The following is a 44,614-nucleotide window of genomic DNA, read 5'->3' on the forward strand; positions in this document are numbered from 1 at the left end:
ATCGAAACAATTGGCGAAGGTATGGGTGCTGCAACCTTCTTTGCCACGGTCAATAAGCGCTGCAAAGGCTGCCCAGTAAGGAAATCCTGCCCTGTTCAAAGTGATGGACGGGCGGTGATCGAGCCATGAGTAATGAAGCAATCAGCGCCAAGTACACACCCGAACAAATCATTGCATTGCTTCAGGCGCATCCAAAGTTTGGTTCACAGATCAAGCCGATCACTAAGCATCAATCAGCGATCATCAGCAGTGGGCTAGAACCCGCTGTTGTAATCGCTGGTGCTGGATCGGGTAAGACCGAAACGATGAGCAACCGTGTGTTGTATTTAGTCGCTAATGGTTTTGCGACACCGGATCAAATACTAGGTCTTACCTTTACCCGCAAAGCTGCTGGTGAATTATCTGTTCGAATCCGTAAGCGTCTGCGCCAACTATCGCAGCTACCCGAATTCAAACACATTACTTCTAATAGCACCGCTGTTACTACTTATCATTCCTACGCTGGCAAGTTACTAAGCGAACATGCAATCAGGTACGGGATCGACGCAGACGCTGAACCATTAGGCGAAGCTGCAATTTGGCAGATCGCTTCCGATGTTGTGCGCAATTGGTCTGATGATTCTTATCGAAATGACAGCGCTGTCAGCACTGTGATTAAAGATTTATTGGGACTTTCTAAACTTATGTTAGAGCATCAAGTGAAACGTCAAGATATTGAAGCCATTGGCAATGAGATGCTGGAAAAACTTGCCCTGTTGGGCGGTAGTACCAATGAAGATACTCGCGCAGTAGCGCGCGCGATGCAGCAAAGAAATTCATTGCTACCAATGGTTGATGCATTTATGCAACGCCGAAAGGCGGCAGGGGAGTTATCATTTGATGATCAGATGTCGCTAGCTGCAGATATTGCACAAAACTTTGAAGATGTTGGCACTCTAGAGCGCGGCAAGTACACCGTTGTTTTACTCGATGAATACCAGGACACATCGCAATCACAGGTACGCATGTTGTCTTCGCTGTATGGCAATTCGGTAAAGGAAACCGGCCACCCCGTAATGGCGGTTGGAGACCCATCACAGGCTATTTACACTTGGCGTGGAGCCTCTGCCGGCACTATGGCCTCATTTCATAAGTACTTTCCAAAGGCTTCTGAGCAAACTGGAACACAGCAATTCTCGCTTCCGACAACATTCCGCAACGACACAATTATCTTGGCAGCAGCAAATGCAATTAGCGCACAAATCAAAGCCGATGGCGGGCAGCAAGTTGTAGAACTTGAAGCACGAAATGGCGCAGGTGCGGGTGAACTTGCTTATGGAATTTATGAAACTGTTGAAACAGAATCACAGGCGATCGCTGAATACTTTAAAGAGTTATGGAATCCAGCTGCTGGAAAGTCATTTGCAGTCTTAGTGCGAAAGCGCAGCCAGATTACTTCGATTGAAAACGCCTTGCGTGAGCAGGGATTACCTGTAGAAGTTATCGGTATTGGTGGGCTGATCCATATTCCAGAGGTCGCTGATGTTGTTACCTTAATGAAGTTGATTACCGACCCTGATGCTGGATCATCGCTGATGCGCCATCTGACGGGACCACGAATCAATCTGGGTCCACGCGATATTGCTGCGCTCGGTGCCTTTAGTAGAGAACGCGCAAAGTCAATGCACGCTGATTCCAAAAGCTTTATTAAAAAGATTGCTGCCGGAAACCCTGATCAATTAGAAGCAGATGATCAATTTGCTGGTTCAATTATCGACGCCATAGATGAAATTGCATCGGCAAAGAAGCATGGCTTCAGCGATCGTGGATATCAACGTCTTGTGACTTTTGCCCAAGAGCTGCGTCGTTTGCGTTCTCGCGCAGGTGGCCAGATCACAGATTTGATTACAGAAATCGAAAACTATTTAACGTTGGAATCAGAGATAACTTTGCGCGAAGGTTCGCAAACTGGGCGTCGACACCTAGATAGATTCTTAGATGAGGCAGCAAAGTTTGAACGCAGCGGTGGATCTATTTCAGCCTTTTTAGATTGGCTAGATGTCGCATCTGATGAAGAAGGTGGATTAAAGGTTGGAGCCCCTGAAGTACGCACAGATGTGGTTCAAATCCTTACTGTTCACATGGCTAAAGGTGCCGAATGGGATGTTGTGGCAGTGCCTGGATTATCTGAAGGCACATTTCCGGGTGTTAACAAGAGCGATCCAGATAACTGGTTAAAGAATGAAAAGCATGTGCCATTTGCTTTGCGCGGTGATGCACAAGAACTTCCACCTTTTACATTGGATGGAATCACTAAAAATAGTGAAGCAAAACAGGCAATCAATGATTTTGGTGCTGCATGTGTTGATCAAATCAAGATGCGTGAAGAGATGCGTCTTGCCTACGTTGCCGTGACACGAGCCCGCACACATTTGATATGCACAACTTCATGGTGGCGGACCGGTTCTCGATCTGTTGTACCTTCAAAGATCTTTACCTTAATTGCAGGTGCGGCAAGTGCACATGGCGGCCGCTTAATATCTGATGTCGCAGCTCCAGAAGTCGGAGTTGCAAACCCCACGCTTGAAAACCCTGTCACTTCTGTCTGGCCTCGTGATTACCTAGGGGATAAGCGCGCACAATTTGATGCAGCTATGGCATTAGTTAATTCCTCCAAAGTTCATCCCTTAATTGATTCATCCGATAGCGAAGTGAATTCTTGGATCATGGATGCACATAGTTTGATCACCGAACAACGTAATCGTGCTTTAGAAACACTTCAAGTTGCTTTACCGTCTCGCATGTCCACTTCGACACTAGTTGCTTTGCATGAAAACCCACAAGAACTGGCGCTCAACATTCGACGACCTATGCCACGTGGACAAGATCAGTATTCACGGCGCGGAACAGCTTTCCACTTGTGGGTTGAACGTCAATTTACTGATGCGGCCACTTTGTTTGGAGATGAATACTTGGATTACTTAGATCCACTAGATGATGATTCAAAGTTAGAGGATCTAAAAGCGGCTTGGCTTAAGAGCCGCTTTGCCAATCGCACACCTGCGCGGGTGGAAGTTCCCTTTGAAACCACTATCGCTGGGGTTTTGATCAGAGGCCGAATTGATGCGGTTTATAGCGATGGAGATGGCTTTCAGGTAGTGGATTGGAAGACCGGATCTAAACAGCTGGGTAAATCAGCACAAGTTCAGTTGGCGATGTATCGCTTAGCGTGGGCAAAACTTTCTGGCTGCGATATTTCAAAGATTTCCGCAGCCTTTCATTATGTGCCAACAGGTATAACTGATCAGCCTGCAGATTTGTTAGATGAGGCGGCATTGATCGCCCTGATTACTTCTGTAGATTCATCAACGCCTGAATAACACTCAATTTCCCGACACATCATTTGGTGTGTGGTCGCGGTAATTAGTTGGTCTTTACCTCAAGCTGGATGGCTAAATGGTCACTCATACCCGCGTGCTCATGAAGCGAAGTTTGTACATCACCACTAGTTAACGTTTGCGACAAGAAATAATCAATTTGTACCTTTGGTTGCCAACTTGGAAAAGTCTTTCCACTTGCTAATGAGTTCCACTTCAATCCTGTTACAAGTTTTAGAAAAGGAATATTGAAATCCCCCATCAGCACAATCTTACTTTTGTCGGATACACCCAATCTGTTTCCCCAACGCTTAATTTTTATCAACTGATAGAAATTAAAAAATGGTACAAAAGAAAGATGAGTATTAATGATTAACCAACCATTGTCTAAATGTGCGGCCAGTGCACTGCGTGGATGATCACGAACATAAAAACGTTTCATTTTCCCGTCGACTGGAAACACCATGAATACTCCAACTGGCGAACCCTTTAGATCTAAACGGTGCCACTGAGTAACAGGAATTGTTGAAACCATCCCAATTCCATATGCTGGTGAAGATTCCGGATCTTTGTTGGTAACAATTTTGGCATCATCAGAACCTGGCTTATGCCAATCATCTTCTGGCGAACCCATGAGTGAAGGCGCAAACGCCCAATCTGTTGCATTCATCATCGTTGCAATATTGCCAACCTGATTGTGATTGTTAGAACGTCCCAAGAAATAATCGACTTCCTGCAATCCAATAATGTCGCTCTTTAGCTCCTTGATCTCTGCCTGCAGCAGTGCTTCCGCATCAACTGTGGCATCAGGGGGCATGGCCATTCCGTGCAGTAAATTCCATGAGGTTACGCGCATTGGCCAAGGCTAGTAGCGTTCACCCCTATGAGCGCGCAGACACCTGATTCCAACACGGCCTCGCTCTCGCCCATTAATCGCGAAAGCGAATTGAGAGCCGATGCCGCAGAGCTAGCCGCACTGTGGAAATCAGCACAGATTATTCATTTGGTAGATGCACGCTTAAGTGCCGGGGGTGATTCACTAACTTTTATTGATGCCGCTGCAGTTACCGCAGCCCAAGAAATTTTTGTTGCTGGCGATCGCTTCTTCTTGGGAATCGGTCGTGATGACAATCAGGCTTACTTTGCGTGGCACACAACCTGGATTAATCCACCTGAAGATGATGGAACCGAAGAGTTTGAGAAGCGTAAGTACGAAGGATTCAAATCGTTGCGCGAACTCGGCGGTCAATTAGATGCTGATGAGTTAGCACTTGCCATGCACGCAGTTGGTTTAGCTAACTGGCATGCAACTCATACACATTGCGCCAGGTGTGGAGCGCCGACTGTTAGCGATCTAGGTGGCAGTGTTCGAGTGTGTCCTCAAGACGCAACACAACATCACCCACGCACCGACCCGGCTGTCATCGTTTTAGTAAAAGATAAAGATGATCGCATCCTGTTGGGGCATCAACCAACCTGGCCTGATAAACGTTTTTCTACTTTTGCTGGTTTTGTCGAAACAGGTGAATCATTTGAAGAGTGTGTATCGCGCGAAGTATTCGAAGAAGCTGGTGTTTATGCAGCTGACATCAATTACTTAACTTCACAGGCTTGGCCATTTCCGGCATCGATCATGATTGCATTCGAAGCAATTACGCATCGCCCAGAAGAAGCTCGCCCTGATGGCACTGAAATTACTGAAGTACGCTGGTTTTCACGTGATGACATGAAAGCCGCTGTTGCAGCACAAGATCTTTTATTGCCGCCAAAAATTTCAGTTGCACGTCGCATGATTGAGTCTTGGTACACGCGGGTTGATGGCTATACCCGCGAACAATTGCGTGGTGGTGAATCGTGGAGGCCGTAGGAAACCTACGCGCAGAAGAGATTCTTGAGGCGCTAGATAACGAACAACGCGCTGTCGCACTTGCTACACGCGGACCTGTTTGCGTCATTGCTGGTGCCGGAACAGGTAAGACCCGGGCAATCACACACCGAATTGCATATGCCGCAGCTATTGGCACCATGGATCCGCACAAAGTTTTAGCTCTTACCTTTACCGCGCGCGCAGCTGGCGAAATGCGCACACGATTGCGTTCGCTAGGTGTTCCGGCAGTTGCTGCCCGCACCATCCATGCCGCAGCTCTAAAGCAATTGACCTTCTTTTGGCCACAGGTATTTGGTGGCCGCACGCCTGATTTACTGACTACCAAGTCCGGATTTTTAACAGAAGCGATAAAGCGTGCTCAATTACAAGGCGAGCTATCAATTACATCCCGTGATTTACTGCGCGATATCGCAACAGAGATTGAATGGGCCAAGGTTTCACAAGTTGCCCCATCTGATTACTTAAGCGAATCGCTTAAGCGCACAGTTAAGCCTCGGATTAATCCCGAACAACTAGCCAAGGTTTACACAGCCTATGAAAGTGTGAAGCACCAAGAGCGCGCAATTGATTTTGAAGATGTCCTACTGCTGACAACTGCAATGATTGAAGAAGAGCGCGAAGTTCGTGAACGCGTGCAGGATCAATACCGATTCTTTACAGTTGATGAGTATCAGGATATTTCCCCGCTGCAGCAACGATTAATCAATGCCTGGTTGGGTTCTCGTCAGGAATTATGCGTTGTGGGAGACCCTGCGCAAACTATTTACTCATTTGCTGGGGCAACACCGGTGTTCCTCAATTCATTTACCCAACGTTTCCCAGAAGCCGAAGTTGTGCGCCTAACAACTGGATACCGATCAACCCCCGAAATCATCTTCACCGCCAACAGCATTTTGCGAAAAGGTGCAATGGGTAACGAACTAGTTGCAATCAATGATCATGGCAGCAAGCCAACGATTACGGCTTATAGTGATGAAGCTGCAGAAATTGCCGGAATCGTTCGAGCAATCACTCAGTTGATCTCTGAAGGAACACCTGCTCAAGAGATTGCAGTTCTAGCCCGCACTAACAACCAATTAAATGGTTTAGAAAAAGCGATGAACACAGCCAACTTGCCATACCAAGTTCGCAATACTGAACGCTTTTTTGAACGCAAGGAAGTCCGTGATTTCTTGAAGCAGGTTCGTACCGCATCTGTTATTCCAACCGAAGGTGTGTCATGGCTTGATGAACTGCGCACTCTTGCTCAACCATTTTTAACTGGGGGAGCGATCGATGGAATCGCAGCGTTGTTACACCTTGCACGCGAACTAGATGGTGACAGCGGATTTACTCCTAAGAATCTGCGCGCGTACCTGCGCGAAGTCGAAGATCGTGTTCAGCAAAATAATCCACCAACCATGCCTGTGACAACTCTTGCAACGTTGCATGCAGCAAAAGGTTTGGAATGGGAAAGAGTATTTTTAATTGGCGTTAGCGATGGAATCTTGCCTCTTGAAAACAACAGTACGACAGGTGATCAAGCATCAATTGATGAAGAACGAAGATTGTTTTATGTTGGAATCACCCGCGCTAAATCAGATCTGCGCCTTAGCTATCGAGGCAAACCATCACGATTCTTGGCTGAAGCGGGCTTGTCTAACTAGCTCTATGCCTTCATAAAGACCCTATGTACGCTCATTTATGCGGGGAATTAATTACCTTGCCAGTACCTCAACCCATGGTTTATCCTTATGACTTCATTCCCATGGCGGGAGTAAACATGATGGAAGGGAACGAATATGTCTAACGCATCATTCGTATCAGCAAACGCATTGCGTTCTGCTGTGATTCCTTCTGCTCATACGACCAATAAGCCTTCTACTTGGCATGCTTCAAAGCCAGCGTTTTACGCAGCTTTTTATGCCGGATACGAGGCCAATGGTGGTTCAATCGAATAATTCGATTTAGAACTAAAAGCCAAGGGCCTCGAATCCACAAGGATTCGGAGCCCTTTTTGTTTTATATAAACAAACTTCACTCCAGAAAACCAACGACAACCAAAAGAGACCGAAGCAATACCTAACAGAAAGAAGAGGTGAGAACATGAGCGTTCTCTTCAGTGAACTACTAGTACCAGGCTGGGCAGATGAAAAGATCGGTTTGGATGCCGTAACAGGCACATACACAGACGGGTCATCATTTAATTTGCCATGCCACACAGCAGATCCTGAGCTCTACTTTTCTGAGGATGAGATGCAGGTGCGAGAGGCCAAGTCACTCTGTGGCGGATGTCCCGTGCGTGCTCAGTGCTTAGAAGGTGCGTTATCGCGCCAAGAGCCAGCAGGTGTGTGGGGTGGAGAATTATTTGAAGAAGGTCGCATCATTGCAAAGAAGCGCAAAGCTGGACGACCAACTTTGAAAGAGATCGCTGCACGCAATGCAGAAGGCGAACTCATTGAACTCAACGTTAAGGGCGACGAGCGCGAGGAGAGTGCTGCTTAACGAGAGAGTTTTGAGTTAATCTCACTCCCATGAAGCAAGATCCTGCAAAGGCCCGCGCACTAGTGGCATCCCTACTCTTTGTTGAGGCAGGCGTTGTATTTGCCCTCGCAGCATGGCTGTTGGTGCTCACAGTTACTTCAGGTTCCTTCGAATTACTTCCACTTTTAGGAGTCCTGCTTTTCGCTCTCCTAGGTGGAGGCGGACTTCTTACCTGTGGTCTCTTCTATAAGAGTGGCGCTTACTATGGGCGCGCTCCTGCAGTATTAGCTAACTTAATTGCATTGGGCGTAGTTTCTTATCAAGTAGAAGCTCACCTATGGTTTGTTGCAATTCCATTGGCTGCTTTAGCTGGAACAACTTTAATTGCGGTGTTGCGCGCCATTCCAACTGATTCGACTGGCACAACTATTTAAAAAAAGATTTACCACTCGACGATCTGATTGTCTTCCCACAAAACTCCTGTTGTATCTCCAGCATTAAATTCTCTAGTGGCCAACCACAACGCACACGCAGCACCTTCCTCGGCACTTCGTGGTGCATCGGCACCACCCATGTCGGTGCGTGAATGATTCGGACACACTGCATCAACCAAGACACCGCGTGCACCTAATCCTGTTTCATGTGCAAGGTTTCGAACTAGTGCATTAACTCCAGCTTTACTGATTCGGTATGGAGCAAGGCCACCTGCATTGCCAGGTCCTGACATTCTTCCTAAGCAAGCAGAGTAAATAATGACGCGACCACTTCGAGCTTCAACCATTGTGGGTGCTAAGCCATTAACAAGTGTGAATACAGAATCTAAATTGATCGCCATGACTCGACGCCATTCAGCATCAGTCGTTTTCAAAGTCTTTGACATTTTGTCGCTCATCACACCGTGGGCCAGAATTAGTAGGTCAGGTGCAGCATGCTGTTGCGAAATCATCGCAACTACGTTGCGAGTTGCTTGCATGTCCTCAAGATCAACTGAATATGTGGTGAACTGTTGATTCGGGTGATTTAGTTGTAATGATTCCTGAGTCTGCGATAGGCGGCCCGAATCCTTGGCAATCATCACGATGTCATAGCCCAGCGCAGCTAGAGACTTGGCGTTTTCAAAACCCAGACCTCTGCTTGCGCCGGTGACCACTGCTAAAACCATTGGCAAAGCCTGCCTCAGATATCTGGAAAATGGAGCCTGAAATTAATGTGGCCAATCTCGCCTTATGAGCGCCAATCCATGTTTATCAGGGCCAGTCACTGCCGATAGGCTTAGACCTGTAATCAATGCAGAAGGAGCTTGCCAGTGTCGGCACAGGATTTTGGCGCAAATGATTGGCTCGTTGATGAAATGTACGAGCAGTATTTAGCGAATCCTTCTTCCGTAGACCCAGCATGGATTGAGTATTTCAAAACCAATAAACCCGGAGCACCAGCAACTTCAGCAAGTACTGGTTCAACATCGGTTGCACCAAGTAAAGGTGTTCCACCCGTTCCAAAGGCACAACAAAAAGCGGCACAACCTGCACCTGTTGTTGCGCCAACACCTGCACCAGTAGTTGCCGCACCTGTTGTGGCTGCAGCACCTGTTGCACCAACACCTCAGCAACCAGTGCTTCGCGAGACTGCAGCAATACAACCAACACCGGCAGATCCAATTGTTAAGCCTGTTCCAGTTTTGATTACGCCATCAGCATCTTCACTTGAACCAATTCGCGGAGTTTCAGCTCGCGTAGTTCAAGCAATGGAAGGATCGCTAACAGTTCCGACAGCAACATCTGTTCGCGCAATTCCTGCCAAGTTAATGATTGATAATCGCATCGTGATTAACAATCACTTGAAGCGCAGTCGTGGTGGAAAAGTTTCCTTTACTCACATCATCGCTTTTGCAATGATCAAGGCAGTTCGTGCAATGCCAGAGATGAATGCCTTCTTTGGTGACATAGATGGCAAGCCCGCAATTGGAAAGCCAGAACACATCAACTTAGGCGTTGCCATCGATTTAGCTAAGGAAGATGGATCACGTCAATTATTGGTTCCATCAATTAAGGGTTGCGAAGAATTAGATTTTGGACAGTTCTGGAACGCCTACGAAGCTGTAATTAAAAAGGCTCGTGGTGGATCTTTAACTGTTGAAGATTTTGCAGGCACGACGATGTCCATTACTAATCCAGGAACTATCGGAACAGTTCACTCTGTTCCACGTTTAGTTCAAGGCCAAGGCCTGATTCTTGGCGTTGGAGCGATGGATTATCCAGCTGAATTCCAGGGCGCAAGTGAGCAAACCCTTATTGAGATGGCTGTTAGCAAGGTAATTACTCTTACAAGCACGTATGACCACCGCATTATTCAGGGCGCACAATCTGGTGATTTCTTGCGCCGCATGCACGAATACTTGCTAGGTGCAGAAGGTTTCTACGATGACATCTTTAGTGCACTTCGTATTCCTTACGAACCAATTCGTTGGGCAACTGATTTTGCTTTCTCTCGCGATGAAGAAATCAGCAAGACGGCTCGAGTTCAACAGTTAATTCAGTCATACCGAACATTCGGTCACTTGATGGCTGATGTTGATCCCCTTGAATACGTTCAGCGTTCACACCCTGATCTAGATGTTGTTACACATGGTTTAACGCTCTGGGATCTTGATCGCGAATTTGCTACTGGCGGTTTTGGTGGTGAACGCTTCATGACCCTTCGCAAGATTCTTGGAATATTGCGCGATGCGTATTGCCGTTCAGTTGGCGTTGAATATATGTACATCCAAAATCGCGAAGAGCGCGAGTGGATTCAGAATCGTGTTGAAGTTGGGTATGCCAAATTACCTCGCGATGAACAACTACACGTTTTACGTAAGCTCAACAGTGCTGAATCTTTTGAGTCGTTCCTGCACACAAAGTTTGTTGGACAAAAGCGATTCTCGCTAGAAGGCGGAGAATCAGTTATTCCACTACTTGATGCTGTTATTTCCGCAGCCGCAGATGATGGACTTGATGAAGTCTGTATTGGCATGCCGCACCGTGGTCGACTGAATATTCTTGCAAATGTTGCTGGCAAATCTGCAGGTCAAATCTTTCAAGAGTTCCAGGGTCACTACACAGAAAATCAGGTCCAAGGATCTGGCGATGTGAAGTATCACTTGGGAACCTCAGGGGTCTTTACATCCAATAGCGGTGCAACTACAAATGTTTATCTTGCGGCAAACCCATCTCACCTAGAGGCTGTAAACCCAGTACTAGAGGGCATTGTTCGCGCAAAGCAAGACCGCATGAATGTGAAGAACGCTTACTCCGTAATGCCAATTCTTTTGCATGGAGATGCCTCATTTGCAGGCCAAGGTGTTAACGCTGAAGTTCTGCAGCTAGCTGGCCTTCCTGGGTACCGCACCGGTGGAACAATTCACATTGTTATTAACAATCAAGTTGGATTTACAACATCCCCAATTTCCTCACGTACTTCTGTGTACTCAACTGACTTTGCAAAGATCACTCAAGCACCGGTGTTCCATGTAAATGGCGATGATCCAGAAGCATGTGTTCGCGTTGCTCGTTTGGCATTTGAATATCGTCAAGAATTTAACAAGGATGTTGTTGTCGACATGGTTTGTTACCGTCGTCGTGGACACAACGAAGGTGACGAGCCAAGTTTCACTCAACCATTGATGTACAAGATGATTGATGCAAAGCGCTCAACTCGTAATTTGTATACCGAAGCACTTGTTGGCCGTGGAGATTTAACTCCTGAACAAGTAGATGAAATTGCTCGTGATTACCAAGAACAGCTTGAATCAATTTTCGCATCAGTTAACAACATCGAACCAGAACATGATGAAAACTTTAAGGTTCCAGTTGCGCCAGAACCAGAGGCAATTAGCACGGCGATCTCGGAAAATCTTGCACAAGAAATTGCTGCAACGCAGTTAGCGGTTCCAGAAGGATTTAGCGTTCATCCTAAGTTAACTCCGCAACTTGCAAAGCGCGTCGAGTCGCTTAACGATGGAACGATCGACTGGTCAACAGGTGAAATGCTTGCATTCGGTTCACTTCTTAAAGAAGGCCACCCAATTCGACTTGCTGGACAAGATGCTCGACGTGGAACTTTCTCAAACCGTCATGCTGTAATCATTGATAAAGAAAATGGCAATGAGTGGACACCGCTTCGTGGACTTATTGGCGACGAAAATCAATTCTTTGTAATTGATTCTTTGCTCAGCGAATACGCTGCCATGGGCTTTGAATATGGCTACAGCCTAGAACGTGAAGAAGCATTGGTTCTTTGGGAAGGCCAGTTTGGCGATTTCGCCAATGGCGCGCAAACAATTATTGATGAGTTTGTTTCCTCTGCACTGCAAAAGTGGGGCGAGCGTTCTTCCGTTGTACTTCTTCTTCCACATGGTTACGAAGGACAAGGGCCAGATCATTCCTCAGCACGCATCGAGCGTTACCTGCAGCTATGCGCTGAACAAAACATGACCGTTGCGCAGCCTGCAAGCCCAGCAAATTACTTCCACTTGCTGCGTTGGCATGCAAAGAACCCTGCACGTCGTCCGCTGGTTGTTTTCACACCTAAATCAATGCTTCGCCTAAAGGCAGCGGCTTCAAAACTAACTGACTTCACAACTGGTTACTTCCAAGAAGTTATCGGTGATGACTCAGTTCAAAACGCTTCTCGCGTTATTTTCTGTTCAGGAAAGATTTATCACGATCTAGTCGCAGAACGCGCAAAGCTTGGCGAAACCGGAACTGCAATTATGCGAGTTGAACTTTTGTATCCACTGCCTGTTGATGAAATGGTTGCAGAGGCTAACAAGCATCCAAATGCAAACTTGTTGTGGGTTCAAGATGAACCTGCAAACCAAGGTCCGTGGTCACATATTGCATTACGTACATCTGAGGCACACGGTGGACATGGCTTTGGAAATCGCACATTGCGTCGCATTTCTCGTCGCGCAACGGCGTCTCCTGCAACTGGAAGTCATCACTTGCATGAAGATGAGCAAAAAGCATTATTGCTCGAAGCCTTCACTCGCTAATTTGGATTATGGTTTAACTCATGAAGTCCCGCCGCTACCTAGTTTTATTCCCGATACTCCTAGTTCTTCTCGCGATTACTGTTCGAGTTGCTAGTAGTGATCAGGCTTGGGTGGCTCTCACCCCAATGCCAATTGAAATGAAAGTTCCGACAGACATCGCTGAGCGAATTACAGTTCAAGATCAGTCAGTTGATGCAGCAAAGAGTGGTGCTGTTTCTGTTGTGACTCTTTCTTATCAGCCGATTGAAGGCGAGAAGGCTTGGTTTATGACTGCTTATTACTTTATTGAAACAGATCTTGATAAAACTATTTTTCCTGATGAGGTGCCACCGTATGGCCTTAAGTTAATTACTAGAGATGGTATGGCTTTAAGTGTTATCGGACCACAGGAATCAATCTATGAACCAAATAGTCACGATGGAAAGAACTTCGGGAAGTTGTATGACATTTTGTATGACAAAAATTCTTATCGATTCAAAGACTAATTAAAGCGTTGGCGTGCGAACCCTTTAGTTATTGGGCTTTCCCCCTCTTGTATCGAAACAGAACAACACCGACTACTTCGTTAGCCGGTATCCATCCCCAGCTGCGTGAATCTGTACTCTCTTCATTCTCGCCCTGCACCCAGTAATTGCCGGCATGAAACTTTTGCACTCGCTTGATCAAGAAAATCCCAGGTCGTTCTTCGCGCTCAACAACAATCACCTTGCTCACCAGCGAGTTTCCGACCGCCTCTAAACCTGGCGCTGAATCTAGCCAGCTAACAAATAACCAGTCGCCTTCTCGGTATGTGGGAAGCATGGATTGGCCCGCGACCTTAACTGTGCCAAATTTGCTCATGGGCGGTAGTCTCGCACTATTACCAGGCAATTTAGTGGCAATAGGGGAGAAAAAATGTTTGCACCAAAGACAACTGTCTACGCACACTGCGATCTTCCATGTGGTGTTTACGATCCAGCGCAGGCAAAGATTGAAGCGCTATCTGTAAAGGCTTGCATGGAAAAGTACGCAGCAAATTCAGATGCAGATTTCCGCTCACGTTCAGTGGCAATCAAGGAAGAGCGTTCACATCAGGTTAAGGAGCACCTATGGGTGCTGTGGACTGATTACTTCAAGGCTCCACACTTCGAGGCATACCCACAGTTGCACTCATTGTTTAATGAGGCAACAAAGCTTGCAGGTGCTGCAGGTACAAAGGGAACTCAAGATGTTGCAGTTGCAGATTCATTGATCGCAAAGATCGATGAGATTGCTGAAATTTTCTGGGCCACCAAGAAAGCGTAGTTCAATAGAGGTTAAAAGTTATAGAGGATTTTAGTTTTTACTGGAATCCTGAACAAGATTAAGAGCAGCGGTGCGGGCGAGGAAAGACACTCGCTCCACCGTTGATCTTTTTATCAAGGCTGCTGCAATTTGGCGATCATGTTCATAGACTTCACATTCGAAGGTCAATTCTTTTCCTTCAATTTCAATTACGCGTGATGTTCCACGTAGTTCGGCCCCGATGCTTGCGGGTGAAAGTGAAATGAATTCAACACTGACAGGGATGGTTGTCTCCTCAGGCTCTAAATATAGATCCAGAGACAAGATTGCTGCATGCTCCATCAAGTTAATCAATAATGATGGCGCAATGATTGGGAGATCGCCGATTCCGATTGCAAGTGATGTGTCACCTGGACGTACGACCATTTCTGTTAACCCAACAGCACCAATAACTTCTTCCGCAGGATGCATCGCTATCGTCCCCGACTATCTGAATCGGGGCTTTCTGAATCAGAGCCATCATTTAAAAAGCGAATCTCTTCAGTGTGCTCAATAGTTACCTCACGATGTTCAATCTGACCAAACTCATCAATTTCAATTGAAATCTCAGTCATGCTGTACTGAGTAACAATCTCGGTGAATGCACCCGTCATTTGTCCATGAATTTGCCGGTAAATTGCATCATGTAACTCATCTGGTGCCTTTTCATCACAGCTACGACGTAACACTTCTTGCATCAAGGAATGCACCGCTTGTTCATGTGCAAGTTCTGCTTCACACGCAGGGCAAGTAGAAATATGAACTTCAACCATATTTAACTGCGGGGCTTCGATATTACCTTCGATGAGCAATACAAAAGAGTTTAGAACCTCATTGCAACCGATACCCATGGTGTTGAAATTCGAGTTATTCATAGTCATGACTTTGCCCCCGATTTCTTATCGGTGCTGTATCCAAGTTCTTTCGCGTACTCAGTCAATCGTTCGCGTAATTGCTTTCTTCCGCGGTGCAGACGTGACATAACGGTGCCGGTTGGCACCCCCACGATGTCGGCGATCTCTTTGTAAGAAAAACCTTCCACATCAGCCAAGTACACAGCAATGCGAAACTCTTCTGGAATCTCTTGCAGCGCACGCTTGATATCGCTATCAGGCAAGTTTTCTAGCGCTTCAACTTCGGCAGACTTTCCTTGATCACTCGTGTGCGAAGCAGCATCTGCTAACTGCCAATCCTCGATCTCGCCACCACTTAGTTGTGGGCGGCGTTGATCCTTACGATATGAATTGATAAATGTTGTCGTTAGCACCCGATATAGCCAGGCCCTTAGATTTGTTCCTGGTTCAAATTGATGAAATGAAGCAAATGCTTTTAGGTATGTATCTTGAACTAAATCCTTTGCATCATGCGGATTCTTTGTGTAACGAAGAGCTGCGCCATATAACTGATCGGTGAAGGCAAGGGCATCTCGCTCGAAGCGGACAGCACGATCCGCCGAGCTCTCTTTCACTAGATCCGTTGACATCGCACAAAACACTATCGCTAAAACAGGGTTTCTGGCTCTCCCAAAGGTGTTTCAACGGTTAACTCTTTCCCATTATTTGCCACGCTGTTGACTGCATCCGAAACTGGGCGAGCTATCACTATGGATTCTGGGTGCTCAACAACCATTAAGGATTTCAATTCATTCACATCGGTATTGCGTGGGTTCAGCCAGATATCCCAACGATTCGGTGGCATAAAGACCGGCATGCGGCTATGAATAGTTTCTAATTCACCTTGGGCTTCTTGAGTGATGATCGATGCAGTTTCAATAACTTCACCATTTGGCGCTGTCCAACTACTCCAGATTCCGGCGATAGGAAGTTGTAGGCCATCACGAGCAGAGATGTAAAAAGGTTGCTTAGGTCGATATTGACCTAAAGCGGTTGCCCATTCGTAATACCCGGTCGCAGGAATCAAGCAACGTGTGGATCTAAATGCATTTCTAAATGTTGGCTTTTCATGAATCGATTCGCTACGAGCGTTAATCGCTCTAGATTGCGAAGCACGTGCTTCCTGCATATCTGTTAACCATGGGCCGATTAATCCCCACGAAACTGTTGCTAGTGCTTTTTCACTCTTTGTATCGTTGCCAGTGCGGTCATTGGCGCGAACTACATAAATCGGATTTGTCGGTGCGATATTCCAATTCAGTGGCAAAGCGCTTTGAGGCGATGTTCCCGTGACCTCAAACTGCTCCATGAGTTCGCGCATATCGGCGGTTTGCGCATAACGACCACACATAATTCAAGGGTATCGCAGGTATCGGCACAGGTTAGAATAAGGCGATGACAAACAACGCTCACTGGCCAGCGATATTTCGCGGTGCAACACCAGTTGATATCAGCGTCGTTATCCCAGGATCTAAATCTGTTACTAATCGGGCATTGATTTTGGCTGCGCAAGCAAAGAGCCCTTCTACCTTGCGCCGTCCTCTTGTTTCGCGAGATAGCGAATTGATGGTTGCTGGACTAAAGGCATTGGGTATTGGAATCGAAGAGGCCACCATTGTTGTAGATGGAAATGAAGAGTTGCAATGGATTGTTACACCAGCACCAATGCACGGTGGCGTACGTGTGGATGTGGGAAATGCCGGAACTGTGATGCGCTTCTTGCCTCCGTTAGCTGGGCTTGCAACAGGTGAAGTGAATTTTGATGGGGATCCACGATCATACGAACGTCCACTAGGGCCTGTAATCAAAGCACTGGAAGAGCTCGGCGTATCAATTGATCACGAGGACAGATATAGCTTGCCACTGAAGTTGCATGGCACTGGAAAAATCAGTGGCGGAGAAATCACAATCGATGCCAGCGAATCAAGCCAGTTTTTATCAGCGCTACTTTTAGTCGCTCCAAGCTTTACCAATGGCATAACCGTTAAACACAAAGGTGGCTCGTTGCCATCGATGCCACATATTGAAATGACAGTTGAGATGTTGCGCCAATTCGGAGCATCGGTAGAAGTGGATCCAGTTTCACAAACGTGGATCGTTAAGCCAGGTGCTCTACATGGCTTAGATTTAGTAATCGAACCTGATCTTTCAAATGCTTCACCGTTCCTTTCGGTTGCAATGGTGTGTGGTGGACGAGTAGCAATTGCAGATTGGCCCATGAAAACTACACAGCCAGGTGATCAATTACGAACAATCCTTGCTGACATGGGCGCGCAATTCTCGTTTGGAGATAACGGCCTGACAATAATTGGCACAGGGAAAATTCATGGCATAGATGTTGATTTGCATGATGTGGGTGAGTTAACTCCTTCGATTGCAGCCCTTTGCGCGCTTGCTGATTCGCCATCGCATTTACGTGGAATCGGACATTTGCGCAAGCACGAAACTGATCGTTTAGCTGCGTTAACCCGCGAAATAAATGCGTTAGGCGGCAATGTCGTAGAAGAAGAAACCGCTTTGCATATAACACCAGCACCGCTGCATGCCGGCGTATTCCACACATATGACGATCACCGATTAGCAACCGCTGGTGCTGTTCTAGGCCTAGTAATTGAAGGAATCGAAGTAGAGAACATCGCCACTACTCGCAAGACTTTGCCAGATTTTCCAGGTTTGTGGAGTTCGCTCTTACTATGAGTCCACGCGAATACGATGAATCAGATGCGCGAATTCGCCCATCACGTAGCACTCGCCCGCGTAGTAAAGATCGCCCATCACACAATGATGCGATTTTAGCATTAGTAACAACAGTAGATCGCGGTCGACAAACATGTATCACCGATGACGGAACCATTGTTACGGCAATGCGTGCCCGCGAACTTGGTCCAAAGTCAGTTGTCACAGGTGACAATGTTTCTATTGTTGGCGATGTAACTGGATCAGAGGGATCACTTGCACGCATCGTTGCGGTTCAAGATCGTCGTAATTCATTAAGTCGCACAATTGATGATGCAGCACAGGTAGAACGAACTATCGTTGCAAATATCGATCAGTTAGTAATTGTTGTAGCAGCTGCAAACCCAGAACCTCGTCGTGGACTTATCGATCGTTTTCTTGTCTCTGCTTTTACCGAAGGAATCATTCCAAAAATTGTTGTTACCAAAACAGACATCAGCGAAGTTCCACCGTTTCTTGCCGAGTATGCGGATTTGGATGTTGAAATCATTCACACCGCGATTAAGAGCGATTCAAGAGCTAAAGATTTAGCAAAGTTACATCAAGTTCTTGAGGGCAAAATATCTGTTTTAGTTGGTCATTCTGGTGTTGGTAAATCAACCCTGATTAACGCACTTGTTCCAGCAGCAGATCGTGTTACTGGTGATGTGAATGAAGCAACAGGTCGCGGCCGACATACTTCTTCGAGTGCAATCGCTTTGCCACTTGTAGATAGCGATGGCTGGATTATTGATACCCCTGGTATTCGTGCATTTGGACTAAGTCACATAGATAACCAGCGAATAGTTGATGCCTTTAGTGATTTATCTGAAGTTGCCGCAAACTGCCTTTCCAACTGCTCTCACTCTGAAAGCTCATGCAGCTTAGATGCCTGGGCAAGCCCTGATGGGGTTGCTAATCCCCATCGAATTGCACGCCTGGCAAGCCTTAGATCATTGTTGGCTGTCAAGGATTCCCCTGCACCAGCAGTCGAGGATTAATCTCACATTTTATTCGGGCTCACCTCCCTTTTAGGCAGGGCAACAACTCGCTTTTTCAGGCAGGGCTAGCAAGAGCGACGCAATAGACTTGCTTCATTATGAGCGCTGATTTGAATTCATTTGATCTACTTGATGATCTAGCACTCGCTCATGCTTTAGCTGATCTTGCAGATGCAATTAGCCTCGATCGTTATCAGGCCCAAGATTTAGTTATAACAACTAAACCCGATAACACCCCGGTAACTGATGCCGACCGCGCAGTTGAAACAGCAATCCGCGAAGCGTTAGCAACGCATCGCCAAACAGATGGATTGGTCGGGGAAGAGTTTGGCAGCGATAAAGGTACATCTGGTCGCTATTGGGTAATTGATCCAATCGATGGAACCAAAAACTTTATGCGCGGAGTTCCAACGTGGGCAACATTGATTGCACTCGTTCAGGTTGATTCAGCAGGTATTGAAGAAGTTGTTATTGGAATTGCTAGCGCACCGGCACTGGCTCGTCGTTGGTCTGCTGCAAAGGGCCACGGAGCAAGTGTGCGCTTTAGCGGTGGAATTTCAGATTCTTCCCTAATTGAGTTAGAAGAAGATGATTTTGATGGCTCCGAATATGGGATTAATGAGAAAAAGATTGCAGTATCAAAGGTCGCATCTCTTAGTGATGCCTCAATTTCATATTCAGATTTTGTTGGTTGGGGAGATCGCCTAGAGCCATTCCAAATAATGCTTGCTAACGCTTGGCGCACACGAGGTATTGGTGACTTTTGGTCGCACATGTTGGTCGCAGAAGGCGCAGTTGACGTTGCAATAGAACCATCTCTTGCGCTGTGGGATATGGCAGCACTTGACATCATTGTTCGAGAAGCTGGTGGAACATTTACAAATACTGCAGGCCGGACAGGACCTTTTGGTGGCAGTGGAGTTTCGACAAACGGATTGCTGCACAACGCAGTAATCAACGGGCTTAACCCATAAGAATAAATGAGAGTTACTAGAGAAAAAGGTCGACGATGAGCCAACTACTTGAGCCGGTGACACTTTCGGTGCAGGGTATGACCTGTTCTTCCTGCGTTAACTCAGTTGAAAAGGCGCTCAACAAGGTTGAAGGGGTAAGTGCGACTATCAACTTTGCAACCGAGACGGCGCACATTTTGGCACCGGCAGATATGAGTCCTAAGGATTTAATCAAGATTGTAGAAAAAGCAGGGTATTCAGCAACGCTATTGGTGGATGCTCAATTGGTAACGCTGCACAGTAAGAAATCTGCTCGCGCATTTTTCTTCGCATTTATCTTTGCCGTACCGGCTGTTGCGATCTCAATGATTATGAGTTGGCATCACCAGGTTGATATGTGGGTTCATCAGATTTTGGACAACTTTGGGTTGCCTCATCCTCTGTATTCACCAACTGCCTGGGTAGTTATTGCACTCAGTGCCCCCGTTGTGTTGCTCGTTGCATATCCAATTCATAAGGCTGCCATTAGAAACATCATGCACCCAACTATGGACAACTTAATTTCAATGGGTTCATTGGCTGCCTTTGGTTGGTCTATTTATGCAAACTCAACAGGTGCTGGTGAGGTGTATACAGAAGTTGCTGCTGGCGTTATTTTCTTTGTAATTTTAGGTCGCTACTTAGAAACTCGAGCAAAGGCAAAAGCCAGCAGCGCATTGACATCTTTATTAGCCCTTGGTAGCAAAGAGGTAACTATTGTCCGCGGGGGATTCCCGCTCATTGTTCCGATCGAACAATTGCAAATTGGCGATGAATTCGAAGTACGTCCAGGAGACCGCATTGCAACTGATGGAATCGTGGTTAAAGGTGAATCTGCAGTAGATAACTCAATGTTAACTGGTGAAACAAAACCTGTTGATGTTCGTCCAGGATCTGCAGTAATTGGCGCATCAATAAATCACAATGGTCGTTTGATTGTTCGCGCGACACGAGTTGGCAGCGATACTGAACTTGCTCGAATCACTGCGATGGTTATCAGTGCTCAAGGAACTAAGGCACCTATTCAGCGCCTCGCCGATCGTATTAGCGCTGTCTTTGTTCCAATTGTTACCGTACTTGCAATTGGAACCTTCGCCGGCTGGTACTTCACTGGCTCAACACTTACTAAATCTATTTCAATCGCAATAACTGTTTTAGTTATTGCTTGCCCATGCGCACTTGGATTAGCCACACCAGTTGCCCTACTTGTTGCATCCGGCCGTGGAGCAGCACGGGGCATTGTTTTGCGCGAACCACGAGTATTAGAAGTTGCTCGCAATGTTGATGTAGTTCTATTTGATAAGACTGGCACATTGACCGAAGGCGTAATGCTTGTTCAGGAAGCAACAATTTCTACAGTTGCAGGTGGAGTTCTAGGTCGTTCCTTCGCCGAAATCGTGACCCCTGACAACATACTTGCATCAGCTGGTGCTATTGAATCCCAGAATAATCACCCGATTGCACTTTCAATTACTAAGTACGCACTTGCACATGCGAACTCAGCTGGGGGAACTTTTGCGGCATCTTCACGCCCAACCTTTGCCGTCTCTGATTTTTCGGTAACTCCAGGATCTGGTGCAGCTGGTCGTGTTTCAATTGGCAGCCAATCACCAGTTGTTCTTATTGGTTCACCTGCTGCAGTTGCACATAGCTCTACCGAATTCCACGCGGACATTAAATCTGCAATTGAACGCGGACAAACTGCCGGATTAACTCTGGCAGTTCTAGCTTGGGATGGTGTGGCAATTGCAGTCTTTGCTATTGGCGATCAACTTAAAGCAGATGCCGCCGTTACCGTTGCCGCACTTCGCGACATGGGAATTACTCCTTGGCTTGTAACGGGGGACAGCACCGAAGTTGCCGCATCAGTTGCAACAACTGTCGGAATTGATGCCGCACATGTCGTTTCACATGCCTTGCCAGAAACAAAACTTGAAATTGTTGAACGCATGAAGAGTGAAGGTCACACAGTGTTGATGATCGGAGATGGCATCAATGACGCCGCCGCACTTACCGCGGCAGATTTATCAATGGCCATGGGAACCGGAACAGATACTGCGATCAATAGCGCCGACATAACTTTGATGAACACAGGACTTGGCAGCGTTATTTCAGCGCTGAAACTCTCCAAGAAGACCTTAAAAATCATCCGCTTAAACATGGGATGGGCCTTTGTTTACAACGTAATCGGGATACCGATTGCAGCGGCCGGATTGTTATCGCCGTTGTATGCAGCTGCTGCGATGGCGGCCAGCAGCGTCTTAGTTGTTACTAATTCACTTCGGATTAAATAAGAAGTAAGGAAAGCAAAAGGGCCCTCTTTCGAGGACCCTTTTTGTACTTGTATATCTAGTAGCGGGGGCAGGATTTGAACCTACGACCTCTGGGTTATGAGCCCAGCGAGCTACCGAGCTGCTCCACCCCGCGTCGGTGAAGCAATCTTAGGCGTACTAATAGATAAAGACCAAATCCCCGTATCTACTTTTTGCTTTGTGCATTGATTGCAGCATCAAGTGCTGACTTCAATCGCTTTTGAGCCTTGTCATATTCAGCAAAGTCTCCCTTTGCTAGTGCGGCTAATCCATCGGCGTATGCCTTCTTTGCACTTGCAAGTGAGTTAGCAAGAGAAGAATTTGTGGTTGTTCCAGTTGTGCCGTTACTTGTTGTATTGCCGGCATTAGTTCCAGAGTTACCACCAAATACTTGATCCAAAGCACCCTTTAGAGTGTCGTCATATCCAATTTGATCTCCGAAGGAAACAAGCACCTTTTGAAGCAACGGGTATGCAGATGTATTTGAAGTTGCCTTTACATACACAGGTTGTACATAGAGCAATCCTCCGCCAACAGGCAGTGTCAACAAATTACCAAGCACAACATCAGATCCACCACGACGCAGAAGTGATAACGAGTTAGCGACATCAGGCTTTGCTTCAAAGTTAGATGCAACTTGTGAAGGTCCTGCGATGTTTGTATTACGTGGAAGTTGCAGCACAGTGATCTTTCCATAATCCGGACCTGGATCTGAATTGACTACTGCAAAGGCTGAAAGGTTTTCACGTCCTCCACGAGGCACGAACGGAGTTGTAAGTGAGAAGGAAGGAGTTTTTGCTCCTGGCATTTGTAATGTTAAATAGTAAGGAGGCTGAGCAGATGCTCCGCCACCAAAGGTTGATGGATCACGTGGCACACGCCAGAAATCTTGTCCACCATAGAAGGCCGCTGCAGTCTTGACGTGATAAGAACTTAAAATATCGCGCTGGACTCTAAACATATCTTCGGGATAACGGATGTGGTCAAGTAAATCCTTTGAGATTTCACTCTTTGGAGTAATTGCGCCAGGAAATGCCTTAGACCAAGTCTTTAGGACTGGGTCCTTTTCATCCCACTGGTACAAGGTCACTGTTCCGTTGTATGCATCAACTGTCGCTTTTACAGAGTTACGAATGTAATTAACAGTTCTATTGCTCTGTGCAGCAATAGATGCAGAATTAGTTGTAAGTGCATCGGCAGTTGCATTTGAAAGTGTTGTTTGACGTGAATATGGATAGCCAGCACTTGTCGTGTAGCCATCGACGATCCACAATATCTTGCCATCTACGAGAGCAGGATATGGATCTCCATCCAGGGTGAGCCATGGAGCAACCTTTGCAACGCGAGCACGAGGATTTCGTTCAAAGAGAATCTTGGAATCCTTGTTGATCAATGAAGACAGAAGAATGCGCTGCTCTTGGTACTTCAGAGCAAAGACAAGCTTGTTGAGCAATGAACCCACTGGAACTCCACCCGATCCAGAGTATGTGTAGTTCTTTTGGCCATTTGCTGAAGCATCATCTGGATAATCAAACTCAACTGGATCATCTGTCTTTACTCCACCAATAATTGAGTAATCAGGAACATTTTCACCAAAGTAAACACGTGGTTCAAATTTTCCAAGTGTTCCTGTTGGTGGAAGATTTCCGACAGTAAATGATGGCTTTCCATCAGCATCTCGCTCATTTCCATATGCTGCAACAAAGCCAAAACCATGCGTGTAGACAAGGTGGTCGTTGATCCAGTTTCGAGATGGATTTCCTTGGATATTTAATTCGCGAACTGCAACAACCACATCGCGCTTAACACCATTGACGGTGTAACGATCCACATCTAGTGATTCAGGGAAGCTGTAGTACGGGCGAATTTGCTGGAGCTGTCTAAAGGTTGGGGAGAGCACATTTGGATCCATCAAACGAATATTTGCAATTGTTGCTGCATCATTTGCAAGCTGGCCACTAGAAGTTGAAAGAGTGGCCTGATAATCAGTTACGGTCACATCTTCTAGGCCGTATGCAGCACGAGTAGATTCGATATTGCGTTGAATAAATGGTGCTTCTTTTGAGGATTCGCTTGGCTTAACTTGAAAGTTCTGAATTGCTGCTGGGTACAGACCTGCAATTAGTACAGATGAGATAACAAGCAGCGCGGTTCCGGCAGCAGGCAGAACCCACGAACGGCGAAAAATATTTGCAAAGAACAAGAGCGCACAGACAATTGCGATTCCAGCCAGGATTGCTTTGGCTGGCAGCACTGCATTGACATCTGTGTATGTCAGACCTGTAATGATCTTGCTTTCCTTCAGCGCTAAAGCGTAACGATCAAACCAGTAGGCAACCGCCTTGAGTAGAACTACGGCACCCAATAAAATCGAAAGCTGCAGACGTGCAGCAACTGTTGTTCGATCTTCTTGAACCTGCAGGCGAATTCCGCCATATAAATAGTGGACTGCGACCGAGGCAATTGTTGCCAAGACCAAAGTTGAAATTCCCCAACCAATGAGGGTTTGCCAGAATGGAAGACGGAAGGCAAAAAAGGAAATATCCATATTGAACTGTGGATCTTTCACGCCAAAATCTGTTGAGTTCTTAAAGAGCAACCATGAGCTCCATAATGTTGATCCCGATGTTCCTGCAAAATAAAATAGCGCTACAAATCCACCAATAAACAAACTACGACGAATTGGCTCAACTTGTGAGCGATAACGTTCAAGATTATCTGCTTCGACTGTCATTGGTACATAAAGCGGGCGGCGCTTGTATGCGATCCACACATTTGCTACAACAATTGATGAGGTCAATAAACCTGTCACAAAAAATAGCAAGATCTTTGTACCAAGAATGGTTGACCATGTGCTTGTGAAATCTACGGACTTAAACCACAACCAGTCTGCATAGAAACCACTGAGTGCAGTAAAGAGCGCTCCGATGATTACAAGAATTCCGATAGTCAGAGCCAATGGGCTCTTTCGTCCACGGATTTTAAAAGCTGGGCGTTGGAACTGGGGGTTATTGGTCATGGGGCAAAACTATCGCAAGGGGAATAGGGCTACCAATTCAATTGTCACGATTTGAATCTAGGCGCTGTCTGACTAGTTATCTCTTGCCTGTTATCGCTTGCCTGGATAGCCAATTGCGCCTGCCAGAGCTGTTGAATACCTCTAGACAGGGCTGATTGATTCTCAGAAATCGTGAAGGTTTGTTGCAGCGCCTTGATACTTGCGAATTATTTGCGTGTGCGTTCGAGGTAAGAAATTGCCTGGGCCAAGGTTGCAACAGTTATGACCCTAATCCCTTTGGGAGTATTGGCAATCTCCTCAGCGTTTCCAACTGGAGCAAAGAAGATAGATGCTCCAACCTTTTTAGCCGAAAGAATCTTCTCGTTGATACCACCAATCGGTCCAACGACACCGCGACTATCGATAGTTCCAGTTCCTGCAATATGGCGTCCCTGCATCAAATCTTTCTCGGTCAATAATTCAACAAGACCAATAGAAAACACAAGGCCACCGCTAGGTCCACCTGTTTGAGACACTTTAAATGTAATTTTCTTTCCATCGAGTGCATCTGCTCGGCGTTGTGCAATGACTGAAGCAGGAGCAACCAAAGTTTTTGTCTCGGTATTTACAGGAGCCATGACTTCGGGATGCGATTGCAAGTAATTAATCGCTGCTGATATCGCCTTATCTTGAGAGCCAACCATGTCGGCCTTTGCTTGCTTATTTTCCTCTTGTGTACTTGTGCCTGGGGGATAGATTGCAGACTTTGGATAAACAGCTCGTTCTGAACTGATCCATGAGTAAATGAGTTCAGGCCCAAATATCCACGTATCTGGATTTGTAACGCGGATAGACATCAAATCTATTCGCCCAGTCGCTGGGTAATTTTCCAGACCTTTGATTGTGATTACACCCTTAAATATATTTTGTGCTTGCCCGGGCAACACAATTGCAAAAGGCAAAGGAGCAATAGTTGCTAGTACAAAAAATAAACCTAGAGTCGCAGTAACGACTTTAGGAAGGGGTGAAAATCGCACAGCAACTCTGAAACTAGTTTGCGTCCGGACGGATCACTGAAATACGTGAAGGCTTTTGTGAAGAGGGCGCTGGGTTGTCAGTATTTTCTGCTGCATCATTTAGCATCTCTTCATCCCCAACAACTAAATCTCCAGCTACATCGCGGGCTTGTGAATCACGAAGAGAATCCTGAAAACGCTGAAACTGCCCAACAGAGCGTTGAGTCTCTTGCTGAAACTTTCCTTGAAACTTCGAGACCCACGTGACATAGCCAAGTGCACCAATTAATCCCATAGCGGGCACAACCCACCAGATGAGAGCTGAGAATGCGTTGGACATGTCCCTACTGTACTAGTTTGCGAAGGTCGCGGCACAGTGAGCATGGCCTACTCACCATGTGCAAAAAACTCTGATTAAAGTGGAATTAAACGACCTGCGAAATTGTTCCAATGCTGGGAGGATTCAACTATGACGCCATTTGGTTTCAATCCAGGAGATTCAGAGGACTCTAACGAGCCAGTTGATTTTGCTGCCATGATGGAACAGATGCAACGACAGATTCAAGAACAATTTTCAAAGCTTGGAATAAATGGTCCTGGGTTTACTGGATCATCTGAGCCACTACCTAAAAACATTGTTAGGGACACCGCAAAGAAATTCACAACTGCGCAAGGCTCTTCTCCAGTTAGCGCCAATGATGTTTCAGAGATTGAACAAGCATTGTCGATTGCAGAGCTCTGGCTTGATGAAGCAACTTTTTTCCCGAAGTCTCCAAACACCGGAAATGTTGCCCTAGCACGCACCGACTGGGTTGATACGACTTTGCCGGGATGGCAAACATCGGTTGAACCATTGGCGCTGGGTTTGTCGTCAGCGATTGGTGAATTATTAAACCAAGCTTCAATTGGCGAAGGCGAAGGCTCTGAAACTCCTGCAGATGAACAATCTGAGATGCAGATTCCGGTGGGGATGATTTCAGCGCTTCTAAACTCATTTATAGGTTCTCTTGTTGCAACTCAGTTGGGACAAGCGATTGGCTTGCTATCAGGAAAGGTCACTGGTGCTCATGATGTGGGCCTTCCGCTTGTTGATTCTGCATATCCAACACTGGTTCCACAAAACATTAGGGAATGGGCTATAGATTTAGATATTCCAATGGATGAGGTTCGAATCTTCCATGCATTACGAGAAGCTGCAGTTGCACGTTTATTTGCACACAATCCGTGGCTCGTGTCATATATCCGAACCGCAATTACTGAATACGGTAAGGGAATCAATATTGATTTGGATGCTATTCAAGATCAAGCGCAACGAGCATTTGAATCTGGCAACGGATTTGATCCTTCAAACCCAGAAAGCTTCAGTATCGCTCTCAATGAAGGAATCTTTACTCCTCAAGAATCACCGGCACAGCGCGCTGCCTTAACTAAATTGGAAACGGTGTTGGCACTAATTGACGGTTGGAGTGAAGAGGTCGTTGCAATGGCTGCAGGGGATCGATTGCCAAACATCGCTGCACTTCAAGAAACTCTGCGCCGACGTCGTGCAACTTCTGCACCAGCACAACAGTTATTTTCTTCAATGCTTGGATTACAAGTTTCTCCGCGACTTGCCCGGGAAGCAACTGTGTTTTGGAGAAAAGTTTGTGAACTTAAAGATGTTGAATCACGCGATCGAATCTGGAGTGGAATTCTTCCCACCGCCGAAGATTTGTTGACACCTGAGAGTTTTGTGAAGAGCTTAGAGATTCCTGATGACTTGTCGGGATTGATCTAATTCATCCAACTTTAACTTGGAAATAGAAAAGCGAACTCCCCGGTCACTTGCTCTAAATCAGCCTTCCCCTTGCTGATGTAGAACTGTTATCCGAGGAGTTCGTAGTCGTAAAGTAAGTCTTTGACATGGGTTTATCAACTCGGCACCGCGTTGACAAAGGATAATTTCTTGAGGTAGTGCATCTTCATGTGCTGGCCCTTTTCATTGAAATCGACAAGACTCGCACCCGCATATGGTGAATCTCTCAAGGTTTAGTTGAGAGATGACATAACATTTCAGAATGAGCCAGTCTGAACAGACCAACGGATTCCTAGAGCCATCCTTAGTTGAGTCAACCCTTGAGGAGCACACCCTTCCTGGAATCTCGGAGGGCGAAATTATTGTCATCAGATCTACGCGCCGAAAGAAAAACATTTCCGCATATCGTCAGGGCGGTCGAATAGTTGTCTCGATTCCAGCCAGAATGAGCAAGGCTGATGAGCGTGCGATGGTGCCTGAAATGGTTGCCAAAATCCGTGCTCAAGAGGCAGCGGCGACGATGAGCGAGGCGAGCCTTTCCAATCGCGTGGGCGAACTATTGAGCGAGCTCGCCCCAGAAATCACGATCCGCCCGTCGGCCGTGAATTGGCGGGCTATGCGCGAGCGCTGGGGTTCATGCACGGGCGCAGATCGCTCGATACGGATTTCTGACCGCTTGAAGGGTGCCCCCGAGCACGTGCTTGATTACGTCCTGTTCCATGAGGCGATCCACCTGCAGTTCTTCGACCATGGGCCTGAATTCAAGGAGCTTCTCGCCCGTTTCCCGCGTGAAGAGGCGGCTGAGGCGTATTTGAGCGGGTATGAGGCTGCTGAAAACGCGCTCACCGCCCCAGAAGCGCTAAAAAAACTCCTAAATAAAGGTGCCTAGATACGCTTGTTTAAGCGTGTTCAGGGGTAGCCTCATACACGAACGCCTGCCCCACACGGGGAGCAATCCCGAAGGGATCGCAAGCGTCGATAGGAGGAAAAGAATGACTGCAGAGACATACAAAGGTGACGCTTACTGCGTTAAGTGCAAAGAGAAGCGTGATTTCGAAGGAACTGTAAAGGTTTCTGACTCTGGTCGTCGCATGGCACAAGGCATCTGCCCAGTGTGTGGCACCAAGGTCAATCGTATTCTTGGCAAAGCCCAGTAATTAAATTTCGTTTTGCGTTGGTGAGATCTGGTTCACCTGCGAACGACTAGCGTTATGAAAGACCCTCGCACTTAACGGTGTGGGGGTCTTTTGTTTGCCAAGTATCCTTCCAACATGGCCGCGCGCGAATATCACTTAGAGATTGATGCGGTTGATGCGACCCTGGTTTCTATTGAAAAGGTCTTGGATCTGCCAAAACTTCGCAAGCAAGCAGATGAACTAGAAGTAGAAGCAGGGGTTCCTAATCTGTGGGACGACCCTGAGGCAGCGCAAAAGATCACAAGCCGTTTATCGCGCGTTCAATCTGTAATTGCCAAGTTGTCGGGGTTGCGTCAACGTGTTGAAGATCTATCTATCCTCTTTGAATTAGCTGCCGGAGAACCAGGTGGAATGCAGGATGCCGAAAATGAACTCGATGCCGTTAAGAAATCGGTCAGCGAGTTAGAAGTTCAGACTCTATTAAATGGAGAGTACGACGATCGCGATGCTTTGATCACTATTCGCTCAGAAGCAGGTGGCGTAGAGGCTGCCGACTGGGCAGAGATGATTATGCGCATGTACCTGCGTTACTGCGAGCGTCACAACTTCACAGTTAATGTCCTTGAAACATCATATGCAGAAGAAGCGGGAATCAAGTCAACAACCTTTAAGGTTTCGGCCCCTTATGCCTACGGAACTTTATCTGTGGAACAAGGCACTCACCGCTTAGTGCGCATTTCACCTTTTGATAGCCAAAGCCGCCGTCACACATCATTTGCAGGAGTTGAAGTTGTGCCTGTTGTAGAACAAAGTGATCACATTGAAATTGATGAAAAAGACATTCGCGTTGATGTGTATCGCTCATCAGGTCCTGGCGGGCAAGGTGTTAACACCACAGACTCTGCTGTTCGTTTAACGCACATCGCAACCGGAATTGTTGTCTCATGTCAGAACGAGCGTTCCCAGATTCAAAACAAAGCAACAGCAATGGCTGTGTTGCAATCCAAGTTGTTAGAGCGCCGCCGCCAAGAAGAGCAGGCAAAGATCAATGCTCTCAAGGGCGACAATTCAGGGTCATGGGGCAATCAGATGCGCTCATATGTTTTAGCGCCATATCAAATGGTTAAAGATCTGCGCACAGATTATGAAACTGGAAATACTTCAGCTGTATTAAATGGCGAAATCGATGAGTTCATCGAAGCCGGAATTCGCTGGCGCCGCAGTTCTTAATTCCTGAGAATGCGTGGATTCCGCACAATCTCACACAATCTTTAGGCTCAAACTCGCGTTAGAACCGAGGATTTCCGCCTGCCTTCCTTAAACTAAGCGCAGGTCGAAGGTGGTTCCCCGAAATTCCACCCCGCAGATGCAATGGGAGATTTAATGATTCGCTTTGAAAATGTCACCAAGATTTACTCGGGTCAAGAGCGCCCAGCCCTTGATTCTGTAAATCTTGAGATTGTAAAAGGCGAGTTCGTATTCCTGGTTGGTCTTTCAGGCTCTGGTAAATCTACATTCCTACGTTTAGTACTTCGTGAAGAACGCCCAACATCAGGATCAATCCATGTAGCCGGTAAAGATTTAGGTAAGTTGGCAAATCACAAAGTTCCAGAGCTTCGCCGTTCTGTTGGAACTGTTTTTCAAGATTTTCGCTTACTTCCAAACAAGACAATTACAGAAAACGTTGCCTTCACATTGCATGTCCTCGGATATTCACAAAAGGAAATCAACCGCGAGGTTCCAGAGGTACTAGAGCTAGTTGGTTTAGAAGATAAGGGCGACCGTTTGCCGTCAGAGATTTCCGGTGGCGAACAACAGCGCGTAGCGATTGCTCGTGCATACGTTAGCCGCCCGCCAATCTTGATTGCTGATGAGCCAACTGGAAACCTAGATCCAGCAACTTCTGTCGGCATTATGAAGTTGCTTGATCGCATTAACCGCGAGGGCACAACTGTTTTGATGGCAACACATGATGCTGGCATTGTGGATCAAATGCGTAAGCGCGTTATTGAGTTAGATGCAGGACATGTAATCCGCGACCAAGTTCGTGGCGTTTATGGGTACACGGGCTAAGGACGGGATAAACAAATGCGCGCACGGTTTCTTCTTAGTGAAGTTCGAATTGGACTTCGTCGTAACTTAACCATGACCTTTGCAGTTGTTGTCACAACTGCTATCTCCTTGTCGTTACTCGGTATAGGTCTTCTTTCAAACGCCCAAGTAGGTGCTATGAAGGATTATTGGTATGACAAAATCGAAGTCTCAGTTTTCCTGTGCGGAAATCTTTCGGATTCACCATCTTGCGCAAATGGAATCATTACCCCGCCTCAACGTTTAACTATCCAGCAAGATCTTCAAGAGATGAGCGTTGTTGAAAGCGTGTTCTACGAATCACAATCACAGGCTTACTCTCGTTTTCAAGAGCGCTTTAAGGATTCAGCGATTGCACAAAATGTGACTGCAGATCAGCTGCCGGAATCATTCCGCGTTAAGTTAAAGGATCCAACACAGTTTTCAGTAATTGTCAGCGCTTTTAGCGGCCGACCAGGAGTTGATGTTGTTCAAGATCAACGAACAATTCTTGAGAAGTTCTTCAAACTATTGGGTGTCCTTCGAAATGGTGCACTAGTAGTTGGTCTTGCATCGGTGTTAACTGCGGCGTTGTTGATTTCAAATACTTTACGCATTGCAGCATTTAATCGTCGCCGTGAAACCGGCGTCATGAAGCTAGTAGGTGCATCGTCGTGGTCCATTCAGCTTCCATTCTTATTGGAAGGTGTCATCTCAGCGATTATTGGTTGGGGGCTGGCGACAGGATTGCTTGCTGGTTTAAAGACGGTCATTGATACCAATGTTGCTCCACTTCTTACCTTTACCAAGTTCTTTGGTTGGGGAGAGGTCTGGGTAGCTTCGGCCTATCTACTAGCAACAGGCTTGGTTGTTTCGATTCTGGCTTCTGTGATCACCCTTCGCCGTTATCTGAAGGTCTAACTTCTTCGTAAGCGGCATTTGGTTCGTAAGCGGCATTTGGTTCATAGGCTGCACTGACTTCTTACGCACCGCTTACTTCTTACTCGCCTCTGTAACTACCGCCTTCTTGGTCTCATAAATACTCGCTAAGTGAGAGAATTGGAACCTGCACTCCAATCGTTGGATGCACGGTAATAAATATCAGAACTTGAGGGTGGTGATGCGGCATGGTTAAAGAGGTAGGCCGCAAGGTCATTGCCCAAAACAAGAAGGCACGTCACGATTATTCAATCGCTGATGTACTTGAATGCGGTTTGGTGCTTACTGGCACAGAAGTTAAATCACTTCGTGCTGGCCGCGCATCGTTAATTGATGGCTTTGCCATGGTCAATAACGGTGAATTGTGGCTGATGGGTGTTCACATTCCGGAATACACAGAAGGCACCTGGACTAATCACACTCCGCGTCGTGATCGCAAACTTTTAGTTCACAAAAATGAACTCAACAAACTTATTGCGAAGTTAAAGGATTCAAGCACGACTCTTATTCCCCTGCAGTTGTACTTCAAGGATGGTAAAGCCAAGGTCGAGATCGCAGTGGCTAAGGGCAAGAAGGCCCATGACAAGCGCGAGGCGATTAAGGAACGTGAGGCCGATCGTGAAGTCTCACGCGTTGTCTCGCGTACTTTGAGTGGAAAAGCTAGTCGCGCCGCTTCAAAATACGAGGATTAACACCTTCTCGCTTTCCTGATTTACACTTAGAACACCGCCGCTTCGATACCTCAATTTTTGAGGCAACGCAGCGACGGCGCAGAAAGTAGGAATTAGTAGTTCTTACTTTCTGGAAGTAATTGACAATTAAATAGGGGATAAGAAATACGTTTCTTTTTCTCCAAGTTGTAAGTGTGAAAGCACTTTAAATCTTGGGGGTGAACGGTCTCGACTTTGGATGTTGAGGCAGGGGAAGCGGGCCGAGGAAGCCGGAATGATCTCGTAAACCAATAATCCGTGCAAAAAATAACTGCAGACCTTAAAAAGTCTGAATTCTCACTAGCTGCATAAGCTACTGTGATTCCGTTAGCCCAGGTGCCGCTCTCGACCTGGAATCTAGCGTCGACTAGGGGGCTTTTCACTTCATTGGTGTTGCAGACGATGAAGGAGAACATTTTTGCAACTGAGTTCGTCGAAGATATGTGTGTAAAAACTTCGGGACTGAGAAAGCGTTAATCACACTACGCCCGTAGAAGCCCTGTTTGAATACCGAAGGACCCGGGTTCGATTCCCGGCACCTCCACCAATATTTGAGCTTCTGTATGCTTTTCCTATGGAAGGCATTCTCGTTGCACTGGCAATTTTGGCCATTTTCTTTTTCGCTAAAGATGGCTCCAGCAAAAGAGATAAAAAAGATTAAATAGAGTTTCTTAATGTGTTTTAGTGTTGCCCGCCAGGCCCATGTCCATCTTTTCCGGATGAACGGCCATTCTTTTTCCACTTAAGAGTTGGCCCGTGATCACCTGGTGCAGCTTTTCTTATTCCTAATTTACTTGAAATATTTGCGAGCAAGTAAAATTCGGGGAAGTACTCACGTCGCAGAGCAATATATGAAGTCACAATTGAAAAGACTCCAAGCAGTTTTGCTGGCAGTTCGGCGATATTTACAAACCAAGAACCGAGGAAAACCCCCATTGTTATTAAGAATCCATGTAGTAACCGTCTGAAAACGGTAAGCACCATGGACACGCTTCTTGATTGAGAAGAAATAGCGTTGACCAACTTAGGCAATGTGAGAGTAATCGCTATTGGTCCTGCCAAGATATCAATCAGGAAAAGAATTAATACAAGCACAGCAAGTGATTCCATATCTAAGCACTCCAATCACTTCTGATAGCTGCGAACATGACCATGTTCTCACGAGTTCCATCTCCACAACAGGATTTGTCTCGCAACACACCCTCTTGCACATACCCAGCATTTGCTAGAACCTTCAATGAAGGTTTATTCGATTCAACGACTAGCGCCTCTATACGGTGAAATCCAATGCTTTCAAAGCCATACTCAGTTAATAGCTTCGTTGCTTGTGTTGCAATTCCTTTGCCACGAATATCTGCGGTTAACCAGTAACCAATTTCAGCCTTTCCCTCTTCAAGTACAAGGGTGTGAAAAGAGAGAGCACCAGCAAATTGTCCATCGTATTCAAGGACAAGCTGAAGTTCTGTGCGCATAGCGAAGCCATTCGGAGAACGCTCGTGCACATAATGTTCTGCATTAGCCATCTGATAATTAGCAGGTATGCGGGTGAACTTCGGAATCAGCGGATCTTGCACACCCTCAAATAAAGGAACTATGTCCCGTTCTTCGGGCTTACGAAGAGTGATCAACCCATACTGCAAGGTTGGAACTTCTGTTGGCCACCAGATCATTTAGCTAGTATCGCAGGTTAATTAACCCTCTTGTAAATCAGTAGGCGCACCATGCACATCAAGCACATCTGCGCCCAACTTCGACCCTTCACCGCTGCGATTAAGTGGCGTCTTGGGCTTGGCATCATCCTTGTAAATAGCAGGAATTGAACCGAGTAATCCCTTTTGGAAATCTTCAAAGGCCTGCAGCACTTCGCGCTTTGTATTCATAACAAAGGGGCCCATCCATGCAACAGGTTCCTTAATTGGCGCACCACCCAGAATGAATAGTTCCAGTTCTGGAGAACGCGCTTCTTGCTGATTAGCAGCGCGAACAACAATTGTGTCTCCCTCGCCAAAAACAGTTAGCTGACCCATCTGTACGGGGCGTGCTTCATCACCAACAAAACCATGACCTGCCATTGTGTACACAAGTGCGTTGTAATCCTTGCGCCATGGCAAACGTAATTCTGCCCCAGCTGCAATAGTTGCATGTAACAAAGTAATTGGCGTCTGTGTTGAACCCGGTCCAAAGTGTCCATCAACTTCACCGGCAATTACTCGCAACAATGAACCGCCATCTGCCGATGACAACAATGCAACATCTTTTGCACGAACATCTTGATAGGCAGGAGGTGACCACTTCTTTGCCGCCGGCAAATTAACCCACAACTGGAATCCGTGAAACAAACCACCAGACATAACCAAACTTTCTGGGGGAGTTTCAATGTGCAAAATGCCAGCACCTGCCGTCATCCATTGCGTATCGCCATTTGAAATCGTGCCACCACCACCATTGTTATCTTGGTGATCAAAGATTCCATCAATAATGTAAGTAACAGTTTCAAATCCGCGATGTGGGTGCCAAGGAGTTCCCTTTGGTTCACCTGGTGCATATTCAACTTCGCCCATTTGATCCAAGTGAATAAACGGGTCAAGCTCGGCCATATCAACACCGGCAAATGCGCGACGAACCGGAAAGCCTTCACCTTCAAAACCCTGCGGCGCAGTAGTAATGCTCTTCACCTTGCGCGCACGTGCACCAGTAACCTCGTTAACACGAGGCAAAACGGTGATGTCGCTGACGGTTACTGCAGGCATTGGACTCTCCTTAGTTCAGGCTCCAAGGTTAGTTGAACATTCAACTACCTGCAACTGATGGAAAGTTTTCGAAGTTAAGAGTTCGTTGAAATCGTATCTTTGTCTCAATTGACCCAATGCGCGAGCGTGAACTGATTACAAAAAGGCCCTGGATTTCATAGAACTGCTTAACTAGAAAACTGTTCTTATAGAGCTTTAAGTGCTGAAACAACCTTGGTTAGCGAAGCCTTGGCATCGCCGAACAAAAGCATTGTCTTTGGATCGTATAGAAGTTCGTTTTCGATGCCAGCAAATCCTGGGCGCATGGAACGCTTCAAGAAGATGATGTTGGCAGCGTGATTAACTTCCAAGATTGGCATTCCATAGATTGGGCACCCTGGCGTGGTTTGTGCAGCAGGGTTAACAACATCGTTTGCGCCAATAACTATTGCGACATCTGTTTGACCAAATGTTGGATTAACTTCATCCATTTCTTGCAATTGATCATAAGGAACATTTGCTTCTGCAAGCAAAACGTTCATGTGCCCTGGCATACGACCTGCAACTGGATGAATACCGTATGCAACATCAATGCCCTTCGAAATCATTAAGTCTGCTAATTCGCGAACTGTGTGTTGAGCTTGTGCAACAGCAAGTCCAAAGCCCGGAACAATTACAACGCGACGAGCATAGTTAAGCAAGATTGCAACATCATCAGGTGAACCTGAACGAACTGGGCGTTCTTCACCGGCTGCTGCAACATCTTGTGGCTTTGCGGTGAAAGCGCCAAACAATGTTCCAAATAGTGAACGTCCCATGGCCTCTGCCATCAAACGAGTCAGAATAGTTCCTGATGCACCAACAAGTGTTCCAGCGATAATCAACAGAGTTGAATCCAGTACATAACCACTTGCAGCTACGGTCAAGCCAGTAAATGCATTAAGTAGTGAGATAACAATTGGAACATCCGCGCCACCGACTGGAAGCACGAACAAGATTCCAAATAGCAGTGACAGGCCAGCCAAAATCAGTAGCGGTGTTGTGCCAAGTGCGGAAACAACCCAGCCACCAACGCCAAGAACCGAAACCAAAGTCGCGGCGATAATGAAGCGGCCCGCTGGAAAAATCACTGGGCGAGTGGTCATCAACTCTTGCAACTTCATAAAGGTGATGATCGATCCACTAAATGAAACGCAACCAACGATTACCGTAAAGACTGTGAATACAACCTCGGCTGTTGTTGCTTGATCGCCAAGATTTAAGTATTCAACGATTGCTACCAATGCAGCTGCGCCACCACCCACACCATTAAAAAGTGCAACAAGTTGTGGCATCTGAGTCATTTGGACTTTACGGGCAGCAGGAACACCGACGACTAGCCCAATCGCAATTGCCCCAAGGATCCACCCAAGATTATTAAGCGGAAGTGATGAATTTTCATTGGAATAGAAGAAGACAACCAAAGTCGCCAATCCAGCACCAAATGCACCAATCAAGTTACCGCGTCGAGCAGTCTTTGGGTGAGATAAACCTTTAAGCGCAAGGATGAAAGCAATACCTGCAGCCAGGCCAATGAGGTCATATACGACGCGGCTCATTTCTTATTTCCTTTGAACATTTCAAGCATTCGGTCGGTAACGACAAACCCGCCGACCATGTTGATAGTTGCCAAAATAATTGCAGCAACTGATAGACCGAGCTCTAAGTTAGTTTTGCTGTGATCGGCAACGATGATTGCGCCAACCAAAATAACTCCGTGAATTGCATTGGCACCAGACATTAATGGTGTGTGCAATGTTGAGGACACTTTCGAAACAACCTCAAAGCCAACAAAGACAGAAAGCACGAAAATAGACAGGATTGCCATCGGTTCCATTACTGAGCTCCTCTTCGTGATCCACCATGTGTTACCGCGGCACCATTGATGATTTCATCATCGAAATCTAGATTAAATGCAACCTTCTGATCATCCTTTGCGGCAATAGTAAACAGAGACAACAGGTTTACAACGTTTCTTGAGTACAAGAAAGATGCGTGGAATGGAAGTTGGCTAGGTACATCTTTTCCGCCCCAGATACGAACTCCACCGGCTGTTTCAACAATTTCACCAGGTTTTGATCCTTCAACATTTCCACCAGTTTCGGCAGCTAAGTCAACGATGATTGTGCCTGGAGCCATTGCATCCACCATTGCTTGTGTCATCAATCGAGGTGCTTGGCGACCAGGGACAGCAGCGGTTGTAATAACAACATGAGATTTCGCGATGTATGGAGTCAAAAGTTCACGTTGCTTTGCGGCACGATCCTCTGTCATTTCGCGCGCATATCCGCCAGCACCTTCTAGCGCTTCAAGTTCTAATTGAATAAACGTTGCACCCATTGAACGAACTTCATCAGCAGATGCTGGACGAACATCGTATGCCGAAACAACTGCACCTAAACGACGCGAAGTTGCAATTGCTTGCAACCCTGCAACACCTGCACCCAGAACTAAGACTTGTGCTGGCGTAACTGTTCCAGCCGCTGTCATCAACATTGGAAAGAATCGTGGTGAAAGTTCTGCACCAACAACGGCGGCGCGATATCCGGCGCACAATGCTTGTGAAGTTAAGGCATCCATTGACTGCGCACGTGAAATACGTGGAACTAATTCAAGTGAAAACGCCGTAACACCAGCTGTTACCGCCGCTTCAATTGAATCAATTGCAGTAACTGGGGATAAAAATGAAATTGTGATTGCACCTTTTTTCAGGGTTGCCATTTGCTGGGCGGTTAATGGCTGAACAGAAAGAACTACATCTGCATCTGCTAGGACATCACCTTGTTTGACAGTGGCACCAGCTGTTGTGAAGTCAGCATCAGTTGTTTGCGAATGTGCACCCGCACCAGCTTCGATTACAACATCGAGTCCTAGTCGAGTTAACTTATTGATGATGTCTGGAACAAGCGCTACACGCTTCTCTCCAGCTTTGATTTCCTTCGGAACGGCTACGCGCATAGCCCAAAGATTACTGGGTGGAGCCCTTCAAGTCACCCCGAATTAGGTGATAAAGAATCGATTGAATAGTTGTACGGCGGTGACACGCCTCTCTCCATACGACAGAACGCGGACCATCAATGACAGATGCTTCCACTTCTTCACCGCGGTGAGCAGGTAAACAATGCATGAACACTGAGTCCTTGCTCGTCAGTTTCATGAGATTTTCAGTAACAGCAAATGGCGAGAGTGCTGGCACCTTTTCGGCGCGGTCTGCTTCTGAATCACCCATGGACATCCAGACATCTGTATACAAAACAGATGCATCTTTTGCGGCAGCTTCTGGATCATGAGTGACTTCAACTTTTCCACCATTGTGCGAAGCAATGTTTTTTGCAACAGCTACAACAACAGGATCTGGCGCCCATTTACCACTAGGTGTAGCTGCAACAACGTGCGCACCCATGATTGCACCCATAAGCAACCAGGCATGAGACATATTGTTTCCATCACCAAGGTAGACAAATTTACGACCCGAAATATCTGCTCCGAATTTTTCACGAATTGTTAACCAGTCTGCAAGCAACTGAGTTGGATGATCATCATCTGTTAATGCATTGATAACTGGAATTGATGCATTAGCACCAAGTTCGTCAACATCTGCTTGTGCAAATGTACGAATGATCAATGCACTGCAATATCCACTGATAATTTTTGCAGTGTCTGAAATTGTTTCACCACGACCCAATTGCAACTCATCGCCACGGATAAAGATTGGAGTTCCGCCAAGGTGGGCTACAGCTGTCTCAGATGACAGCCGGGTACGAGTCGAAGGCTTTGTCATATAAATAGCAACGGACTTATGTGCCAACGCGGTACTAGAGCGCAGTGGATTCTCAGCAAATTCAGCGGCGGTCGATAGCAAGAGTTCAACATCTGCGCGACTCAAGTGCTCGGTTCGTAGTAAGTCCTTCATTTGTGAATTCTACCCGTATTTTTCAGGCGCTCGAAGGTATTCTTATGCACCTCATGGGCCTCTTTAAGAAAATCGGAACAGACGGTGACACCGATCTGCTGACCCGACCATCCGAAGAGCTGCTCGAAGATGATGGTGGGCATGATCGCTTCGCTCATTATGTTAAGAAAGAAAAGATCACCGAATCTGCGGTCACAGGCAAATCAGTAAAAGCGCTGTGTGGGAAGAAATGGATCCCATCTCGTGATCCTGAAAAGTACCCAATTTGTCCAACCTGCAAGGAAATATATGCAGGATTGAAATCAGCACCCGAAGATAAAGCTACATCCGAAGATAAATGAGAATGAAGTGCAGGATTGGCTTCACACTTTCTTTACTTTTACTCGTCACATTAGTTTCACAACCATTGCAAGCGGCCGATAAAGAACCACGAAAGATTTTGTCAGGCTGGATTCCATATTATTCAGTCAAAACAGTATTGCCATTAGTGCGAAAACTTCCTTCAGCTATCCCAAATGTTGCAGGCCAGCCATCAATCTGCGATGCATCTCAATATGGACCAGCAGAAAATCAAGCAATCGAAAGTTCATACCTTTTTACCAATAAAGATTTGATGAAAGAGGTCATGCCATTTTGGTACAGTCTGAAAAGTCCAACTGTGATTCGAGATGATTATGTAAGCGGGAATCCTTCGTGGCCAATTGCCGACACTGTTTGCTTGATGCGTCGTGCTGGCTTACAAGTTATTCCAACGATGACAGATGGCACCGACAAACTAGTTCTGTCTGGCTATCTTTCTAATCCAACAACTCGTACGACAATCGTGAACACAATTGTTGATCTAGTGATGAAGAATAACTTTGATGGCATTGATCTCGATTACGAAGGTTTTGCTTTTGTCGATGGAAACAACACCTGGACCAAAACTGCTCCTCGTTGGGTTGCTTTAGTAAAAGAATTAAGCGTGGCATTACACGCAAGAAATAAACTGTTGTCTGTCTCAACTCCATATTTGTATGACCCACAAGATAAGCAAAAAGGCTATTTTGTGTATGCATGGGCAGATATTGCCAGCAGTATCGATCGCTTAAGAATCATGACATATGACTATTCTGTTGCGAAACCAGGACCAATGGGTCCATTGGCATGGACTGAAAAAACCATTCAATATGCAATAAGTGTGATGTCGCCATCGAAGGTATATGTGGGTTTACCTGGGTATGGCCGTGACTGGATTACTTCGGTAAAAGGAAAATGTCCGACATCAGCGCCACCGGGCTTAATTGCTGGAGCAAAAGCGGCAACATTTAAAATGAATTATGCAGCAGCTAAAGCTGCAATAGATGGTGCAATACCAACATTTAATGAGCAATACAGCGAGGCCACATACAGCTATACCCAAAGTTATAACGGTTTGTCTTCTACCGGTGCCGCAACCGCCTGTACCGTAAATCGAACTGTTTGGTTTCAAAATGCTCGCAGCTTCGCTGATCGAATGGCGCTAGTTGCAAAGTATCGTCTTGGCGGTGCTGCGATGTGGACATTAGGTATGGAAGAAATGGCAGCTACAAATGAGATTCGCACTGCAGCCCTTGCTATTGCACCAGATCCCGTAGTTAACACAATCTCCTTAGAAAACGTTACTGATGGCTCGATAAATTATGGAGGCACGTTTACCGTGAAGGGCTTAATCACACTTAAAGATAAGACACCTATTGCTGGACTAAATGTTGCATTTGAAATCAAGCGCCCTAATGAATCTGAGTGGACAAAGATTGCAGATCTAGTAGCAGCAGCCGATGGAACAGTCACGACAGCAATGACATTAGGTGGGGACGCATCGATTCGACTAACAACAGATGGAACCTGGGAGCGGGCAGCATCGGTGAGCGCTGAAGAGAAGATTTCGGTTAAAAACCTGCTTCAGATAGATCGGCCCGTATCAGCTGCAAAGGGTTCTGTATTTACAATTAAGGCGCAGCTCTTACCTAAATTAGTAGGTAAGACCGCGAATTTACAGAAAAACATTAGCGGGAAATGGCAAAATGTTGGTGTAGCAGCTGTGTCAGATACCAATGGCTCGTTTACATTTACTTCGTCAGAAACTAAGCGGGGAGTTGTGACATTGCGAGTTCAAGTTACAGGCGATATCGCCTCAGCTCCATTTGCGATTGTGATTCGATAGTTATGGTCAAAATTAAAGACAAGATAGAAGAAGAGATACAAGCAATCTTTAGTGGTGATGTTCCATGGATAACTATTGTGTGGGATGACCCAGTCAATTTAATGACCTACGTGACCTATGTATTAATGGAACTTTTTGGCTACAACAAAGAAAAAGCACACGAGCTAATGATGAAGGTCCACAACGAAGGTAAAGCAGTTGTTTCAAGTGGAAGTCGCGAAGAAATGGAACACGATGTTGCACGACTACATGAATATGGTTTGTGGGCAACATTGCAGCGCGGTGATCAAGCAATATGAGCGAAAACGAACATGGATTTTTCCGTCACGGAGATAACGCCTACCTAGCTAATTTTTCTGAAGCAGAACGGGAAGTTCTGACTAATTTGGTAGAACAAATCATTGAATTACTAGCTGAACGAGTCGACCATGACAGTGATGATCCCTTGGCTGCGATGGTCGGAATAACTATGCACGACACACCACCTGATGATGAAGTACTACTGCGTTTGTTGCCCAATGCATATGCAGATCAAGTTGATGCATCTGAATTTCGCAGATATACCGAATCAACCTTGCGCCAAAAGAAGCAAGCACATGCAATGGCTATGCGAATGCATTTAAAGAGCGCCGTGGACGGCATTGTTGAAGTTGATCATGATGGTGCAAATGCTTGGCTCGGTGCAATGAATGATGTGCGCCTTGCACTTGGCGTTCGATTAAAGGTTCAAGAAAATACTCACGAAGATTTGGAATTATTGGCCCCTGACGACCCGATGCGTGGCGTTTATGCGGTGTATAGCTGGCTTGGCTGGCTACAAGAAAGTTTAATTTCTGCGCTTATGGATGAATCTGAATAGAGCATTGACTCGAGGTAGGCTAGCCCTGTGAGTGATGCCCCAATAGGAATATTTGATTCAGGCGTAGGTGGTCTCACCGTTGCACGTGCAATCTTGGATCAACTTCCAAATGAATCCACACTTTATATTGGAGACACAGCTCGTGGTCCTTATGGTCCACGCCCGTTAGCCGAAGTTCGCGAGTTCGCTCTAGAAACAATGGACTTTTTAGTTGAACAAGGTGTTAAAGCAATTGTCATCGCGTGCAATACAGCATCGGCAGCGATGTTACGTGATGCGCGTGAACGGTACTCAGTCCCAGTAATAGAAGTTATTCAACCGGCTGTACGTCGCGCAGTTGCGGCAACGCGCACCGGAAACATTGGAGTCATTGGAACTCGCGCAACAATTGATTCGAAAGCATACGTAGATGCATTTGCTGCTGCCCCACAATTAAACATCACATCGATTGCTTGTCCACTATTTGTTGAATTTGTAGAACGGGGCGAAACATCGGGTCCTGAAATCACCAAGGTTGCGCGTGAATATTTAGCACCGGTTATGGCTGCACATGTTGATACTTTGGTATTGGGTTGCACGCACTATCCATTGTTGACGGGAGTAATTTCCTACGTAATGGGTGAAGGCGTCACCTTAGTATCGAGTGCAGAGGAGACAGCAAAAGATTTGTACCGCACATTGGTTGAAAATGGCTCGCTACGCGCTAATTCCTCAACTCCAGCAACACATAGATTCTTAGCAACCGGTGATGCAAAGGCATTTGAGACCTTGGCTCGACGTTTTCTAGGTCCCGAAGTCACGCAAGTCGAACACCAAGCGCTAACAAAAAACTAGGAGCTATACATGGCACGCAATGATGGACGCACAGTAAATGACCTGCGCGAAATAAAATTTACTCGCGGTTGGTTAGATCATGCCGAAGGTTCAGTATTAGTCGAATTCGGTAAGACCCGTGTTTTGTGTGTTGCATCATTTACTCCTGGTGTTCCACGTTGGTTAAAGGACACCGGTAATGGATGGGTTACATCCGAGTATTCAATGTTGCCACGTGCAACACATACGCGTTCAGATCGTGAAAGCGTAAAAGGAAAACTTGGTGGTCGCACACAAGAAATTTCACGTTTAGTTGGCCGTTCTTTGCGCGCAGTAGTAAATATGAAAGAGCTTGGCGAAAATACAATTGTTATTGACTGCGATGTTTTACAAGCAGATGGTGGAACTCGCACAGCGGCTATCACAGGCGCATATGTGGCACTTGCTGATGCAATTTCATGGGCAAAGGCCCAAGGGCACATCAAAGCTGATGCAAAACCACTTAATGATTCGGTTGCAGCGGTAAGCGTTGGAATTATTGATGGTGTTCCAATGCTTGATCTTTGTTATGAAGAAGATGTTCGAGCAGGTACAGATATGAATGTTGTCGTAGCTGGTGACGGTCGCTTCATTGAAGTTCAGGGAACTGCCGAAGGTGAACCATTTGACCGTGCCTTGTTGAATCAACTTCTTGATTTAGCTGTTGCAGGATGTTCAACACTTAACCAGTTGCAGAAAGATGTCCTTGCTAAGTAATGTCTCATAAACTTGTTTTAGCAACACGTAATCAAGGAAAGATAACTGAGTTTCGGCGTATTTTGGATGCGCTAGCACCAGGTGCTATCGAACTTATCGGTGTGGATCAATTTCCAGATTTAGTTGATGTTGAAGAAACAGGATCTACATTTGAAGAAAACTCTTTGCTCAAGGCACTTTATACAAGCCAGGTAACAGGGTTGCCAGCAATCGCTGATGATTCAGGATTGTGTGTAGATGCCTTGCAGGGTGATCCAGGAATATTTTCTGCCAGGTGGGCGGGTGAGCATGGCAATGACCGTGCAAATCTGGAGAAAGTTTTGGACCAGCTCAAAGATGTTCCAGATGACAAGCGCACCGCACACTTCATGTGCGTGGCTTCACTTGTTCTTCCGGATGGTCGCCAACAGGTTGCCGAAGGTCGTTTCGATGGCCATATTCTGCGCGCCCCGGTTGGTGAGAATGGATTTGGCTATGACCCAATTTTCCAGCCAGTAGGCCTAACCATTTCTTCTGCGCAAATGAGCGCGGAGGAAAAGGATGTAGTCAGTCACCGTGGAAAATCACTACGTTCTATAGCACCTCATGTCATCCATTTGCTTGCAAGCCTGAGGTAACCTTTACCTATCACAGCGCGTTAATTACGTGCTTATAGCAATCCAAGGAGTTCGAAGTGGCCGTTAAGAAGACCGCAAAGAAGGC

General features: G+C 46.4%; 45 protein-coding genes, 1 tRNA gene and 1 other RNA gene (1 of these 47 only partly in view). 29 read left to right on the forward strand and 18 right to left on the reverse strand.

The annotated features are described in order from the left end of the window. Nucleotides 1-129, forward strand: the end of a protein-coding gene (locus tag AC9UGD_RS03280; protein ID WP_509569503.1) for an ATP-dependent helicase. Its footprint begins 2,973 nt before the window's first position; the window shows 129 of its 3,102 coding nt (coding positions 2,974-3,102); its start codon lies beyond the left edge, outside the window; the stop codon is at nt 127-129. Next, complete coding sequence (locus tag AC9UGD_RS03285) at nt 126-3,359, forward strand: ATP-dependent helicase (RefSeq protein ID WP_509569506.1); 3,234 nt, start codon at nt 126-128, stop codon at nt 3,357-3,359. Before AC9UGD_RS03280 ends, AC9UGD_RS03285 begins: the two co-directional genes overlap by 4 nt. A 43-nt stretch (nt 3,360-3,402) precedes the next feature. Here AC9UGD_RS03285 and AC9UGD_RS03290 read toward each other — a convergent pair whose 3' ends face one another. Beyond that, complete coding sequence (locus AC9UGD_RS03290) at nt 3,403-4,212, reverse strand: endonuclease/exonuclease/phosphatase family protein (RefSeq protein WP_509569509.1); 810 nt, start codon at nt 4,210-4,212, stop codon at nt 3,403-3,405. A gap of 27 nt (nt 4,213-4,239) precedes the next feature. On the opposite strand from AC9UGD_RS03290, the gene nudC reads away from it, so the two are divergent. The 5 genes from nudC to AC9UGD_RS03315 all read left to right on the forward strand — a co-directional run bounded on the left by nudC (nt 4,240) and on the right by AC9UGD_RS03315 (nt 8,141). Then, nucleotides 4,240-5,223, forward strand: coding sequence for an NAD(+) diphosphatase (gene nudC / locus AC9UGD_RS03295; RefSeq protein ID WP_509569511.1), 984 nt, complete (start codon nt 4,240-4,242; stop codon nt 5,221-5,223). After that, nucleotides 5,211-6,890 (forward strand): ATP-dependent helicase, encoded by a 1,680-nt coding sequence (locus AC9UGD_RS03300; RefSeq protein ID WP_509569514.1) that lies wholly within the window; start codon nt 5,211-5,213, stop codon nt 6,888-6,890. Before nudC ends, AC9UGD_RS03300 begins: the two co-directional genes overlap by 13 nt. A 135-nt stretch (nt 6,891-7,025) precedes the next feature. Next, nucleotides 7,026-7,184: a hypothetical protein gene (locus tag AC9UGD_RS03305; protein WP_509569517.1), complete on the forward strand. Its 159-nt coding sequence runs from the start codon at nt 7,026-7,028 to the stop codon at nt 7,182-7,184. A gap of 145 nt (nt 7,185-7,329) precedes the next feature. Continuing rightward, on the forward strand, nt 7,330-7,728 hold the full coding sequence (locus AC9UGD_RS03310) for a WhiB family transcriptional regulator (RefSeq protein WP_509569519.1): 399 nt from the start codon (nt 7,330-7,332) through the stop codon (nt 7,726-7,728). Between the two features lie 29 nt (nt 7,729-7,757). Continuing rightward, on the forward strand, nt 7,758-8,141 hold the full coding sequence (locus tag AC9UGD_RS03315) for a hypothetical protein (protein ID WP_509569521.1): 384 nt from the start codon (nt 7,758-7,760) through the stop codon (nt 8,139-8,141). A gap of 8 nt (nt 8,142-8,149) precedes the next feature. Here AC9UGD_RS03315 and AC9UGD_RS03320 read toward each other — a convergent pair whose 3' ends face one another. Next, on the reverse strand, nt 8,150-8,869 hold the full coding sequence (locus tag AC9UGD_RS03320; protein WP_509569524.1) for an SDR family NAD(P)-dependent oxidoreductase: 720 nt from the start codon (nt 8,867-8,869) through the stop codon (nt 8,150-8,152). Nucleotides 8,870-9,013: 144 nt separating this feature from the next. Here AC9UGD_RS03320 and AC9UGD_RS03325 point away from each other — a divergent pair, with 144 nt between their 5' ends. Then, nucleotides 9,014-12,739, forward strand: coding sequence for a multifunctional oxoglutarate decarboxylase/oxoglutarate dehydrogenase thiamine pyrophosphate-binding subunit/dihydrolipoyllysine-residue succinyltransferase subunit (locus tag AC9UGD_RS03325; protein ID WP_509569527.1), 3,726 nt, complete (start codon nt 9,014-9,016; stop codon nt 12,737-12,739). 20 nt (nt 12,740-12,759) lie between these two features. Then, nucleotides 12,760-13,224, forward strand: coding sequence for a hypothetical protein (locus AC9UGD_RS03330; protein ID WP_509569530.1), 465 nt, complete (start codon nt 12,760-12,762; stop codon nt 13,222-13,224). Between the two features lie 28 nt (nt 13,225-13,252). Here AC9UGD_RS03330 and AC9UGD_RS03335 read toward each other — a convergent pair whose 3' ends face one another. Beyond that, on the reverse strand, nt 13,253-13,579 hold the full coding sequence (locus tag AC9UGD_RS03335; RefSeq protein WP_509569532.1) for a S26 family signal peptidase: 327 nt from the start codon (nt 13,577-13,579) through the stop codon (nt 13,253-13,255). A 54-nt stretch (nt 13,580-13,633) separates the two neighbouring features. Between AC9UGD_RS03335 and sodN the strand changes: the two genes are divergently transcribed. Beyond that, the gene (gene sodN, locus AC9UGD_RS03340; protein WP_509569535.1) at nt 13,634-14,023 is read left to right on the forward strand and encodes a superoxide dismutase, Ni; all 390 of its coding nucleotides are present in this window, start codon (nt 13,634-13,636) and stop codon (nt 14,021-14,023) included. 30 nt (nt 14,024-14,053) lie between these two features. On the opposite strand, the gene AC9UGD_RS03345 is transcribed toward sodN, so the two are convergent. From AC9UGD_RS03345 to AC9UGD_RS03360, 4 genes are read right to left on the reverse strand one after another with little or no spacing between them, the layout of a single operon-like run. Next, on the reverse strand, nt 14,054-14,473 hold the full coding sequence (locus tag AC9UGD_RS03345; RefSeq protein WP_509569538.1) for a thioesterase family protein: 420 nt from the start codon (nt 14,471-14,473) through the stop codon (nt 14,054-14,056). Nucleotides 14,474-14,475: 2 nt separating this feature from the next. After that, a complete protein-coding gene (locus tag AC9UGD_RS03350; RefSeq protein ID WP_509569541.1) occupies nt 14,476-14,916 on the reverse strand; it encodes an anti-sigma factor family protein in 441 nt (146 codons plus the stop codon). Between the two features lie 2 nt (nt 14,917-14,918). Beyond that, complete coding sequence (locus tag AC9UGD_RS03355) at nt 14,919-15,524, reverse strand: sigma-70 family RNA polymerase sigma factor (RefSeq protein ID WP_509569544.1); 606 nt, start codon at nt 15,522-15,524, stop codon at nt 14,919-14,921. 17 nt (nt 15,525-15,541) lie between these two features. Continuing rightward, nucleotides 15,542-16,285 (reverse strand): SOS response-associated peptidase, encoded by a 744-nt coding sequence (locus tag AC9UGD_RS03360; RefSeq protein WP_509569546.1) that lies wholly within the window; start codon nt 16,283-16,285, stop codon nt 15,542-15,544. Nucleotides 16,286-16,329: 44 nt separating this feature from the next. Here AC9UGD_RS03360 and aroA point away from each other — a divergent pair, with 44 nt between their 5' ends. The 4 genes from aroA (at nt 16,330) to AC9UGD_RS03380 (ending at nt 21,936) form a co-directional block, all read left to right on the forward strand. After that, nucleotides 16,330-17,631: a 3-phosphoshikimate 1-carboxyvinyltransferase gene (gene aroA, locus AC9UGD_RS03365; protein WP_509569549.1), complete on the forward strand. Its 1,302-nt coding sequence runs from the start codon at nt 16,330-16,332 to the stop codon at nt 17,629-17,631. Next, nucleotides 17,628-18,650, forward strand: a complete 1,023-nt coding sequence (gene rsgA, locus AC9UGD_RS03370; RefSeq protein WP_509569552.1) for a ribosome small subunit-dependent GTPase A — start codon at nt 17,628-17,630, stop codon at nt 18,648-18,650. The genes aroA and rsgA overlap by 4 nt, the downstream gene beginning before the upstream one ends. Nucleotides 18,651-18,748: 98 nt before the next feature. Continuing rightward, the gene (locus AC9UGD_RS03375) at nt 18,749-19,624 is read left to right on the forward strand and encodes an inositol monophosphatase family protein (RefSeq protein ID WP_509569555.1); all 876 of its coding nucleotides are present in this window, start codon (nt 18,749-18,751) and stop codon (nt 19,622-19,624) included. A 35-nt stretch (nt 19,625-19,659) separates the two neighbouring features. Beyond that, nucleotides 19,660-21,936 (forward strand): heavy metal translocating P-type ATPase, encoded by a 2,277-nt coding sequence (locus AC9UGD_RS03380; protein ID WP_509569558.1) that lies wholly within the window; start codon nt 19,660-19,662, stop codon nt 21,934-21,936. A 59-nt stretch (nt 21,937-21,995) separates the two neighbouring features. On the opposite strand, the gene AC9UGD_RS03385 is transcribed toward AC9UGD_RS03380, so the two are convergent. The 4 genes from AC9UGD_RS03385 to AC9UGD_RS03400 form a co-directional block, all read right to left on the reverse strand. Then, nucleotides 21,996-22,069 (reverse strand) — tRNA-Met (locus tag AC9UGD_RS03385). A 51-nt stretch (nt 22,070-22,120) separates the two neighbouring features. Beyond that, nucleotides 22,121-24,973, reverse strand: coding sequence for a UPF0182 family membrane protein (locus AC9UGD_RS03390; protein WP_509569561.1), 2,853 nt, complete (start codon nt 24,971-24,973; stop codon nt 22,121-22,123). Between the two features lie 206 nt (nt 24,974-25,179). Continuing rightward, nucleotides 25,180-25,989 carry a S16 family serine protease gene (locus tag AC9UGD_RS03395; RefSeq protein WP_509569563.1) on the reverse strand — a complete coding sequence of 270 codons (810 nt, stop codon included), beginning with the start codon at nt 25,987-25,989 and terminating at the stop codon, nt 25,180-25,182. Nucleotides 25,990-26,002: 13 nt separating this feature from the next. Beyond that, nucleotides 26,003-26,308: a hypothetical protein gene (locus AC9UGD_RS03400; protein WP_509569566.1), complete on the reverse strand. Its 306-nt coding sequence runs from the start codon at nt 26,306-26,308 to the stop codon at nt 26,003-26,005. Between the two features lie 129 nt (nt 26,309-26,437). Between AC9UGD_RS03400 and AC9UGD_RS03405 the strand changes: the two genes are divergently transcribed. From AC9UGD_RS03405 to ssrA, 8 genes are all read left to right on the forward strand, one after another. Then, nucleotides 26,438-27,745 (forward strand): zinc-dependent metalloprotease, encoded by a 1,308-nt coding sequence (locus AC9UGD_RS03405; protein WP_509569569.1) that lies wholly within the window; start codon nt 26,438-26,440, stop codon nt 27,743-27,745. A gap of 280 nt (nt 27,746-28,025) precedes the next feature. Then, nucleotides 28,026-28,652, forward strand: coding sequence for a M48 metallopeptidase family protein (locus AC9UGD_RS03410; RefSeq protein WP_509569571.1), 627 nt, complete (start codon nt 28,026-28,028; stop codon nt 28,650-28,652). A gap of 103 nt (nt 28,653-28,755) precedes the next feature. Then, nucleotides 28,756-28,920 carry a DUF5679 domain-containing protein gene (locus AC9UGD_RS03415; protein ID WP_509569573.1) on the forward strand — a complete coding sequence of 55 codons (165 nt, stop codon included), beginning with the start codon at nt 28,756-28,758 and terminating at the stop codon, nt 28,918-28,920. 114 nt (nt 28,921-29,034) lie between these two features. Next, nucleotides 29,035-30,129 (forward strand): peptide chain release factor 2, encoded by a 1,095-nt coding sequence (gene prfB / locus AC9UGD_RS03420; protein WP_509569576.1) that lies wholly within the window; start codon nt 29,035-29,037, stop codon nt 30,127-30,129. A 153-nt stretch (nt 30,130-30,282) separates the two neighbouring features. After that, the gene (gene ftsE / locus AC9UGD_RS03425) at nt 30,283-30,972 is read left to right on the forward strand and encodes a cell division ATP-binding protein FtsE (protein ID WP_509569579.1); all 690 of its coding nucleotides are present in this window, start codon (nt 30,283-30,285) and stop codon (nt 30,970-30,972) included. A 15-nt stretch (nt 30,973-30,987) separates the two neighbouring features. Then, complete coding sequence (gene ftsX / locus AC9UGD_RS03430; protein ID WP_509569581.1) at nt 30,988-31,890, forward strand: permease-like cell division protein FtsX; 903 nt, start codon at nt 30,988-30,990, stop codon at nt 31,888-31,890. Nucleotides 31,891-32,096: 206 nt separating this feature from the next. Then, on the forward strand, nt 32,097-32,600 hold the full coding sequence (smpB, locus tag AC9UGD_RS03435) for an SsrA-binding protein SmpB (RefSeq protein WP_509569584.1): 504 nt from the start codon (nt 32,097-32,099) through the stop codon (nt 32,598-32,600). A 193-nt stretch (nt 32,601-32,793) separates the two neighbouring features. Continuing rightward, nucleotides 32,794-33,165: a transfer-messenger RNA gene (gene ssrA, locus AC9UGD_RS03440) on the forward strand. 134 nt (nt 33,166-33,299) lie between these two features. Here the strand turns inward: ssrA and AC9UGD_RS03445 are convergent. The 7 genes from AC9UGD_RS03445 to argF all read right to left on the reverse strand — a co-directional run bounded on the left by AC9UGD_RS03445 (nt 33,300) and on the right by argF (nt 39,299). Then, nucleotides 33,300-33,728: a hypothetical protein gene (locus AC9UGD_RS03445; protein WP_509569586.1), complete on the reverse strand. Its 429-nt coding sequence runs from the start codon at nt 33,726-33,728 to the stop codon at nt 33,300-33,302. A 2-nt stretch (nt 33,729-33,730) separates the two neighbouring features. Then, entirely contained in the window at nt 33,731-34,288 is a 558-nt protein-coding gene (locus AC9UGD_RS03450) for a GNAT family N-acetyltransferase (protein WP_509569588.1), read from the reverse strand. Between the two features lie 21 nt (nt 34,289-34,309). Next, nucleotides 34,310-35,368, reverse strand: coding sequence for a pirin family protein (locus AC9UGD_RS03455; RefSeq protein ID WP_509569590.1), 1,059 nt, complete (start codon nt 35,366-35,368; stop codon nt 34,310-34,312). 185 nt (nt 35,369-35,553) lie between these two features. After that, nucleotides 35,554-36,945 carry an NAD(P)(+) transhydrogenase (Re/Si-specific) subunit beta gene (locus AC9UGD_RS03460; RefSeq protein WP_509569593.1) on the reverse strand — a complete coding sequence of 464 codons (1,392 nt, stop codon included), beginning with the start codon at nt 36,943-36,945 and terminating at the stop codon, nt 35,554-35,556. Next, a complete protein-coding gene (locus tag AC9UGD_RS03465) occupies nt 36,942-37,223 on the reverse strand; it encodes an NAD(P) transhydrogenase subunit alpha part 2 (RefSeq protein WP_509569596.1) in 282 nt (93 codons plus the stop codon). Before AC9UGD_RS03465 ends, AC9UGD_RS03460 begins: the two co-directional genes overlap by 4 nt. Beyond that, nucleotides 37,223-38,344: a Re/Si-specific NAD(P)(+) transhydrogenase subunit alpha gene (locus AC9UGD_RS03470; RefSeq protein ID WP_509569599.1), complete on the reverse strand. Its 1,122-nt coding sequence runs from the start codon at nt 38,342-38,344 to the stop codon at nt 37,223-37,225. The genes AC9UGD_RS03465 and AC9UGD_RS03470 overlap by 1 nt, the downstream gene beginning before the upstream one ends. Nucleotides 38,345-38,354: 10 nt before the next feature. Continuing rightward, the gene (gene argF, locus AC9UGD_RS03475) at nt 38,355-39,299 is read right to left on the reverse strand and encodes an ornithine carbamoyltransferase (RefSeq protein WP_509569602.1); all 945 of its coding nucleotides are present in this window, start codon (nt 39,297-39,299) and stop codon (nt 38,355-38,357) included. A gap of 53 nt (nt 39,300-39,352) precedes the next feature. Between argF and AC9UGD_RS03480 the strand changes: the two genes are divergently transcribed. Genes AC9UGD_RS03480 through rdgB form a run of 7 tightly spaced genes read left to right on the forward strand, consistent with a single transcriptional unit; the run spans nt 39,353 to nt 44,529 of the window. After that, nucleotides 39,353-39,640, forward strand: a complete 288-nt coding sequence (locus tag AC9UGD_RS03480; RefSeq protein WP_509569622.1) for a DUF3039 domain-containing protein — start codon at nt 39,353-39,355, stop codon at nt 39,638-39,640. 2 nt (nt 39,641-39,642) lie between these two features. After that, a complete protein-coding gene (locus AC9UGD_RS03485; protein ID WP_509569605.1) occupies nt 39,643-41,484 on the forward strand; it encodes a glycosyl hydrolase family 18 protein in 1,842 nt (613 codons plus the stop codon). A 2-nt stretch (nt 41,485-41,486) separates the two neighbouring features. Beyond that, a complete protein-coding gene (gene clpS, locus AC9UGD_RS03490) occupies nt 41,487-41,783 on the forward strand; it encodes an ATP-dependent Clp protease adapter ClpS (RefSeq protein ID WP_509569608.1) in 297 nt (98 codons plus the stop codon). Continuing rightward, on the forward strand, nt 41,780-42,343 hold the full coding sequence (locus tag AC9UGD_RS03495; protein WP_509569610.1) for a DUF2017 domain-containing protein: 564 nt from the start codon (nt 41,780-41,782) through the stop codon (nt 42,341-42,343). The genes clpS and AC9UGD_RS03495 overlap by 4 nt, the downstream gene beginning before the upstream one ends. A gap of 27 nt (nt 42,344-42,370) precedes the next feature. After that, complete coding sequence (gene murI / locus AC9UGD_RS03500; protein WP_509569613.1) at nt 42,371-43,177, forward strand: glutamate racemase; 807 nt, start codon at nt 42,371-42,373, stop codon at nt 43,175-43,177. A gap of 9 nt (nt 43,178-43,186) precedes the next feature. Continuing rightward, the gene (gene rph / locus AC9UGD_RS03505) at nt 43,187-43,912 is read left to right on the forward strand and encodes a ribonuclease PH (protein ID WP_509569616.1); all 726 of its coding nucleotides are present in this window, start codon (nt 43,187-43,189) and stop codon (nt 43,910-43,912) included. Then, the gene (gene rdgB / locus AC9UGD_RS03510; RefSeq protein WP_509569619.1) at nt 43,912-44,529 is read left to right on the forward strand and encodes an RdgB/HAM1 family non-canonical purine NTP pyrophosphatase; all 618 of its coding nucleotides are present in this window, start codon (nt 43,912-43,914) and stop codon (nt 44,527-44,529) included. Before rph ends, rdgB begins: the two co-directional genes overlap by 1 nt. Nucleotides 44,530-44,614 lie beyond the last annotated feature (85 nt).

The sequence above is a fragment of the Candidatus Planktophila sp. genome, from assembly GCF_044232745.1.
Taxonomy (GTDB): domain Bacteria; phylum Actinomycetota; class Actinomycetes; order Nanopelagicales; family Nanopelagicaceae; genus Planktophila.

Excerpts from the sequence above, each read along its gene's own strand:
- AC9UGD_RS03285 (WP_509569506.1), top strand. The coding sequence starts at position 126 with ATGAGTAATGAAGCAATCAGCGCCAAGTACACACCCGAACAAATCATT.
- AC9UGD_RS03290 (WP_509569509.1), bottom strand. The coding sequence starts at position 4,212 with ATGCGCGTAACCTCATGGAATTTACTGCACGGAATGGCCATGCCCCCT.
- nudC (WP_509569511.1), top strand. The coding sequence starts at position 4,240 with ATGAGCGCGCAGACACCTGATTCCAACACGGCCTCGCTCTCGCCCATT.
- AC9UGD_RS03305 (WP_509569517.1), top strand. The coding sequence starts at position 7,026 with ATGTCTAACGCATCATTCGTATCAGCAAACGCATTGCGTTCTGCTGTG.
- AC9UGD_RS03310 (WP_509569519.1), top strand. The coding sequence starts at position 7,330 with ATGAGCGTTCTCTTCAGTGAACTACTAGTACCAGGCTGGGCAGATGAA.
- AC9UGD_RS03315 (WP_509569521.1), top strand. The coding sequence starts at position 7,758 with ATGAAGCAAGATCCTGCAAAGGCCCGCGCACTAGTGGCATCCCTACTC.
- AC9UGD_RS03320 (WP_509569524.1), bottom strand. The coding sequence starts at position 8,869 with ATGGTTTTAGCAGTGGTCACCGGCGCAAGCAGAGGTCTGGGTTTTGAA.
- AC9UGD_RS03330 (WP_509569530.1), top strand. The coding sequence starts at position 12,760 with ATGAAGTCCCGCCGCTACCTAGTTTTATTCCCGATACTCCTAGTTCTT.
- AC9UGD_RS03335 (WP_509569532.1), bottom strand. The coding sequence starts at position 13,579 with ATGAGCAAATTTGGCACAGTTAAGGTCGCGGGCCAATCCATGCTTCCC.
- sodN (WP_509569535.1), top strand. The coding sequence starts at position 13,634 with ATGTTTGCACCAAAGACAACTGTCTACGCACACTGCGATCTTCCATGT.
- AC9UGD_RS03345 (WP_509569538.1), bottom strand. The coding sequence starts at position 14,473 with ATGCATCCTGCGGAAGAAGTTATTGGTGCTGTTGGGTTAACAGAAATG.
- AC9UGD_RS03350 (WP_509569541.1), bottom strand. The coding sequence starts at position 14,916 with ATGAATAACTCGAATTTCAACACCATGGGTATCGGTTGCAATGAGGTT.
- AC9UGD_RS03355 (WP_509569544.1), bottom strand. The coding sequence starts at position 15,524 with ATGTCAACGGATCTAGTGAAAGAGAGCTCGGCGGATCGTGCTGTCCGC.
- AC9UGD_RS03360 (WP_509569546.1), bottom strand. The coding sequence starts at position 16,285 with ATGTGTGGTCGTTATGCGCAAACCGCCGATATGCGCGAACTCATGGAG.
- aroA (WP_509569549.1), top strand. The coding sequence starts at position 16,330 with ATGACAAACAACGCTCACTGGCCAGCGATATTTCGCGGTGCAACACCA.
- rsgA (WP_509569552.1), top strand. The coding sequence starts at position 17,628 with ATGAGTCCACGCGAATACGATGAATCAGATGCGCGAATTCGCCCATCA.
- AC9UGD_RS03375 (WP_509569555.1), top strand. The coding sequence starts at position 18,749 with ATGAGCGCTGATTTGAATTCATTTGATCTACTTGATGATCTAGCACTC.
- AC9UGD_RS03380 (WP_509569558.1), top strand. The coding sequence starts at position 19,660 with ATGAGCCAACTACTTGAGCCGGTGACACTTTCGGTGCAGGGTATGACC.
- AC9UGD_RS03390 (WP_509569561.1), bottom strand. The coding sequence starts at position 24,973 with ATGACCAATAACCCCCAGTTCCAACGCCCAGCTTTTAAAATCCGTGGA.
- AC9UGD_RS03400 (WP_509569566.1), bottom strand. The coding sequence starts at position 26,308 with ATGTCCAACGCATTCTCAGCTCTCATCTGGTGGGTTGTGCCCGCTATG.
- AC9UGD_RS03405 (WP_509569569.1), top strand. The coding sequence starts at position 26,438 with ATGACGCCATTTGGTTTCAATCCAGGAGATTCAGAGGACTCTAACGAG.
- AC9UGD_RS03410 (WP_509569571.1), top strand. The coding sequence starts at position 28,026 with ATGAGCCAGTCTGAACAGACCAACGGATTCCTAGAGCCATCCTTAGTT.
- AC9UGD_RS03415 (WP_509569573.1), top strand. The coding sequence starts at position 28,756 with ATGACTGCAGAGACATACAAAGGTGACGCTTACTGCGTTAAGTGCAAA.
- prfB (WP_509569576.1), top strand. The coding sequence starts at position 29,035 with ATGGCCGCGCGCGAATATCACTTAGAGATTGATGCGGTTGATGCGACC.
- ftsE (WP_509569579.1), top strand. The coding sequence starts at position 30,283 with ATGATTCGCTTTGAAAATGTCACCAAGATTTACTCGGGTCAAGAGCGC.
- ftsX (WP_509569581.1), top strand. The coding sequence starts at position 30,988 with ATGCGCGCACGGTTTCTTCTTAGTGAAGTTCGAATTGGACTTCGTCGT.
- smpB (WP_509569584.1), top strand. The coding sequence starts at position 32,097 with ATGGTTAAAGAGGTAGGCCGCAAGGTCATTGCCCAAAACAAGAAGGCA.
- AC9UGD_RS03445 (WP_509569586.1), bottom strand. The coding sequence starts at position 33,728 with ATGGAATCACTTGCTGTGCTTGTATTAATTCTTTTCCTGATTGATATC.
- AC9UGD_RS03450 (WP_509569588.1), bottom strand. The coding sequence starts at position 34,288 with ATGATCTGGTGGCCAACAGAAGTTCCAACCTTGCAGTATGGGTTGATC.
- AC9UGD_RS03455 (WP_509569590.1), bottom strand. The coding sequence starts at position 35,368 with ATGCCTGCAGTAACCGTCAGCGACATCACCGTTTTGCCTCGTGTTAAC.
- AC9UGD_RS03460 (WP_509569593.1), bottom strand. The coding sequence starts at position 36,945 with ATGAGCCGCGTCGTATATGACCTCATTGGCCTGGCTGCAGGTATTGCT.
- AC9UGD_RS03465 (WP_509569596.1), bottom strand. The coding sequence starts at position 37,223 with ATGGAACCGATGGCAATCCTGTCTATTTTCGTGCTTTCTGTCTTTGTT.
- AC9UGD_RS03470 (WP_509569599.1), bottom strand. The coding sequence starts at position 38,344 with ATGCGCGTAGCCGTTCCGAAGGAAATCAAAGCTGGAGAGAAGCGTGTA.
- argF (WP_509569602.1), bottom strand. The coding sequence starts at position 39,299 with ATGAAGGACTTACTACGAACCGAGCACTTGAGTCGCGCAGATGTTGAA.
- AC9UGD_RS03480 (WP_509569622.1), top strand. The coding sequence starts at position 39,353 with ATGGGCCTCTTTAAGAAAATCGGAACAGACGGTGACACCGATCTGCTG.
- AC9UGD_RS03485 (WP_509569605.1), top strand. The coding sequence starts at position 39,643 with ATGAAGTGCAGGATTGGCTTCACACTTTCTTTACTTTTACTCGTCACA.
- clpS (WP_509569608.1), top strand. The coding sequence starts at position 41,487 with ATGGTCAAAATTAAAGACAAGATAGAAGAAGAGATACAAGCAATCTTT.
- AC9UGD_RS03495 (WP_509569610.1), top strand. The coding sequence starts at position 41,780 with ATGAGCGAAAACGAACATGGATTTTTCCGTCACGGAGATAACGCCTAC.
- rph (WP_509569616.1), top strand. The coding sequence starts at position 43,187 with ATGGCACGCAATGATGGACGCACAGTAAATGACCTGCGCGAAATAAAA.
- rdgB (WP_509569619.1), top strand. The coding sequence starts at position 43,912 with ATGTCTCATAAACTTGTTTTAGCAACACGTAATCAAGGAAAGATAACT.